Source organism: Microcoleus sp. N9_B4 (assembly GCF_036701635.1).
GTDB lineage: Bacteria > Cyanobacteriota > Cyanobacteriia > Cyanobacteriales > Microcoleaceae > Microcoleus.
In genome coordinates this window covers 1-57,671 of the sequence record NZ_JAUBRC010000033.1, presented here as the reverse complement: position 1 = coordinate 57,671, position 57,671 = coordinate 1, and the positions used below count along the sequence as shown (strand labels likewise).

General features: G+C 46.1%; 53 protein-coding genes and 1 riboswitch (1 of these 54 running past the window's edge). Of the genes, 23 read left to right on the top strand and 30 right to left on the bottom strand.

Annotated features, from left to right (window positions below; all coding sequences use genetic code 11):
* The 5 genes from tal to QUA43_RS21035 form a co-directional block, all read right to left on the bottom strand.
* Positions 1-356 carry the beginning of a transaldolase gene (tal, locus tag QUA43_RS21055; RefSeq protein WP_333376228.1) on the bottom strand. The gene continues 799 nt to the left of window position 1, outside the view, so 356 of the gene's 1,155 nt are visible here — the first part of the coding sequence; it begins with the start codon at positions 354-356; its stop codon lies beyond the left edge, outside the window.
* 167 nt (positions 357-523) lie between these two features.
* A complete protein-coding gene (fbp, locus tag QUA43_RS21050; RefSeq protein ID WP_333376255.1) occupies positions 524-1,597 on the bottom strand; it encodes a class 1 fructose-bisphosphatase in 1,074 nt (357 codons plus the stop codon).
* 284 nt (positions 1,598-1,881) lie between these two features.
* Positions 1,882-2,346, bottom strand: coding sequence for a phospholipase D-like domain-containing protein (locus QUA43_RS21045; protein WP_333376227.1), 465 nt, complete (start codon positions 2,344-2,346; stop codon positions 1,882-1,884).
* Positions 2,347-2,478: 132 nt separating this feature from the next.
* The gene (locus tag QUA43_RS21040) at positions 2,479-2,757 is read right to left on the bottom strand and encodes a hypothetical protein (RefSeq protein WP_333376226.1); all 279 of its coding nucleotides are present in this window, start codon (positions 2,755-2,757) and stop codon (positions 2,479-2,481) included.
* On the bottom strand, positions 2,754-3,974 hold the full coding sequence (locus QUA43_RS21035; RefSeq protein WP_333376225.1) for a phytochelatin synthase family protein: 1,221 nt from the start codon (positions 3,972-3,974) through the stop codon (positions 2,754-2,756). Before QUA43_RS21035 ends, QUA43_RS21040 begins: the two co-directional genes overlap by 4 nt.
* Positions 3,975-4,016: 42 nt before the next feature.
* Between QUA43_RS21035 and QUA43_RS21030 the strand changes: the two genes are divergently transcribed.
* From QUA43_RS21030 to QUA43_RS21020, 3 genes are all read left to right on the top strand, one after another.
* Positions 4,017-4,409 carry a hypothetical protein gene (locus tag QUA43_RS21030; protein ID WP_333376224.1) on the top strand — a complete coding sequence of 131 codons (393 nt, stop codon included), beginning with the start codon at positions 4,017-4,019 and terminating at the stop codon, positions 4,407-4,409.
* Positions 4,410-4,902: 493 nt separating this feature from the next.
* Positions 4,903-6,423, top strand: a complete 1,521-nt coding sequence (exaC, locus tag QUA43_RS21025; RefSeq protein WP_333376223.1) for an acetaldehyde dehydrogenase ExaC — start codon at positions 4,903-4,905, stop codon at positions 6,421-6,423.
* Positions 6,424-6,583: 160 nt separating this feature from the next.
* Positions 6,584-6,931, top strand: coding sequence for a DUF779 domain-containing protein (locus QUA43_RS21020; protein WP_333376222.1), 348 nt, complete (start codon positions 6,584-6,586; stop codon positions 6,929-6,931).
* 83 nt (positions 6,932-7,014) lie between these two features.
* On the opposite strand, the gene QUA43_RS21015 is transcribed toward QUA43_RS21020, so the two are convergent.
* From QUA43_RS21015 to QUA43_RS21005, 3 genes are all read right to left on the bottom strand, one after another.
* Positions 7,015-7,506 (bottom strand): DUF3598 family protein, encoded by a 492-nt coding sequence (locus QUA43_RS21015; RefSeq protein WP_333376221.1) that lies wholly within the window; start codon positions 7,504-7,506, stop codon positions 7,015-7,017.
* A gap of 136 nt (positions 7,507-7,642) precedes the next feature.
* Entirely contained in the window at positions 7,643-8,713 is a 1,071-nt protein-coding gene (locus tag QUA43_RS21010) for an FAD-dependent monooxygenase (RefSeq protein ID WP_333376220.1), read from the bottom strand.
* A 218-nt stretch (positions 8,714-8,931) separates the two neighbouring features.
* Positions 8,932-9,483: a DUF2854 domain-containing protein gene (locus QUA43_RS21005; protein ID WP_333376219.1), complete on the bottom strand. Its 552-nt coding sequence runs from the start codon at positions 9,481-9,483 to the stop codon at positions 8,932-8,934.
* An 80-nt stretch (positions 9,484-9,563) separates the two neighbouring features.
* On the opposite strand from QUA43_RS21005, the gene QUA43_RS21000 reads away from it, so the two are divergent.
* Both QUA43_RS21000 and QUA43_RS20995 read left to right on the top strand, forming a co-directional pair.
* Positions 9,564-10,064: a hypothetical protein gene (locus tag QUA43_RS21000; protein ID WP_333376218.1), complete on the top strand. Its 501-nt coding sequence runs from the start codon at positions 9,564-9,566 to the stop codon at positions 10,062-10,064.
* A 202-nt stretch (positions 10,065-10,266) separates the two neighbouring features.
* A complete protein-coding gene (locus QUA43_RS20995; RefSeq protein WP_015176488.1) occupies positions 10,267-10,437 on the top strand; it encodes a hypothetical protein in 171 nt (56 codons plus the stop codon).
* 222 nt (positions 10,438-10,659) lie between these two features.
* On the opposite strand, the gene ppk1 is transcribed toward QUA43_RS20995, so the two are convergent.
* The 4 genes from ppk1 to QUA43_RS20975 all read right to left on the bottom strand — a co-directional run bounded on the left by ppk1 (position 10,660) and on the right by QUA43_RS20975 (position 17,850).
* On the bottom strand, positions 10,660-12,843 hold the full coding sequence (gene ppk1 / locus QUA43_RS20990) for a polyphosphate kinase 1 (protein ID WP_333376217.1): 2,184 nt from the start codon (positions 12,841-12,843) through the stop codon (positions 10,660-10,662).
* 147 nt (positions 12,844-12,990) lie between these two features.
* Complete coding sequence (locus QUA43_RS20985) at positions 12,991-14,694, bottom strand: HEAT repeat domain-containing protein (protein ID WP_333376216.1); 1,704 nt, start codon at positions 14,692-14,694, stop codon at positions 12,991-12,993.
* Positions 14,695-14,709: 15 nt separating this feature from the next.
* Positions 14,710-17,469 carry an NACHT domain-containing protein gene (locus tag QUA43_RS20980; protein ID WP_333376215.1) on the bottom strand — a complete coding sequence of 920 codons (2,760 nt, stop codon included), beginning with the start codon at positions 17,467-17,469 and terminating at the stop codon, positions 14,710-14,712.
* Positions 17,470-17,631: 162 nt separating this feature from the next.
* Entirely contained in the window at positions 17,632-17,850 is a 219-nt protein-coding gene (locus QUA43_RS20975; protein WP_006632503.1) for a helix-turn-helix domain-containing protein, read from the bottom strand.
* Positions 17,851-18,148: 298 nt separating this feature from the next.
* Between QUA43_RS20975 and QUA43_RS20970 the strand changes: the two genes are divergently transcribed.
* Both QUA43_RS20970 and QUA43_RS20965 read left to right on the top strand, forming a co-directional pair.
* Entirely contained in the window at positions 18,149-18,619 is a 471-nt protein-coding gene (locus QUA43_RS20970; RefSeq protein ID WP_333376214.1) for a hypothetical protein, read from the top strand.
* 399 nt (positions 18,620-19,018) lie between these two features.
* The gene (locus QUA43_RS20965; RefSeq protein ID WP_333376213.1) at positions 19,019-19,327 is read left to right on the top strand and encodes a hypothetical protein; all 309 of its coding nucleotides are present in this window, start codon (positions 19,019-19,021) and stop codon (positions 19,325-19,327) included.
* A gap of 183 nt (positions 19,328-19,510) precedes the next feature.
* On the opposite strand, the gene QUA43_RS20960 is transcribed toward QUA43_RS20965, so the two are convergent.
* Complete coding sequence (locus QUA43_RS20960; protein WP_333376212.1) at positions 19,511-20,239, bottom strand: Bax inhibitor-1 family protein; 729 nt, start codon at positions 20,237-20,239, stop codon at positions 19,511-19,513.
* A 575-nt stretch (positions 20,240-20,814) separates the two neighbouring features.
* Here QUA43_RS20960 and QUA43_RS20955 point away from each other — a divergent pair.
* Positions 20,815-21,141 (top strand): PEP-CTERM sorting domain-containing protein, encoded by a 327-nt coding sequence (locus tag QUA43_RS20955; protein ID WP_333376211.1) that lies wholly within the window; start codon positions 20,815-20,817, stop codon positions 21,139-21,141.
* Positions 21,142-21,203: 62 nt separating this feature from the next.
* Here QUA43_RS20955 and QUA43_RS20950 read toward each other — a convergent pair whose 3' ends face one another.
* Both QUA43_RS20950 and QUA43_RS20945 read right to left on the bottom strand, forming a co-directional pair.
* Positions 21,204-23,357 (bottom strand): VWA domain-containing protein, encoded by a 2,154-nt coding sequence (locus QUA43_RS20950; RefSeq protein ID WP_333376210.1) that lies wholly within the window; start codon positions 23,355-23,357, stop codon positions 21,204-21,206.
* Between the two features lie 34 nt (positions 23,358-23,391).
* Positions 23,392-24,675 (bottom strand): HAMP domain-containing sensor histidine kinase, encoded by a 1,284-nt coding sequence (locus QUA43_RS20945; RefSeq protein ID WP_333376209.1) that lies wholly within the window; start codon positions 24,673-24,675, stop codon positions 23,392-23,394.
* A gap of 207 nt (positions 24,676-24,882) precedes the next feature.
* On the opposite strand from QUA43_RS20945, the gene QUA43_RS20940 reads away from it, so the two are divergent.
* The 5 genes from QUA43_RS20940 (at position 24,883) to QUA43_RS20920 (ending at position 30,872) form a co-directional block, all read left to right on the top strand.
* On the top strand, positions 24,883-26,220 hold the full coding sequence (locus tag QUA43_RS20940; RefSeq protein WP_333376208.1) for an ArsB/NhaD family transporter: 1,338 nt from the start codon (positions 24,883-24,885) through the stop codon (positions 26,218-26,220).
* Between the two features lie 126 nt (positions 26,221-26,346).
* Positions 26,347-26,559, top strand: a riboswitch (cyclic di-AMP (ydaO/yuaA leader).
* 99 nt (positions 26,560-26,658) lie between these two features.
* The gene (gene ntrB / locus QUA43_RS20935) at positions 26,659-27,507 is read left to right on the top strand and encodes a nitrate ABC transporter permease (RefSeq protein ID WP_333376207.1); all 849 of its coding nucleotides are present in this window, start codon (positions 26,659-26,661) and stop codon (positions 27,505-27,507) included.
* A 110-nt stretch (positions 27,508-27,617) separates the two neighbouring features.
* On the top strand, positions 27,618-29,048 hold the full coding sequence (locus QUA43_RS20930) for an ABC transporter substrate-binding protein (RefSeq protein WP_333376206.1): 1,431 nt from the start codon (positions 27,618-27,620) through the stop codon (positions 29,046-29,048).
* Positions 29,049-29,200: 152 nt separating this feature from the next.
* Positions 29,201-30,040 carry a nitrate ABC transporter ATP-binding protein gene (locus QUA43_RS20925; RefSeq protein ID WP_333376205.1) on the top strand — a complete coding sequence of 280 codons (840 nt, stop codon included), beginning with the start codon at positions 29,201-29,203 and terminating at the stop codon, positions 30,038-30,040.
* 46 nt (positions 30,041-30,086) lie between these two features.
* The gene (locus QUA43_RS20920; RefSeq protein ID WP_333376204.1) at positions 30,087-30,872 is read left to right on the top strand and encodes a universal stress protein; all 786 of its coding nucleotides are present in this window, start codon (positions 30,087-30,089) and stop codon (positions 30,870-30,872) included.
* Between the two features lie 211 nt (positions 30,873-31,083).
* On the opposite strand, the gene QUA43_RS20915 is transcribed toward QUA43_RS20920, so the two are convergent.
* The gene (locus QUA43_RS20915) at positions 31,084-31,302 is read right to left on the bottom strand and encodes a hypothetical protein (protein WP_333376254.1); all 219 of its coding nucleotides are present in this window, start codon (positions 31,300-31,302) and stop codon (positions 31,084-31,086) included.
* 238 nt (positions 31,303-31,540) lie between these two features.
* The gene (locus QUA43_RS20910) at positions 31,541-33,502 is read right to left on the bottom strand and encodes a S9 family peptidase (RefSeq protein ID WP_333376203.1); all 1,962 of its coding nucleotides are present in this window, start codon (positions 33,500-33,502) and stop codon (positions 31,541-31,543) included.
* A gap of 79 nt (positions 33,503-33,581) precedes the next feature.
* On the opposite strand from QUA43_RS20910, the gene QUA43_RS20905 reads away from it, so the two are divergent.
* Both QUA43_RS20905 and QUA43_RS20900 read left to right on the top strand, forming a co-directional pair.
* Positions 33,582-34,505 carry a nucleoside hydrolase gene (locus tag QUA43_RS20905; RefSeq protein ID WP_333376202.1) on the top strand — a complete coding sequence of 308 codons (924 nt, stop codon included), beginning with the start codon at positions 33,582-33,584 and terminating at the stop codon, positions 34,503-34,505.
* A gap of 223 nt (positions 34,506-34,728) precedes the next feature.
* A complete protein-coding gene (locus QUA43_RS20900) occupies positions 34,729-36,075 on the top strand; it encodes a DUF3370 domain-containing protein (RefSeq protein ID WP_333376201.1) in 1,347 nt (448 codons plus the stop codon).
* A gap of 76 nt (positions 36,076-36,151) precedes the next feature.
* On the opposite strand, the gene QUA43_RS20895 is transcribed toward QUA43_RS20900, so the two are convergent.
* On the bottom strand, positions 36,152-37,756 hold the full coding sequence (locus QUA43_RS20895) for a DUF4335 domain-containing protein (protein WP_333376200.1): 1,605 nt from the start codon (positions 37,754-37,756) through the stop codon (positions 36,152-36,154).
* Here QUA43_RS20895 and QUA43_RS20890 point away from each other — a divergent pair.
* Entirely contained in the window at positions 37,704-37,874 is a 171-nt protein-coding gene (locus QUA43_RS20890; RefSeq protein ID WP_333376257.1) for a hypothetical protein, read from the top strand. The two genes, QUA43_RS20895 and QUA43_RS20890, sit on opposite strands and share 53 nt — an antisense overlap.
* Before the next feature lie 101 nt (positions 37,875-37,975).
* Here QUA43_RS20890 and QUA43_RS20885 read toward each other — a convergent pair whose 3' ends face one another.
* Positions 37,976-38,581 (bottom strand): DUF3038 domain-containing protein, encoded by a 606-nt coding sequence (locus QUA43_RS20885; RefSeq protein ID WP_333376199.1) that lies wholly within the window; start codon positions 38,579-38,581, stop codon positions 37,976-37,978.
* Positions 38,582-38,965: 384 nt separating this feature from the next.
* Here QUA43_RS20885 and QUA43_RS20880 point away from each other — a divergent pair, with 384 nt between their 5' ends.
* Together QUA43_RS20880 and QUA43_RS20875 are read left to right on the top strand one after the other, a co-directional pair.
* Positions 38,966-39,178, top strand: coding sequence for a helix-turn-helix transcriptional regulator (locus QUA43_RS20880; RefSeq protein WP_333376198.1), 213 nt, complete (start codon positions 38,966-38,968; stop codon positions 39,176-39,178).
* Positions 39,171-39,719: a hypothetical protein gene (locus QUA43_RS20875; protein ID WP_333376197.1), complete on the top strand. Its 549-nt coding sequence runs from the start codon at positions 39,171-39,173 to the stop codon at positions 39,717-39,719. Before QUA43_RS20880 ends, QUA43_RS20875 begins: the two co-directional genes overlap by 8 nt.
* Here the strand turns inward: QUA43_RS20875 and QUA43_RS20870 are convergent.
* On the bottom strand, positions 39,682-40,623 hold the full coding sequence (locus tag QUA43_RS20870; protein ID WP_333376196.1) for a site-specific DNA-methyltransferase: 942 nt from the start codon (positions 40,621-40,623) through the stop codon (positions 39,682-39,684). The genes QUA43_RS20875 and QUA43_RS20870 overlap by 38 nt on opposite strands.
* A gap of 256 nt (positions 40,624-40,879) precedes the next feature.
* Complete coding sequence (locus tag QUA43_RS20865) at positions 40,880-43,573, bottom strand: endonuclease MutS2 (protein ID WP_333376253.1); 2,694 nt, start codon at positions 43,571-43,573, stop codon at positions 40,880-40,882.
* Positions 43,574-44,036: 463 nt separating this feature from the next.
* On the opposite strand from QUA43_RS20865, the gene QUA43_RS20860 reads away from it, so the two are divergent.
* Positions 44,037-45,308, top strand: a complete 1,272-nt coding sequence (locus QUA43_RS20860) for an ATP-binding protein (RefSeq protein WP_333376195.1) — start codon at positions 44,037-44,039, stop codon at positions 45,306-45,308.
* A 485-nt stretch (positions 45,309-45,793) separates the two neighbouring features.
* Here the strand turns inward: QUA43_RS20860 and thrB are convergent, their stop codons facing one another.
* The 4 genes from thrB to QUA43_RS20840 form a co-directional block, all read right to left on the bottom strand.
* On the bottom strand, positions 45,794-46,825 hold the full coding sequence (gene thrB, locus QUA43_RS20855) for a homoserine kinase (protein ID WP_333376194.1): 1,032 nt from the start codon (positions 46,823-46,825) through the stop codon (positions 45,794-45,796).
* Between the two features lie 90 nt (positions 46,826-46,915).
* The gene (locus QUA43_RS20850; RefSeq protein ID WP_333376193.1) at positions 46,916-47,410 is read right to left on the bottom strand and encodes a tetratricopeptide repeat protein; all 495 of its coding nucleotides are present in this window, start codon (positions 47,408-47,410) and stop codon (positions 46,916-46,918) included.
* Positions 47,411-47,558: 148 nt separating this feature from the next.
* On the bottom strand, positions 47,559-47,693 hold the full coding sequence (locus QUA43_RS20845; RefSeq protein ID WP_333376192.1) for a hypothetical protein: 135 nt from the start codon (positions 47,691-47,693) through the stop codon (positions 47,559-47,561).
* A 203-nt stretch (positions 47,694-47,896) separates the two neighbouring features.
* The gene (locus QUA43_RS20840) at positions 47,897-49,132 is read right to left on the bottom strand and encodes a VWA domain-containing protein (protein ID WP_333376191.1); all 1,236 of its coding nucleotides are present in this window, start codon (positions 49,130-49,132) and stop codon (positions 47,897-47,899) included.
* A gap of 72 nt (positions 49,133-49,204) precedes the next feature.
* Here QUA43_RS20840 and QUA43_RS20835 point away from each other — a divergent pair, with 72 nt between their 5' ends.
* From QUA43_RS20835 to QUA43_RS20825, 3 genes are all read left to right on the top strand, one after another.
* Positions 49,205-49,864, top strand: coding sequence for an ATP-dependent Clp protease proteolytic subunit (locus QUA43_RS20835; protein WP_190657904.1), 660 nt, complete (start codon positions 49,205-49,207; stop codon positions 49,862-49,864).
* A 161-nt stretch (positions 49,865-50,025) separates the two neighbouring features.
* The gene (locus QUA43_RS20830) at positions 50,026-50,619 is read left to right on the top strand and encodes an ATP-dependent Clp protease proteolytic subunit (RefSeq protein ID WP_333055699.1); all 594 of its coding nucleotides are present in this window, start codon (positions 50,026-50,028) and stop codon (positions 50,617-50,619) included.
* Positions 50,620-50,749: 130 nt separating this feature from the next.
* On the top strand, positions 50,750-51,376 hold the full coding sequence (locus tag QUA43_RS20825; protein WP_333376190.1) for a DnaJ domain-containing protein: 627 nt from the start codon (positions 50,750-50,752) through the stop codon (positions 51,374-51,376).
* On the opposite strand, the gene QUA43_RS20820 is transcribed toward QUA43_RS20825, so the two are convergent.
* The 4 genes from QUA43_RS20820 to QUA43_RS20805 all read right to left on the bottom strand — a co-directional run bounded on the left by QUA43_RS20820 (position 51,370) and on the right by QUA43_RS20805 (position 56,133).
* Positions 51,370-52,317, bottom strand: coding sequence for a serine/threonine-protein kinase (locus QUA43_RS20820; protein WP_333376189.1), 948 nt, complete (start codon positions 52,315-52,317; stop codon positions 51,370-51,372). The genes QUA43_RS20825 and QUA43_RS20820 overlap by 7 nt on opposite strands.
* A gap of 443 nt (positions 52,318-52,760) precedes the next feature.
* Positions 52,761-53,492, bottom strand: coding sequence for a DUF7873 family protein (locus QUA43_RS20815; protein WP_333376188.1), 732 nt, complete (start codon positions 53,490-53,492; stop codon positions 52,761-52,763).
* 171 nt (positions 53,493-53,663) lie between these two features.
* Positions 53,664-54,617, bottom strand: coding sequence for a hypothetical protein (locus QUA43_RS20810; protein ID WP_333376187.1), 954 nt, complete (start codon positions 54,615-54,617; stop codon positions 53,664-53,666).
* A gap of 10 nt (positions 54,618-54,627) precedes the next feature.
* Entirely contained in the window at positions 54,628-56,133 is a 1,506-nt protein-coding gene (locus QUA43_RS20805) for an MBOAT family O-acyltransferase (RefSeq protein WP_333376186.1), read from the bottom strand.
* A 304-nt stretch (positions 56,134-56,437) separates the two neighbouring features.
* Between QUA43_RS20805 and QUA43_RS20800 the strand changes: the two genes are divergently transcribed.
* Positions 56,438-56,692 carry a hypothetical protein gene (locus tag QUA43_RS20800; RefSeq protein ID WP_333084919.1) on the top strand — a complete coding sequence of 85 codons (255 nt, stop codon included), beginning with the start codon at positions 56,438-56,440 and terminating at the stop codon, positions 56,690-56,692.
* A gap of 3 nt (positions 56,693-56,695) precedes the next feature.
* On the opposite strand, the gene QUA43_RS20795 is transcribed toward QUA43_RS20800, so the two are convergent.
* Positions 56,696-57,671: EI24 domain-containing protein (locus QUA43_RS20795; RefSeq protein ID WP_333376185.1), on the bottom strand; the 976-nt coding region annotated here is incomplete at its 5' end.

Genomic DNA, 57,671 nt, shown 5'->3' with positions numbered 1-57,671 from the left:
GCGATCGTCGGTGGCACTTCAATGCTTATGTAACCGTCCAAACCCTTCGACTCTGCGTAAACTGGGGCGAAGATGTCGCAAGCGTTGCGGATATCTTCAAATACCAGAGATTCATAAATCTCCATTACAGATTTACCCGCCCGGATGCCCGCTTCGATATCCGCGTCGTAAATCACATTACCCGCGATCGCTTTCTCAAAAATAGCCGGATTAGATGTAATCCCGCGCAGTCCCCGACTTTCAATCATCTGTTTGAGTTCGCCGGACTCGATCAGATCGCGAGTCAAATTGTCCATCCAGATACTTTGGCCAATTTCTTTGATTTCTAACAGGTGATTCGTTGGTGTTGCTGTCATTACTGTAACTCCTACAATTTGATAGCTGTTAATTGGGACTTGGAAATTGAAAATTGAAAAGTGAAAATTGGCAATGGAAAATTGGTAATTGGGAGTCGAAAGTTATAAGTTAAAACCCTCTTCCTTGTTCCCTCTTCCTTCTTCCTTCTTCCTTCTTCCTTCTTCCTTCACTCTTGGACTGTTCTAGGATTGCGCGATCGATCTTGAATAAAAGACTCGACCATCGCTACATTTTCTTTACTGCCGACAATCAAGGGCGATCGCTCGTGCAGTTTGGTCGGCACAACGTCTAAGATGTCTTGAATGCCCGTACTGGCGCGCCCGCCGGCTTGCTCCATCAAAAACGCCAAAGGAGCCGATTCGTAGAGCAAGCGTAATTTGCCCTCGGGGTTTTTCACCGTTCCGGGGTACAAAAACACGCCTCCCTGGAATAAAATCCGGTGGAAATCTCCCACCAAAGCCCCGCCGTACCGGGCAATGTAGCCTTCGCTGCGGTGTACATAGCGAATGTAGTCTCTCAAAGATTCCTCCCACTGCCAGAAGTTGCCTTCATTAACGCTGTAAATCGGGCCGCGATCGGGAACCTTAATGTTTTCGTTAGCTAGAATAAACTCGCCCAAACTCGGGTCGAGGGTAAAGGAATGAACACCCTGACCGATCGAATAAACCAGCATGGTACTGGGGCCGTAGAGCACATAACCAGCGGCAATTTGTTTGTGTCCATGTTGCAGCAAGTCAGAAGCAGAGCCATCTGCATCGTCCCCCTCTTGCTTGCGGATGCTGAATATGGAGCCTACATTGAGATTGATGTCAAGATTGGAAGAACCGTCTATGGGGTCGTAGAGCAGACTGTAACGCCCGATCGGACAATTTTCGGGAATGTAATAGGGTTTTTCCATTTCCTCCGAAGCCAAGCGGCATACCAGTCCGCTTTGCTGGAATACCGAGATAAAGACTTCATTGGCATAGATATCCATCTTTTTGACGGATTCTCCCTGCACGTTTGTAGCCCCTGTAAACCCCAAGGCATCTGCCATTAATCCGGCTCTGCTGAGCCGCCTCGCGATCAGCTTGGCTGCCAGCCCGATGCGATTCATCAGGGCACTGAGATCCTGAGCATCTGCTGAAAAGCTTTGAAGTTGCTGGAGTACGTGACGAGATAGGGTTGTGCAATCGCGGTCTAAGGCTTGCACCTGATCGATCGGGCCCAGGCGGGTTTCCCCTGTCGGCGCGTTTACCATGATTTTGATGTCCTCCCTGTCTTGCTGCTCTGGATTTGGGTTCGATGGAGTGCTTGACACTTGCTCCTGAATCGGCTATTAGACCGATCGTCCCCTAACTTCTATCTTAGGGAGGGTTTTGGGAAAGGGCGTCGAACTTTAGGTGAATTTTAGATCCCCATCGAAAATTGAGGAGTTCGATCGAGTGTAGAGTCCGCAATTGTATTAAAAATCACTCAATTTTTTAATTAAGCGCAGAGGAAGTGCGAGGGAAGAAGGTTTTAACTTTGTGGAAGCGATACCATTCAATCTTTAAATCGCGACCTATAGCTATCGAACAGTTCATCGATTTTCTGGAGGTCAGATACCAGCGTCCCCCGCTCATCCCGGAACGTGCGATCGCGATCGCCCTTGAAGGAAAGCCAATTGAAACTTGTCGTTACAGCAAATTTCACATCAGAGATGAGGATTTTTGCATGGGTATCTCCCAAACGCTTAAGGATAAAATTATCTTTGTACTGACTCGCTAATTTTTTAAGATTTTTCTCAGCTTGGATATCGGATGGGTACTTTTTATCATCGTTCTCTCCCAAACCGTACCCAATGAAAACTTGTACTCCCCGTTTGAGAAGATTTTCAAATTGTTGAATAAACCGTTTATCCACAGAACTTGCCCGAATCCAAGGAGAGATAATCATCAAACGTTCTTGGCTATCTTGAAGAGCCTGTTCTAGGAGTGGGCGGTGTTCGTACATCTCTAGCCAACGCATAGGAACCGCCGCTAAGAGAGAATCTAGTTTGACTTGGAGTTTCTCTATTTGTTGTTGTGCCTCTTGAAGTTGTTGCTCAAAAATGAGTTTTTCTTCCTTATCTTCAGTTCGTTTTAGAGTGTTTCGAGTTATTTATATTTGTGCTTCAATCTGAGCTTGAGCAGCAGAAACTTCTTCCTTAATAGCCTCAACTTGTTGTAAAGGAGCTTGAGCAACAAATTCATGCCCTAAAACTTCTGCGGCTAACTTTTGGGGTGCGCTTTCCCTCAATGCCTCTAGTAAGCGAAGTTTCTTGACCCCCTTAGCACGAACAAATGCAGCTTCATGTTCATTAGAAAGGACAGCATCGATAGCAAAGGCAACCTGAACATCATCACTGTCCTTGGAGGGCGCAGCGCAGCCAGTTTTCATTCCCAGTTTCCAAAGCCCGCACTAGGGATATTACACTGATGTCCCTTTGAATATAAAATATAAAACTCTTGGAGTGCTGACATTTGTTCTCTCAATCTAGATATCTCTATATCCCAGGGAGGGAGGAGTTTCTCAAGGTGGCGAACCTCACTAAACCACAGTCGTAACTCGGGTTTGAGAGTTGCATAGAGCGTTTCGGGACACGACAGTAATATTGCTGTTATTATCTCTGCTACGAATGGCTGTTGCGGCCACTTCCCTACAACAGACATTGCATCCCCGTCATCGCTTGACAAGCATTGGTAAACAATATTAAACAGTGAATTTAACTCAATAGCTGCCCGTAATTTCTCAAGTGTCTCTGCCGTCTCTGACGAGGTATGCACCATAGTTGTGAATTCAACAGGCCAATGGTGCAGGATGGTACTGACAAATGAAGCAATTGAATCAGGTTGCTCTTTTCTTAGAATGTCGGGCAGTATTTCTGCAAAGTAAGTAGCAACACTACGCCACTGATGTAAATCACAAGCAACATGGAAAAAGGTTTCTGGCAACCTTTCACTCTTCTGCAATAAAATATAACCTCGACATTGATTAGTGACGGGATCGAGAGGTTCAAATGCTTGCCATAACAAAGGCAGAGAAACCCAGTGAGGTGGATATTTGAAACGGGCAACATCCAGCAGAAGAACTAGATCCCGCTTTGGATGATAACCACCAATTGGTGAAAAGTGACCATCACCCGTTTGTCCCAATACCTTTCGGCTGTAGGAAACAACTAGATGAATATCACCTGACGCCGTAGTCACTTTCTCAACTGCTTGCCGAAAGTTTTCCAAGCTGCTTTGGTGGTAACGGTTAGGCTTTACCACAGCACCGTTGCAACGTGCTATACAGACAAACTCATCAAAGGTGATACCGTTTTCTTTAATGACTGAAAGAGGTAAGCAACAGTCTAAAAATTCCTCTCCATACCATCTCCATACCCCTTTCCAAATGCGACCCGGATCGATGGATAAGGCATTAAGAACAACCACTAAACTACCCAATCCACAAAAAGCGGGTTCTGCTTGAGTATGAAACTGTTCCGCTAGAGCAAAATACCCTTCCATACCTCCCAATGCCAACGCTTCTCGAAATATTTGCTTTCCCTCTACGGAGGAAAAGGCAATAGCAGAATCGGGAAGTGAACGACGATAAAACCCTTGAGCAGACATTGAGTTTTTTAACCATTATTGCTCATTGTGCTAATAAATATTATGCAAGATCGTTACATTGATAATGATGAATGCACTTATTTACTATTTTTTTCAATTTTAGCAATAAAACGCTGCGAAGGTTTGCCTTTCGGGTACAAATTTAAAAAACGTGACTATTTGCGACCGACGGCTAGACATCAAGCTGATAAAACAAGTGGGCAACTTGCCACAGATTTAGCGGTATGCAGCTCGGCTAAATCTCACATATTGCACCCTCAAGAACAGGCTTTCCTGCCTGTTCCACAAAGAGTGAATTTTCTTGTGGAACAGGCCGGAAAGCCTGTTCCTAAAAAGCTGATTGAGAATGGTGCAACATCTCAGATTAATCAAACTTTTCTGAATATCCTCAATCACGCGATCGATGTTTTAGAAGAGTCGGCTCAAGAGTTGTAAGAGTTGCAATCAATCAAATTTAAGTCGGTGATTTGGGTTGGCACTGAGGTAGTCTATGCTCAGGAGATTTATATTGAGGTTGCTGATAACGACATGGCAATTAGAAAACATCTCATAGCGCCACTTTCTGCTCCCTTGTTGGTTGGCATAACCAGCCATTTTGTCAAGAATCACTCTCAGATATAGGATAATTATAGAGCAGCAGAAAGGAGAGTTAAAGTGTTTTTTGCTACCGGATAAAGCTACTGGATTTCGGATATGTCCCGCTGCGTCACAGTTAATTAATAGTATTTACCGTTGGGTATGGGCGGGTTTTTGAGATTGTTGGTTTTAGCCTGAGATTGTTGGTAAACCCGCCCATACAATGACTGCAAAATATTTGAAAAATGTAAAATTTTGTATGTGAACTGACCGAAGTTGCGGAAAATAGACGATAGTTGATATGCAAGAGATTTCAAGCGTCCGCGAAAACAACTTTTAATCAGGTAATAAAATGGTAGTAGCAGCACCTGTTCAATCCGGCAGTCAGTCGATTTTTCAAACTCGCTACGACAACTTTATCGGCGGCAAGTGGGTGCCACCGGTGAAAGGGAAATACTCGGAAAACCTGTCTCCAATTACAGGAAAATCAATTTGTCAAATCCCCCGATCGAGCGCCGAAGATGTAGAATTGGCACTGGATGCCGCCCACGCTGCCAAAGACAAGTGGGGCAAGACTTCCCCAGCCGATAGGGCGCGGGTTTTACACAAAATTGCCGATCGCATCGAAGAAAACCTCGATCGCCTCGCCATCGCCGAAACCTGGGACAACGGTAAACCAATTCGCGAAACCCGCCTCGCAGACATACCGCTGGCGATCGACCATTTCCGCTACTTCGCAAGCTGCATCCGAGCTCAAGAAGGTTCGATCGGCGAACTCGACGGAACCACCGTCGCCTACCACTTCCACGAACCCCTAGGCGTCATCGGACAAATCATCCCCTGGAACTTCCCGATATTAATGGCCGCCTGGAAACTCGCCCCAGCCCTCGCCGCCGGCAACTGCGTCGTCCTCAAACCAGCAGGCCCCACCCCCGCGTCAATCTTGGTACTGATGGAAATCATCGCCGACTTAGTACCAGACGGCGTAATCAACGTGATTAACGGGCCCGGCGCCGAAATCGGCAAAACCCTCGCCACCAGTCCCCGGATTGCCAAAGTCGCCTTCACCGGGGAAACCACCACCGGCAGGCTAATCATGCAATACGCCTCCCAAAACGTCATCCCCGTCACCCTAGAACTAGGCGGCAAATCCCCCAACATTTTCTTTGAAGATATCTGCGCCCAAGATGATGAATTCCTCGACAAAGCAGTCGAAGGATTAGTCATGTTTGCGTTTAATCAAGGAGAAGTGTGCACCTGTCCCTCCCGCGCCTTAATTCAGGAGTCAATCTACGATCGATTTATGGAAAGGGCGATCGATCGCATCCGCCAAATCCAACAAGACAACCCATTAGATCCGACAACCGCCCTCGGCGCCCAAGTCTCCATCAACCAGATGGAAAAAATCGCCGAATACGTCAAAATCGGTCACGCCGAAGGCGCAGAATGTCTGATTGGTGGCGAAAGAAACATCTTATCCGGCGACTTGCAAGACGGCTATTATTTCCAGCCAACAGTCTTCAAAGGAAACAACAAAATGCGAATTTTCCAAGAAGAAATCTTCGGCCCAGTATTAGCAGTCACCACCTTCAAAGACGAAGCCGAAGCATTAGAAATTGCCAACGATACTCTCTACGGTTTAGGTGCAGGACTTTGGACTCGCGACATCAACACCGCCTACCGCATGGGTCGCGCCGTTCAAGCCGGCCGCGTGTGGACAAACTGCTATCACCTATATCCAGCCCACGCAGCATTCGGCGGCTACAAATCATCGGGAATCGGTCGCGAAAATCACAAAATGATGTTAGATCACTACCAGCAAACCAAGAATTTGTTGGTAAGTTACAGCCCCAAAGCTTTAGGCTTTTTCTAAGGTTTTAGTCATTGGGAAGGAAAAAGGAAGAAGGACAAACTTCAATGATTCGCGAACTCCTTCTTTCTCTCTTTCCTCTCCTTCTCTGCGCCCTCTGCGGTTCATTTTAAAAAAATCTCATTCAAAAACGAAATAAAATTGCTACACAACAGAGACTGCAATGGAAACCATCGCGAAAGTCACCGCAACAGAAGCGGCTTTAAAATTAATCAACCATCTCAAAACTCAACACGGACAATTGATGTTTCACCAATCCGGCGGCTGCTGCGACGGTAGTTCTCCCATGTGCTTTCCCGATGGCGAATTGATAATCGGTGATGGTGACGTATTGCTGGGCGAAATAGGCGGTTGCCCCTTTTATATTGCAGCGCAGCAATACAAATATTGGCAGCACACGCAGTTAATTATAGACGTGGCATCGGGGCCCGGAGGTAGCGATTTTTCCCTAGAAGGGCCGGAGGGAGAGCGTTTTATTACTCGTTCTCGCTTATTTGTTAAGGCTGATTAATTAGTTCTTGCAAACGCGAGATACGTTAGATTGCCGACTTTTTAAAGAAGTCGGCAATCGGGGTATTTTTTATGCGGGCTTACTTATATACGCATTTCCTCAATAAATGCAGTGCTGTCAAAAATGCCATCTTTAAAAATTTGAGTGCTACGAACTCGGTGATTGTCTGACACTAAAGTGATTGTTTCCACAAAAGTAATCAGTGCGTTACCCTCAGTTTTTGTTGACCGAAAGCAGATAATGTCCTGACCCGCATCCCACGCGACCCCCGAAAAATCAGGATAACTGCTAGAAAATAATTTCAGCATCCGATTTTCATATTCACCTTCAAAATTTAGCTGAATGCGAGAACCATCTGAGTATTCATAGTTGTTAACGTGTCGGTGGTGACTCCCCTCAATCTCGATGCTTATAGTACACAAAAAGCTGCGAAGAAAATGTCCGCGAGTATCAGTCTTAATAAATTCGCCTTTCCAATTACCAATATGACGTGTGAAAATTTCCGGTACTTTCTCTAAATCAGGAGAGTTTAGAGGGTTGACGGTATCTTCATGAATTCCCAAATCGTTATTCATTAATTAGCCTCCGGTTTATCTAAAAAAATTGTCCAAACTTAAAAGGGCTTTTTTGTGGGTGGGGGCGTTTTTTTTTACCTGTCTGCACCCTTTAAAGTTATTGGCGAACCCGCCCTACAGGATGATTGAAATTGGGCTAACGGCGACCTATTTTCAAACTCATTTCGCGGCTAGTGCGTTGATATTCGTGGACAATAGGTAATCTTTCAGCTTGAAAATTTTCTAGCGCTTCGGCAATATTAGCACTATCTCTGAGATGTTGTGCTAAAGACAGCCCGTCTTCCCAGCCAGAAGTCATACCTCTAGCGCGTGTGGAACTTTTGGCGTGGGCCGCATCACCTATTAGGATAACACGACCATCATAGATTTTTGGTAGGGGGTCAATGTCATAGGAAAAACGACAGACAATGTTTTCTAAAGGGGTTGACTCAATCACTTTTCGCGCATCGTCGGGGAGTTTTGCTAGTTCTTGGGGAGGTATGGTGATATCATTGGGTTGAACTTTTCCTATTTCGGATTCGGTTCGCTCTTTTTCGATAAAGAAACCCCAATGAGTGCGACCTCCACCAATGTGAAAGAAGTTGGCATAAATTCCCCTACCGCGTACATAAACAAAAAAGTTTCCTTCGGGACAGAAGCTATTATCTTCGACAATTCCTCGCCAGACGATATCGCCTAAATAGAATAGTTCAACACCTGGAACTATATACTGACGAACTTTGGAGACGATTCCATCGGCACCAATTAAAAGATCGCCTTCCCATTTACTGCCATCTTTAAAGTGGGCGATCGCACTGTGTTCGGTTTGGGCGATCGATGCTAATTCTGCATTAAAATGAATACACTCAGGGGGTAACTTGTCGAGGAGTGCTTCTAGAATAGCTTTGCGGTGTACCAGCATTCCTGGGAGTTCATTTTCTTCGTAGGTGACGGGTTCGGAATTGATGACACCGCCGCGGAGGTTGCGAAACTCGAATAATTTAACCGGATCGCCTGAGTTGATAATTTTTTCGGTGATTTCAGGGTTGCCTTGATGAAGTGCTTGCATACCTGCTTGTACGATCAGGATACCACAGCCATCGGTGCGCGGATGGGGTGCTTTTTCAAACAAGTCAACTTGAAACCCCTGTTGAATCAGCAGAATTGCCAGATAAGCTCCTGATGTTCCTGCGCCGATAATACCTATCCTACTTTGGGACGAAACCATTTGTGCTTCTCCTGATTTAAGATTGCCGATCGGTTCTCAACTATTATTGTAATTAAGGAAAATCCGATTTGCGCGATCGCCCAATTGCAGATTTAGTTTTTAGTTTTTGTTGATAGCGACAGGTTTCAAGCTGCCGCTAAAATCAGTATCTAAGCTGATGCAGGATTAATGTTTAATTGATGACTTCAAAATTTACGCACTCAAAACTTCAGAATACTTTAAGCTTGAGTATTTTTAATTAAAGCCAATTCAATTTTGTCACCCGCCTTGTGACTCACTTGTGCGCGCAAACCCGGCCCAAAAAAAGTAGCTATTTTGTCTTGCTTTTCTTCCCAGACTTCGATCGGCATTAGCGGTGAATAAAACTCTAAAATTAACCCATAAGCACCGTCAACATCAACTTCCCGCAACCCTTGCAGGAGTGGTCGTTCCTCGTCTGTCGGGGCCAGGCCCAGACGCTCCAAAGCATCATCTAAGTGCGCGGGTTGGCCGTAGCGAAATCGGGTGACATCTTTGCGGACTTGGTTTTGAGTATCTGTGGCCTGACTTTCTCGCAGGAGAAGAACTTCGGGAGAAGTCGGTTCGGTGAACTCCACCGGTTCGAGTTCAGCCGCTTTCAGGGCCAAACCTCCCAGCAACAGCGGAATTCCATAAAAAAAACCGGCTAGGTTCAGGGTAGGTCTGTCTGTGAAGTAGGCTCCAAACCCGACTGCTGCTATAATACCGCCAACAACTAAGGCTAGGTTTGCTAAAGAAATTTTGCGTAACATATTAGTGAGGTAAGTAGTCGGACAGAGATAATATACTTTAATTATTATCTGTCAAAAAGTCTTGAATAAATTTAGTTTTTTTGCCAAAAGACCTGCAAAAACTGCTAGCATCTATGAGCGCGGGAGCGGTGTGCATCCACAGTCTTGTCTCTAGCTTCAGAAGCTTATCCCGCCCGACTCGCCCGGGCGCGCCATCGGTAAATATCCGTGTTAATTGCGCGGCGTTGGTTCCAGAAGGCAATCGAGATCGGCAGTATCATCAAAGTATACAGAGTGACGATCGCGATCGACACTCTTGCCCTTTCAACCATTTTTCGGACATGATTAAAGACGAAGACAAAAAAACTGCTGGAGCAAACAAGGCGGTTCTGGAGCAGATTAACTCGCTCAAACGCGAAGATGAAAGGCTTTATAATATCTTAGCGATCGATGTCTGGGCCCTAGCCAAGACAATGGATGAATATCAACCGGGATTTTGGGCTGCTTTTATGAAAAACCGGGAGAAGGCCCTGAAGCGATTTTTAGCTGGAATGATGAAAAATAAACCCACAGATACCAAACGTCCGCCTTTTTTGCGCTAAAATTTGGCTGAAGTTTGGGGGAAGTTTTGATGTACAATCAAACTATAACACAGACCCAAAAACCCTGAGCAGGTTCATCACTTCCCATATAAAAACAGTGAAGGATTTGCCCAAAAAGGTAGGTCGGTGGATTAAGAATCCCCGTCTGTTCGCAGAGGGGAATGTCAAATATTTTTGTTAATAGTAGCAAAGGCAAAAAACCATGGATGCACAAACAATCAAAGAGCGCGTAGCAGAGATCGAGAGCAAGCGGGAATCCCTCGTGCGGTTATTAGATCGATCGGACTTGGGAGCCTTGAGAATAGATGTGAGTCAGGCGATCGAAGAAATTGATGATCTCTTAGAAGAATTCAAGCGTACTTTTAACAGTTAAGTTGTCAGTTGGCAGTTGACAGTTGACAGTTGACAGTTGACAGTTGTCGGCTAAGCTGTCGCGCATTCAATTTTCATAGTTATGTTTACTAAAAACTTTGTGGGGTGGGAATCTTGCCCGCCCTAAAAGTGAAAATTAAATGCAGTACAGCTTAATAGCTAACAAGAACTGACAACTCCTAACTGCAAATTTGACAACTGACAACTGACAACTGACAACTGACTAATTCATCACCATATCCATCAAAATTTGCTGAGAGCTCACTTCTGGACAATTAGCAGGCGGCCGCCGCTGAGAGTAGTGTCCGGACGGCTGCAAATCCCAAGCTTGGCGGTTGTCAGCCAGCATTACTCCCAAAATTTCTTGCAATTCCTTAGCAATTGTCGGGTCTTCCACCTGAACTATGGCCTCAACCCGTCTTGTAAGATTGCGCTGCATCCAGTCAGCAGAACCAATATACACCTCTTCGTCGCCACCGTTGAAAAAATAAAACATCCGAGAATGCTCTAAAAAGCGGCCGATAATACTGATAACTCGGATATTTTCGCTAACACCCTCAACGCCGGGACGCAAACAGCAAATCCCCCGGATAATCAAATCAATTTTAACTCCCGCTTGCGAAGCTTCGTACAAAGCAACAATGATTTGAGGGTCAACTAAAGCGTTCATTTTAGCGACGATGCGGCCACAGCTACCGGTGCCGCCTTCTGCCTGCAAGCGGCAGAATTCTGCCTCGCGACGGATTAAAGCTAAAAATCGATCGCGCATATTGACCGGTGCCACCAATAATTTGCGATAAGATACCTGCCGCGAATAACCAGTCAAATAATTAAACAAATCCGTCAAATCCGATCCCAAATCCTCGCGACAACTCAACAAACCCACATCGGTATAGAGTCCGGCTGTTTTGGGATTGTAATTGCCAGTGCCGATGTGGACGTAGCGGCGGATGTAATCGTCCTCGCGACGCACTACCATCACAATTTTGGTGTGGGTTTTGAGTCCCACCAAACCGTAAACTACGTGGACTCCAGCTTGTTCTAACTTGCGAGCCCAATTAATATTATTTTCTTCGTCAAACCTAGCTTTGAGCTCTACTAAAACGGCTACCTGCTTGCCGTTTTCTGCTGCTTCAATTAAGGCGCTGACGATCGGCGAATCACCAGAAGTGCGGTATAAAGTCATCTTAATCGCTAACACAGAGCGATCGTGCGCCGCCTCAGTAATAAACCGCTGTACCGTCGCCGCAAACGAGTGATAGGGATGGTGTAGCATCAAATCCCCCTGCCGGATGGCGGTGAAAATATCCTCGCCCTCGTCAGCATCCAACATCAATTTGCCTAAAATCATTGGTGATTCCGAGTTCCGCAAACGGGGCGGCACAACCGGAGTCCAAGGCGGGTCTTTCAGTTCCGGCACGGGCAGCCCTACAAAAGACATCAAATCCTTGAGGCCTAGCAGCCCCTCTACGACGTAAACATCTTGCTCACCGAGATCCAGCTCCTCCATCAGCATATCTCGCAGCGCAGGCGGCATAATCGCTTGAATTTCCATCCGCACCGCAGAACCTCCAAACCGGCGCTTGCGGAGTTCCTGTTCTATTGCCAGCAGCAAATCCTCCGCCTCATCTTCCTCCACCGTCAAATCGGAATTGCGAGTAATGCGGAACGGGTGATATTCCTGAATGTCCATCCCCGGAAACAAAGCTTCTAAATTGTGGGCAATCACCTGTTCTAGGGGCACGCCAGTCCAAACAGGTGATTTGCCCCTCTGCTGCCACTGCAAATCCCCCGGTAGTGGCACAAACCTCGGCAAAACCTGGGGTACTTTGACGCGGGCAAATAATTCTTCCTGCGTGTCGGGGTCCCTGACTACTACTGCTAAATTGAGGCTGAGATTGGAAAGGTAGGGGAATGGGTGGCTGGGGTCAACTGCTAGGGGAGTGAGTACGGGAAATACTTGTTCTTTGAAGTAGCGATGCAAGTAATTGCGCTGTTCTTGATTGAGGTCAATGTAGTCAAGAATGTAGATGCCGCTTGCTGCTAGTTTCGGCCGCAGGGTTTGCTCAAAATAGGAGTGTTGCTGAGAAACCATCGGCAAAAGCCGCTTGTTAAGGGCATCTAGCTGTTGTTGGGGCGTGCTGCCGTCGGAGGTCAATTTGCTGACTTTTGCTTGTACTTGCTGTTTGAGGGCAGCCACGCGCACCATAAAATATTCGTCTAGGTTGGAGCTAAAAATAGCTAGAAATTTGAGCCTTTCTAGGAGGGGCGTGCGGGGGTCGAGGGCTTCGTGGAGCACGCGGTTGTTGAATTCTAGCCAGCTTTGTTCTCGGTTGAAGTAATATTGAGGATCGCTGAGGTTGATTTCAGTGTAGGTTTTGGCGGGGGTCTTTTTTGGTTTGGGCATGGTTTGGGGGAGTCTTTGGGAGGCTCGGTGATGGCATCTCTAAAAATAGTATTGTAGGTTCAATAGTAGGTTTGCATCTGCTTTTGGTCGATCGTGCGTTTTTGTAATATCTGTAGGGAAACGGCATTGCCGTGTCCCGCCCCTGGATCACGAACTAATCCCTCCAACCCAACTCTGCACCGCATCCAACAAATCATCTCCATCCACCGGAAAACCTATTAACGGCAATTCCAGCGGTGTATCAGTAATCCAGGCGATATGAATTCCCATGTGAGTGTCGGCGAGTTTGCGGGTGAAAGATGAAAGCGCATCTTCGCAGGGACAGGAGTGCAAAATTAAGGCGATGTGCTGTTTTTGGAGGCGGTTTTTGAGTTGGGGAATTAATCGCTTGAATTCGGGGGCGTTGCGAATGGCGGGAATGTCGGTATCTGCGGGAAAGATTGTTTGATATAGTTGGGTACAGAGCTCTTGGGCGATCGCACTTGTATCGGTTTCGCCTTCTAGGGCGCGTATGTTGAGGGGAACGGGGAAGGTTTTATCTGTGGGTTGGAGTTGTTTGAGGAGTGTGGGGATATCTGTATTTTGTGGGTGGTTGCGATCGGGTATTGGGGAATTGGTGGGTTGGGTGTGCCATGCTTGATAAAAGTCTGGGTAAGTCATATTTTGGGCGCAGTCCCAGATGACTCTGTAGCAAATTTCATAGAGATTAGAATCGTTTTCGGAGATTTCGGAAGTTAAGCAATCTTTCAAACCTGAGACTGCGGTGGCGAAGTGTTTACCTTTCATAATTTCCCGTAAGCCATCTGCCACTTGCCACCGGGTATTTTTATCACCTGAATTGCGGATTAACTCAACTAAAGTCGCGACGACAAGTGGGTTGTCTTTGTCTATTTTTTCTAAACTTTCTGCCGCTTGCAAACGAATATGTTCATCACATGAATTGCGGATCAACTCAACTAAAGCCGAGATAGAAACTGGGTTATTTTTGGATATCTCTCCTAACCAACCTGTCGCTCCCCACAGGATATCTTTATCTTGAGAAGTAGATATCAGCTTGACTAAAGTACCTATAGCAACTGGGTTATTTTTGTGTATGTCGCCTAATCTACCTGCCGCTCTCAACAGGATACTTTCGTCATCGCACTTATTTATTAGATTGACTAAAGCTTCGATGGCAACTTGCTTATTTTTAGCTATGTTTGCTAAGCACCATACTACTTGAATCCGCTTTAAATCATTCTCAGTATTCTCCATTATTTCGACTAAAGCTTCGACAATCCCATTTGCGCTGTCTTTACCTATTTTATTTAATATTCCAGTTGCAGGTATCAGAATATTTTTTACCTCGAAATCTCTTATTATTTTAACTAAAAATTCGCTTGCTATTTGGTTATATTTGTCTATTTGCCCTAGTATATTTGCTGCTTTCAACAAGAGTGGTCGATCCGGCTCAGTACCTATTAACTCTACTAAAGTTTCGATAGCAACAGGGTTATCTGTACCTATCTCACATAAGCTAAATATCGCTTTCCTCCGAGTCAATCCATCCTGAGAATTACGGATTAAGTTGACTAAAGTATCGATCGCAACAGAGTTATCTTTTTCTATTTTTGCTAAGCTAGTTGCCGCTTTTAACTGAGTAGTTTCATTCGGAGAACTCCAGATCAAGTTGACTAAAGCAGAAATAGCTTCTGAGTTATTGGTTGCTATTTTTCCTAAGTAATCTGCTAGCATCCAATGGGTACGTTCCTGCTGAGAGGAAGCGATTAACTTGACTACAGCAGAGATAGCTACTGGGTTGTCTTTGCCTATTTTTTCTAAATTTTCTAAACTATGACTTAGTTCTGCCATCAATATACCTCATATCTAATAATTTCCGCTCTCAACACAGCTTAACTCGACTAAAGCCGAAATCGCAACAGGGTTATATCTATCTATTGTACCTAAACTATACGCCGCTTCCCAGCGTGTATACTGAGAACCAGAATTGCGGATTAACTCGACCAAAGTATCAATCGCAACTGGGTTAGTTTTATCTATTTGTCCTAAGCAATATGCGGCTTGCCTCCGAGTATCTTCACCCTGAGAAATACGGATTAACTCGATCAACTGAGAGATAGCCCTTCCCCTATCCGTCTCTTTTAGTGTTTCCCTTATTCTCTCGGCCATTGGAGTAGTAATTGTCCAACTATGCGATTTTAGGTCATCAAAATAACCAAACCCCACCTTAACAATCTGCCGAACAATCTCATCAGCAAGACTACAAGATTTAAACTCAGCAATCCCCACAGCCGCTAAAAAATACGCCCGCAATTTGTACAAATACCCGCACCCATCATCAAACTCAACCAACGCCTGAATAAACGCTTCCTTCTCCTCCTTCCCTACCTCCTCACGCCCCAACCATAGCAAAATAACCTCCTTCCACTGCTTCTCAAAAATGCGATATCGAGCATCAGGATGTTGCGGATTATCAGCAATGTGATTCAAAAAAAAGTGCCAATCCTCAACCGCCAACGCCGCAAAATATTCCTGAAAAGTCGGATGGTAAAAAGCATAAATCCCCTCCAGCGTCTCCCCATCCCTCGCCACTAAATTCAGCCAACCCAAACGACAAGCTAACTCAAACTGCGATGCACCCATCACCCGATATCCCACACTTTCTCGCAACTGAAACCGCGACGTTTCATTTAACATCCCTGAAAGTGCCAATTTCCCCAAAGCCGCATTCAATTCCTGCTGCTGAATCCAATTCAAGTGCGGTTTTTTCCACTGATACAAAGTAGTCACAAACCGCCGATAAAGCTTAGCCTTAGTATCCGGCAAATCGCCATCCAAGGATTGCCAAGTGCCGCACAGCAGCGAACATCTCAGGGGATTTTTTACTAAATCTCGAATTCGCTCTTTTCCTGATGCTGCTAATGCTTCGCGTAGCTGTTGAGAAAGCACCCCCCCAGCCCCCCTTGCTAAGGGGGGAGTAAGAGTTTCTCCGGCTTCTGGTAATTGTTGAGAAAGCACCCCCCCAGCCCCCCTTGCTAAGGGGGGAGTAAGAGTTTCTGCGGCTTCTGGTAATTGTTGAGAAAGCACCCCCCCAGCCCCCCTTGCTAAGGGGGGAGCAAGAGTTTCATCTTCTCTTGTCTGCTCCCCATCTTCTCTTGTCCCCCCCCTTACCAAGGGGGGGTTAGGGGGGGTTCCAAACCATTTATCAATAAACATCCCCACCTGTTCGGGATAGGAAAATTCCAGAGTGCGATAAGTATCAAAAGTATCCAACGCAGAGCCGATCGCATCCCAAACATTCTGCCGACAACTTAGCACAATTCGCGCCTTTTGAATACAGCCGCCCGTTCTAATTTGCCGCTGAATTTCCGCCAAAGGATTGCCATCCCCCACCGCCATCTCATCCGCCCCATCCAACACCAACCACACGCGCTCAGCATTAAATTGTGCTACAAAATCATCCTTTATTTCCGCAGTCGCCTCAGCCTTCCCAATTCTCTTAATAGCCGCCAGCAGCCAATTATCAAATAAATACGGCTCTAATTCCTTCCCCTGCAAATCCGCCAAGGATACCCAAATTACAATCGCCTCGGAAATGCCCGCCGCTACCCAATTCGCAATCTGCCGCAAGAGCGTTGTTTTTCCAGCCCCCGCTTCCCCAATAATTCCTAACCGCTTGCCATTGCTTTTAGGGCTACTTCCTTGCTGGATAACTTGCTCAAGAAACTCGCTGTGTTCAAACCCTTGAGTAATTTGTTTTATCCGGTAAAAATTTAAACCTTCCTCAGCCGCAACATCCTCGCCTCGCTGAGTCACTTTATGCAGTTCCACCAATCCCAGCGGTACATAGACATCATCAATTTGATAGTTGCCAAAAGTTAGCTGATTGCTACTAAGTCGCTGCTGTTCTTTCTCGTCTAAAATCTGCTGGCAAATATCCCGCCAGTCAATCGGCACGTAAGCAATCCGGCTTTTTTCAACTATCTCCTCAAGCCAAGCATACATCTCTTGGGTTCTGCGATCGATCCGCGTTAAACTCTGCCCGGTAAAAATCTGAAAAACTTTGTCATTGTCCTTGATTTCCTGAGCAAAGTATGCAGATACCAAGGCCAACAACTCTTGCTCTAACTTTGTCTTGTAGGGTGCGACTTCGCAATTTTCTAGGGCAACTTCCAGCAGTTTTTGCTTAACTTCTTCAACCTGATTCTGCTTTAACTCATCTGCGGCAGTCAGCAGCAATTCTATCTCATCTAATCCTGTAATGGGAATTCCAGACGGGACTGTTTCTTTATAGACTTTTTGTAATTCTAATTTGAGCTTTTCGAGCTTTCGTTTCAACCAATCAAAATCCCGCCGCCTGTCTTGCAGCGAATAGGCAAAACTCTCTCGGTGAGATGTATTTTTGGGGTCGATTTCCTGTTTGCATTCTGAGGCGATTTGTTGCTGAGCTTTCAGGAAAGAAGTTTTCAGCGCTTTTTCTAAATCGTGATTGACAATTTTTCCGTTTCGTGATAATTTTTTTATCCCGGTCAAACAGAGGTGCTTTGCTGCATCATTAACTTGAGAGCCCAGAATGCCTTGCCAAGCGACTGTGAAAAGCAAGCCCAAGGTAATCGGATCAGACATTTGACGGTTCTCCTAATTTCGGGCTGCAAGCGGGTTATTTCAATGATAGGCGATCGAGTTTGGTTGCTAACGATCGACCTATGCTGAAATCATCACATCAAAACTTCGATCGTCATATCAAAAGTCGATCGCTAAAACATTGAATTTAGGCAAAACTTTCAACTATTTTTCTAGGATTACCACGAAATCCTCAATCATCACATCAAAAGTTCGAGCCAGCTTGTGGACTGCTGCAAAATCAACCATTGCCATCCCCTGAGAACGGGCATAATTGCTAATCGTACTGTAGCCCACGCCCGATCGCTCCGCAACTTCCTTGAGCGTCCATCCCTTCTCGGCAGCCAACTCTCGAACCCGCAACCTGACTAAGCCTTTGCTCATATTCACTATTTACAAAATTTTGGATTTAGTATAATATATCAAAAAGCGATCGCCCCGGTCATTCGATTTTAGATTTTAGATTTTAGATTTTAGATTGACTCTAAAGATGAATCTGGGAGCTTGAACGTTGGTCGAAAATTTTGCGCCTCTCATGGCAGAAGTCGGGGCTTGTCTCCGTTTTGCGGCGGAGTCAACGAAACTAAAGACGATCGCCAGTTAAAATTAATCCCGACAGATAATTTCTGTCGATCGCACTTAGCAGAGATAGATTTAGCTACTACCACCAGATGCAACTACAATGATATCAGAAAATCAGCTAAGATCGTCAACGATCGGCGCATCAAAAATTATTCACAAATCGTTGATCGTCAATCCGCGATCGAGATTTGTCACCGAAGAAACAGTGGCACTCCTGTTCAACATATCACCCGAACAGATATACCGGATCGATTGCTGCCACAACGTGGTGTACGTTCATGCCAAAGGCCTCAGTCGATTTGTCAGCTACGCCGATTTCCCCCCAATCTTAGAAGTAAAACCGCCCTGTACTGGAGATTTTCTCGGATGGTACAAACGCTGGAAACGCACGCAAGCACCAGAATTTTGGACTAAATTCTATACGTACAACTTCAAAGCCGCTGTTTCAGTAGACAGCTTGCTTGAGTGGGGTAAATTAGTCGCTACAGTTAAATCGGTAATTTCTGCCTCAGCGCTGCAACAGCTACGAGATGTTTACGCTCAAGAAAAAGAATTGATGGAAAATTTTTAAACAGTTTTCAGGCGTAAGGTGAGCGCGGAGCACCTTACGCTCAGGAGTGCGATCCTCTTCGAGGGCTGCGCTAACGACTGATTTGTATCATTGTAGACGTTGGCGATCGACAATAAACAAGATTTATTCATAATCACTGGTTAAAAAAAGAGATTTTGAGCACTCGCTTTTATCCGGGTGAATTGGCGGCGGATGATTGGATGGAATGAGGGAAGGCGTTAGGTGTTATTTTTGGTAAATTTTGAGTAAAAATATTGATGTGAGACCTGTTATGAAGGAGAAAGTTTTTTTGAAAAATTTGCATTTCTTCTGGTTAAGTATCAAGCAACTAATAAAGCAAATAAATATCGGGGCGTCCCTCTTTCTAGTATATGTTGGACGTTGAGAGGACTTCTGAATATGCGTACTGAAGGAGTCAACCTGACTTCAGACGAACTTCTTTTTCTAAAAGAATGGGGATGGATAATGGAGCTTTCTCCCTCCAATCCTCTTTATAAAATTCTTAAGAAGGTTGACTCAGGTCAGAAACTGAGTAAACAAGAAAGGATGGCTTTGGAACGAGAGCAACAAGAAGTAAAGCTTATTTGGAAACGAGAGCAACAAGAAAAAAAGCTGGCTTTGGCACGAGAGCAACAAGAAAAAAAGCTGGCTTTGGCACGAGAGCAACAAGAAAAAATGGTAGTGCCCGGAAGGAAAGGATCAAGATGATAAAACAAAAGTGATTAAAAAGTGAAATTATACCTTATGTCTGTCGGCTGTGAACAGGATATAAGTTTTTTGTATGAGGGACAGAGGAGGCGATGACGACTATCTTGATTCCAAATCTTAATAAAAAAAAACCGCGGCAGGATGTCGATCGAGCCACGGTTTTTTTTTAAGCTAAAGTTTCAATTAATCGCGGCCGTTGAGAGCAATCAGCAGGCGCAGAATGAAAATGAACAAGTTGACGTAGGTCAAGTACATCGACAGAGCGGCGGGCAAATACTGGTCGTCGCGGTAGCTGCGGGGTAATATGTAAAAATCGACGATCGCAGCGCCGGCAAATATAAACACGCCGATGCCAGAAATGCCAATTTCCAACCAGGTTGGGGTGTAGACGCCAAATAAAGAGAGCAGAAACTGACCGCCAACGACCACTAACAAAGCAATCACACCTAAACTGATAGTTTTGGTGAGGGCCATGCCGTCTTGTTCAGAAAGGTTGGAGCCAATTTGGCGGGCGGCGATAAAAGTAATGCCACATCCAAGTGCAGCAAAACCAATACCGGCGATGCCGACGCCTTCGCTTCTGAGGGCTATAGACACCAATCCGCTGAGCGTGTAGCCTGTAAGCAAGCTGTAGGTTGCCAGCAGAGGCAAAGCGGTATTTTTGTTACCTTGTTCGGCAGCGCCGCGGGCGACAAAGAACAGAATTAATTGTAGGACGATCGCGGCGATGAATGTGGGAAAGAAGATCCCGGGATAGTTGCGGATCACTCCGAGGCCACCGTAGGTGCCGACAGCAGTTAAGACAAGTCCGCCGCCCACGAAGGGGAGAGCGTTGGAGATGACGTTCGGGCCTACCAGCGCGTGGTTTTTGGCCTCGCGCACGGCTTCGCGGAAATTGCTAGTGTTACTCACGAGGATTTACCTAATTTTGGCTGAGAATTGCTATCTATTATTGTGACAGCTTTACACTTTGTTTGCAAAACCTGAAAGAGTTTAAAGATTTGATAAAGAACGGGGGTGAAATCACTCCAAAGCAGGGATCGATTGTTTATAATCAACTGCGTACAGGTCTGTGCCGTGTCGCTGTCTCGCACCGTTGCGCGTCGCGGCAAAGCTATAATTGAGGTTAAAGGGCCGGCGCTATCTGCGGCCAAGGGCGAGCTTAAAGTCGATCAAATCGCAGATAGCGGATGTAAATCAATTTTGGATTCGGGATTTACGATTGGGGATCAAGGAGTCTATACTAGAGGCAGGGGCCACAGTTGATTTTAGGTTTTTGATTTGCGACTTAGTTGAAACTAGGGACCAGAAACTTCAATAATCTAAAATATAAAATATAAAATCTACAATCTACAATCTACAATCGGTTCCGTTAATTGCTAAGGTAGCTCAGACAGTAGCTCAGACAGTAGCTCAGACAGAGGATGCCCATAAAATTAATGAATAGATCGAGTTCTATCGACAAACTGCTCAATAGGTAATGTCCAATGCCCACCTTTTTTGATCGCAAATTATTGCCACCTACAGCCGGAATTTTATTGGCTGCAGCCGTTATTTCCGGCGGTCAAGCTGCCATTGCAGCTAATTTCCGAGCCGTTTATACTGCTACTTCAGGGCAGGGTTCAGAAAATTTGCTGTTGGCTGATAATATCGGTCAACTCCCCCAAGGTACAACTTCTTCAAGCCCGACCCGGGGACCGGTAAAGCCGGTGCCTCTCCCCGCAAGAATTCCTGAGCCTTCGACGGTGGTAGGGTTGGGTTTAGTTGCGGGTTCGCTGGCGCTGACTCGCCGGAGAGTGAGAGTTAAAAATTAGACTTTTAGCCAAAAGTCTAATTTTTGGATTTTTAACCGCAGATAAACGTGGATATCAGGATTTTAGCCGATCGCGTCGCGCAGAGCATTTTTAGTCATAGCTGCGATCGACTGTTCGGTAGCTTTCGGCAAGTGATAGTATTTCCCTCCAGAAGTCTTGGCTAATTCCTTCGCAAAGCCAGTCGAAATAAACTTGCTCTCGGTATCAATCACCAGCAACTGCATTCCCAAACCACGAATTTTGGCAGCAATTTCTAACAATTCCTGCTTAATATCAGGCTTTTCTCCATCTACAATCGGTTCGCCCAAAGAACGAGCCAAAGGAATATTACCGCGTCCGTCGGTAATGGCGACAATCGCCACTTGACCGATATCTCCAGACTGCCGCGCGTTGACTCCGACGCGCACGGCTTGAGTCAAACCGTGGGCCAGGGGGGAACCGCCACCACAGGGCAAACGTTCCAAACGCTTGCGGGCCAAGGCTATGGAGCGAGTCGGCGGTAGCAGCACTTCTGCTTGTTCTCCGCGAAAGGGAATCAGAGCAACTTGGTCGCGGCTTTGATAAGCTTCTGTCAGTAGCTGCATGACTGCACCTTTGGCCGACTGCATCCGGTTGAGGGCCATCGAACCGGAGGCATCGACGACAAATACGACTAAAGCTCCAGCTTTTCTGGCCAAGCGCTTCGCCCGAATGTCTCCCTGTTCCACAAATACACGGCGCTCAACCCCCCCTTGCCCCCCCTTACTAAGGGGGGGTTGACTCGCTTCTTGCCCCCCCTTACTAAGGGGGGGTTGGGGGGGGTTAGAATTCCTGTCGCGACGGGCTTTTTGGTAGGGTGCGGCGGCTCTGAGGGTGGCGTCAACGGCGATGCGGCGGACGGGGCCTTTGGGCAATACTGGCTTGACGTAACGGCCTCTATCTTCCGAGAAAATGGTGCTGCGGCTGCCGGATTTGCCTTGTTTGTTGGCGGATTGTTGGGCGAATAAAAGCACGCTGGGGTCGAGAATTACGCCTTCGGGGTCGAAGAGAAATTCTTCGGGAATGGTATCTTTTTCTGGTTCTTCTTCAGGTTCCGGGTTGTCTTCATCCTCTTGGTCTTCTTCGTCTTCTTGCTCGTTTTCTGGTTCGTCTTGTTCTTGTTCTGACTGCTTTTGGGGAGGCGGTGGGGGGGGAGGAGGAGGAGAGTTTTCGTCTGGGGGAGTTTGGATGATGGTGGCGCGGGGTACGATGACTAATTCTACGGCGCGGCGCAGGTCTTCGGCGTTAACTTCTGTGCGTCCTTCGATGGCGGCGGCGGCTTTGGCGACGCGGACTGCGAATATTTCGGCGCGGTGTCCTTGAACGCCACCTCGGATGGCTTCTTCTACTAGGTAGGCAATTTGTTCGCGTTTAATGCTGACATCTTTGAGCCATTCTCTGGCTAGGATGATTTGGGTTTTGAGGTTGTCGGTGTCTTCGCTGTATTGATTGAGAAATTCTTGGGGGGAGCTGGAGTAGGATAAAGCTTGTTCTACTGCATAGACTCTTTCTTCTATTTCGAGTGCTGCGTCGGCTGAAAGTACGATCGCGATGCGATCGAGCAAATGTTCTCTTAGCGGCCCTTCTTCGGGGTTGTAGGTGGCGATAAATAGAGGTTTGCAGGGGTGTTGGAAGCTAATGCCTTCGCGCTCTATTTGGTTGCGCCCTTCGGTTAATACTGTTAGCAATTGGTTGGAAATGTTGTCGTCGAGGAGGTTAATTTCGTCTACATATAGTACACCTCGATTTGCTTGGGCCAAGAGTCCGGGTTGAAATACGGTTTGGCCGAATTTCACTGATTGTTCGACATCAACTGAACCTAAGAGTCTGTCTTCTGTGACACCCAAAGGAATTTGAATGAATGGTGTGGGAATTATTTCTGTATTTGGGGAATTAGTATCGGTGGTGTGAGCATCTTGCCCGCCATTTTCTGGTAACAAGCCTGATGCCTGTTCTGCAAGAATTTCATTAGGTTCGGCGTTGCAAAAAGAATCTTTAACAATTTCAATGGGTGGCAGTAAGGAGTGCAAGGCGCGGGCCATTACTGATTTTGCTGTACCGCGGCGGCCTGCGATCGCCACTCCTCCCAATCCGGGATCGACTGCTGCTAAAAGCAGGGCTAGTTTGATTGCTTCTTGCCCGACTACGGCGGTGAGGGGAAAGGCTGTGGTGGAAGGGCTAAGGTTGGCTGCGGGCATAGGATTTTCGGATGTAAAAATTTGAACTTAATGTTTAGCTTACTTCTTGGAGTATTTTAACTTCTTGCGGCAGAATCACGGTAAAAGTTGAGCCGACTCCTATTTCTGATACTAACTCGATTTTGCCTTGCAGCAGCGTGACGAGCCGCGATACTATTGCTAATCCCAGGCCTGTGCTTTCGGTGGGAAAGAGCTGTTTACCGGCTTCTCCTGCTTGAAAGAAGGGGTCAAAGATGCGCTTTGTATCTTCGGGGGCGATGCCAATGCCGGTATCTGTAATTGCGATCGCCCAATTTCCTTCTCCTGCAGGGTGGCAACTTAATTCGATGCTACCAGATTCTGTATAGCGAATGGCATTGCTCAGCAGGTTGATCAGAATTTGTTGCAGCCGCCCAGAGTCGGAGATTACTTGTGTTGGGCCGCAGTCGCTGGTAACAGCGAGCTTTAGTCCTTTTGCATCAGCAATTGGCTGCATCATTTCTACTACGGTGTTAATTACCGATCGTACATTAGTTCGCTGCAGGTTAAGTTTAATTTTTCCGGCATCGGCGCGAGAAAGTTCTAGCGTGTCATTAATCATGCGGAGCAACTGTCTGCCGTTACGCAATACTCGCTCGATGTGTTCGATGCCGGGGAGGGTATCTTTGACTTCAGATTGCCATTTTTCTTTTCGCAGGAATAGTTCGGAATAACCAATAATTGAGTTGAGAGGAGTTTTGAGTTCGTGAGCCAAATGGTAGACGTTTTCTTGATTGACGCTGACCAGGCGAGAGAGTTCTTGATTGGTGAGTTGTAACTGAGTTTGGATTTGTTGAAGTTCCTGCAGCCTCTGAGCGACGTAGCTCTTGAAACACTGGGCAATTGCTTCGTCTACTACGGCATCTATCAGCCTAACAGCTCTGAATACGTCGGCGGTGGTTCCTGCTAGCAATTCTGATTCTAACTGCGAGAATATTACTTGACGCAATAAGTGGTATTCGCGGGCTACTTCTGCTGCGTCGTAGCCTTGTTCTGCTCTGAGAAATCCGTGATCTAAACTGGCTTCAATTATTAGTTTTATTTCGCTGTTTTGATATTGGGAAAGCACTGTGACCATCGCCACCAGCAGGTGAGGTATGTGATTTTCGATTGCTGAGTGCGGTAAGGCCTCAGCGGTTTCAATTTTCCGATCCTGACGAACTGCTTCAATCCAGTTCTTGACGATAATATCGGTTTTGTCGGCGAGCACTTGGCTGTAGTCCATGATGTCTGCGTGGGGGTTGAGTTTGGCAGAGATTGCCCATGCTTCATTGTAGTTGAGCGATCGCCAGATTGCCATATCAAACTTCGGGCGATCGCGACCCTGCCAAAAGAAGTAGTTTTGAGGTGATTTTTTCCCTGTGCCGGAGAGATCTTGATGAGTCGCTCCCAGCTTGTTGCTGCCAAAATTAGCACTTAAATTTATTGACAGAAGAGCCAGAAAGTAGTATATTCACTCGAACCGAGAGTTTTTAATTTTTAAGTTTTATTTTTTTCAGGGGACTAAATGGAAAACGTGCAAGCTGTGATTGCTGCAACAACATTTATATGTGTAATTTTCTTAATAATTACAGAATGGATACACCTCACAGTTGCGGCATTTCTGGGAGCGGTGATTCTGGTTTTTACCCACGTGATGACGTTAAACAACGCGATAGAATATATCGGTCGCAGTCACGCCACGCTGGGCTTATTTTTCGGAGTCATGGTAATGGTGAGAGCCTTTGAGCCTACCAAAGTATTTGAATACTTGGCAACTCAAATGGTGCTTTTGGCTAAAGGCAAAGGCAAAAATCTCTTGCTGGGTATTGTTGCGATTACTACCCCAATTTGTGCAGTTTTGCCCAATGCCACGACAGTCATGCTGCTAGCACCATTAATTCCGCCAATGGCAGAAGAAGTCGGTGTAGATTTTGTGCCGTTACTGATTTTAATGGTATTTGTGGCTAACAGTTCGGGACTGCTGACAATCGTGGGCGATCCGGCGACATTCATTGTCGGCGATGCTATTAACATGAGCTTTGCAGATTACCTGGTAAAGTTAAGTTTGGGCGGGGCAATTGCAGTAGGAGTGATAGTAGTTATGTTACCTTGGCTGTTCCGCGAAATTTGGCACAAGAACTTAGACGATTTGGAACATTTGCCGCGCCCAAAAATCAATCACCCCCGAGTCTTAGCAGTGGGTGGCTTAATTATAGCTTTCGTGCTGACATTTTTTGTAATAGGAGAGTCTCTGCCCGTGCCTATTTCACCGGCAGCCGTTGCTTTGTTGGGGGCTGCTTTGGCAATGCTTTTAGCTCACCATTCCCAAATTGATTCTGTTAATAATATTTTGCGGGATTTAGATTGGAGCACGCTGCTATTTTTTATGTCTATCTTTGTGCTGATTGGCGGTTTAGAAAAAACCGGAGTAATCGGCAATATATCTGGCATATTAGCAGTGATTTTAGGTAAAAATATTTTTCTTGGTTCTTTAGTTTTGTTATTTTTTGTGGGTTTGATGTCGAGCGTGGTGCCAAATATTCCGCTGGTAGTGGCGATGGTGCCCCTGCTAAAACAGTATGTTGTCAATGTCGGGCTCGCATCGCCAGAGGTGTTGGCGCCGGATTTTGCAGGGCAGTTTCCACCTGCTGTGCTGCCGCTGTTTTATGCGATGATGTATGGAGCAACTTTAGGCGGAAATGGCACTTTGGTAGGAGCTTCTTCTAATATAGTGGCGGCGGGAATTTCTGAACAGCACGGACGCCGGATTTCTTTTCAAACTTTTCTGCGTTACGGGCTGCCTGTGATGGCGTTGCAATTGGTGGCTGCGGCTGTTTATGTAACGATTCGGTTTCTGATTTGAAGGAAGAAGGAAGAGGGAGGAATAAAAATTGATTGGTAATAGCAAAGTATCTAAAATCGCCAATAGCTACTCCTAAAGACATATTGACAAAATGAAATGCTCGTGATAACTTGTGTTAAATTGGCTTAAAAAGTCAAGCCTAATCCAGCATGGCGCGATCAAACCAAGCGTGTGGCTGGAGCGGAGGAACCAATTTTCGGGGCGAATCTCTACAGAATTAAAAAGCAAAGTTAAAAATTGCCAAATTTGAGTGTAATTTTTGATTTTGAAATCTAAGGAGAAGGACATCTCTCAGTCCTAGCCCGTCAGCTAACTTCGCAGGCATTGAGAAGAGACTGAAAAGCCAACTTTCTGAACAAGATAGTTTGGCTTCGTCAGTGTCTCAGGTTGGTATTGTTCAAGATTCTTGTACCTGCCCTGACTCTGAAGGAGATTAAAATGTTCATACAGCTTAATTTATCTGCGATCGTACTTGCAGGAGTTGCAACGTGGAAGCGTGTAAAACCCGTTGTCATCCGAGATGCTGTTTTGTTACCTGCTGCGGGTTTTTTGGGAATTCTTGGCTTGTGGTGGATTGTTGCCAGCTTCAACAGCGATTTGATTCCCACTCCGTATCAGGCGTTAATAGCTAATTTAGATTACATATTGCATCCATTTTACCAGCGCGGGCCGGGAGATTTAGGCATTGGCTGGCTGCTGCTAGCGAGTTTGCGGCGGGTGTTGGTGGGGTTTTTCCTGGGTGCAGCAGTTGCGATTCCCGTGGGATTTCTGATCGGGATGTCGAAACCGGCAATGATGGCGCTCAATCCGCTGATTCAAATCTTCAAACCGGTGTCGCCGCTAGCTTGGCTGCCCATAGCTTTATCAATTTTTAATTTAGCAGAGCCGTCGGCAATTTTTGTCATATTCATCACGTCTTTGTGGCCGACAATTATCAACACAGCTTTGGGAGTTTCTAACGTTTCCAAGGATTATCTGGATGTAGCGCGAGTGTTGGAAATGCCGCGCTGGAGGCGGATTACCAAGATAATTTGGCCGGCGAGTTTGCCATACATTTTTACAGGTTTGCGGATTAGTTTAGGGATTGCTTGGCTGGTGATTGTGGCGGTGGAAATGCTGACAGGCGGTGTAGGAATTGGCTTTTTTGTGTGGGATGAGTGGAGCCGTTTGAACCTGAGTTCGGTATTTTTAGCGGTGTTTGTAATTGGCATAACTGGATTGTTGCTCGACGCTGCAGTTGACAAAGTTCAGGAATTGGTAACGCATCGATCGGTCATTAATCATTAGTCAGTTTGCAGTTTGCAGTTGTTAGGAAAGCAGTTGTCAGTTGTCAACACTTAACAGTCAACAGTCAACAGTCAACAGTCAACAGTTAACAGTCATTAGTCAAATTAAATATGAGTGACAAGTTTTCCAATGAATGGAAGCGCCGCGAGTTTTTGCAAGGAATGGGCTCGGCGGTGGCGGGAATGGCTTTATCTGGTTGTGGAATTAGCGCGGATCGATCGGCAAAAGGACTCACAGAAGAAGCCTCAGCCGTAAAGCCGGTGGTCGATTCCCGAACCTTAGAAAAACCCAATTTAACCGTAGGATACGTCCCAGTTAACGATTGTGCACCATTTGCGATCGCCTGGAAAAAAGGCTTTTTCCGCAAATACGGTTTAAACGTCACACTCAACCGCGAAGCAAGCTGGGCAACCTCCCGCGACGGCGTAATCTTCGGCCGCCTCGACGCCTCCCCAGTCGTATCCGGCGCCGTCACAAACGCCCGGATTGGCGCCGAAGGAGCGCGCCACGCACCCCTGTGCGCCGCAATGACAATTCACCGCCACGGCAACGCCATGACGATGAACAAAGCTATGTGGGATTTCGGTTTGCGCCCGTGGCACGAATACAACGGCAATTTGGAAGAATTTGGCAAACAATTTCGAGCCTTTTTTGACAGTCAGCCGTCGGAAAACAGAGTTTGGGCAGTGGTTCTGAGTTCTTCGATTTACGAATACTTTGTCCGCTACATATCGGCGGCTGCGGGTGTCGATCCGTTCAAAGAATTTCGGGTAATTATTGTGCCGCCGCCGCAGATGGTAACGAACATCAGGATTGGCGCCATGCAGGCTTACATGGTGGCCGAACCTTGGAATACGCGGGCAATTCAAGGCAATTTGGGAGTGGGTTTTACTTTCGTGCAAGGCAAGGAAGTTTGGCTGGGACATCCCGATCGCCTTTTGGGAGTAATGCAATCATTCATTGACGAAAATCCGAAGACTTATTACTCGCTGGTTAAGGCAATGGTGGAAGCTTGTCAGTATTGCAGCAAGCCGGAAAATCGCAGTGAAATATCGGCGCTGCTGACTGAGCGATCGTTTACGGGGGCGAGACCGAAAAAAGGGGCGATCGACAAATTTACGCGACCAGCAATAGTTGGCGACTACAACTATGGAGGGTTTGACGAAAAAGACCGCATCATACAATCGGAAGATGCAACTATTTTCTATGACATTCCTAAGAATTTGCCTCAAATACCGGGAAATCATTCAACATTTATGTGGCAGTCTCAGAGTATTTGGTTGATGACTCAAGCCGCTCGCTGGGGACAGATTAAAGAAGTGCCAAAAAATGCTGAGAAATTAGCTAAAAAAGCTTGGAAAACCGACCTTTACCGCCAGATTGTTGCCGAAATGGCGATCGATTGTCCCCAGGAGGATTACAAAGTGGAACCTGCGGAACTTTTTATTGATCAAAAGGCATTTGATCCTAGCGATCCGGTGGGTTATTTGAATAGTTTTGAAATTCGAGCCAACCGCCCTCAGTCTTTTTTTCAGTCTTAATGTTTGAGATGTTGCACTTTTCCTAATGTCCCGCCAGGGAATGAATTCCCCCTCTTATAGCTAAAGTCGGTTGAAACCGACTAAAAGATTTTAGGAATTACGCTACCGGAAGGAAATCAAATTAACACTTTACTACTTTTAAGGAGAATACCATGACTCAATACTTTTCTACTTCTATCGAAGCCAGCAGCCAAGTCAAGAAGCAGCCTGAATTTCTGGAAATTAACAACTTGTTCAAGTCGTATAAAAATGGTGACGGTACAGAATTTAGCGTCTTGGAAAATATCAACTTAAGTATTGGAGAAAACGAATTTATTTCGGTAATCGGTCATTCTGGCTGTGGCAAATCAACACTGCTAAAAATAGTGGCTGGTTTGGAAAAACAGAGCCGGGGAATGGTGACATTGGAAGGAAAAGAAATTCGCAAACCTGGAGCCGATCGCATGATGGTATTTCAGCACTACGGATTGCTGCCTTGGCTGACGGTGCGGGAAAATATTCGGCTGGCAGTTGATGAAGTTTTGCAAAGTCTTAGCCGTTCCGAGAAGATTAGTCTTGTCAACGAACACCTAGCAATGGTAAACTTAACGGCAGCAGCCGATAAATATCCAGACGAAATTTCAGGGGGCATGAAACAGCGAGTTGGAATTGCGCGAGCTTTGGCGATTCGACCGAAAATGTTATTAATGGACGAACCGTTTGGAGCGCTGGATGCTCTGACTCGTGGCAAGTTGCAGAAACAGGTGCTGGACATCTGGGAAAATCACAGACAAGCTGCAATGATGATTACTCACGATGTGGATGAAGCTATATATATGTCCGATCGCATTGTGCTGATGACAAACGGCCCGGCTGCGACGATAGGTGAAATTTTGTCAGTGCCGTTTTCGCACCCGCGCGATCGCCAGGAGTTGCGGGAATCGAAGGATTATTACGAACTCCGCAACTATGCTTTGAATTTTCTCGATCGCTACTTTACCCAAGACGAGTAACGCCCGACGGACAGACAAAACAATTCACTTAAGAGAGGTCAAGCCTGTGAATCTCAAAACAATGTTAGCGCGTTTTGAAAGTGCATTGGGATACCAAAATTTAGCAGAAGAAATGGTGTTGCTCCCGGAGCCACAATTTCAAACATATCAGAAATCACAAGCTACAAAACCGACAAAAACCATCAATTTTATTGTCGGTTACAATAGTTCTCCCAAAAGTCAAATAGCTCTGGATATTACCCTTTGGATGGCGCATCAAACTCGTTTAGTAACAACTCAAGAAGTCACAGTTCAAGTCGTATACGTGATCGACGAAGCGCCAAAAAATTACGGTGAAGATACTTGCAAACTTGCTGTAGCAAATGCCTTGGCGGCACAGCAGAAAGTGTCTGATTTAGAGGAAACATTCGCCCTTAATTGTGCAGCGCCTGGGTTCGCTTTACCGACCGAAATCCCATCGGTATCCCAGCAAAAAACTTGGATTGATCCGCATTATTTCCAAGCAATTTATGGTCAAAATAATGAGTACGAGGTAGCAGATAAGTTGCTGTGGCAAGCGCGCTGTTTGGCTGAGGAATGGCGCGGTTTATTCAAAGCTCATTTACGCATCGGGCAGGTTGCTACAGAACTGAGAAATGTGGTTGAATTAGAATCAGCAAATTTACTGTTCTTGGGCTGTGGTTCTGGCAACCATCGGCTGGTTAGGGAACTAGGCAATAATTTTCCGTGCTGCGTACTCGGGATTCCTTCGGCACTCAGCTCTCAGATGGATGTTCAGCCTGAAGAAAATTTGAGCAAGTTACAGTTGGCGACAACTATACCTGCACGTTAAACTTGTTCACTTGTTGGGCCAGAATCTAATTATGTAAGGTGCAGCGCACCCTACGACTATAATTCGCGCGCCCAACCTTTTTTTTCGTAAGTTCTATATCGATCAAAAATTAAAAATGGTTTCCTCGCTCGCAGTCCTAATTATGAGACAATTAGGACTTTTTTTGATTGTGGAGATTTTAAAAATTATCGTCAAGGAAAATTATCGGCACTTATCTGATCATAGACAGTTCGTTAACTAATTTTATCCTTCCCCGGCACACAGAGCGCAGCAGCCGATCGATCGAGCGTTTGTCTTCCTCATTCAAAGTCTCGTCGAAAATAGCAGCCATCAAACCGTACCTATCGGCTAGAGTAATGTAGCCATTATGATTCACTTCGGCAAACAGCTCGCCCAAAGCAGATGGAATCAGGTGGACAGGAGTTTGCATAGTAATTGACTCTCTACTCGACGATCGCGCGATCGGGCGTTTTTGCAACAACACAAGGCGATCGCACTCTAAAATTTTGTCAGTGTATGGCCTTAAAAACTGTGACAATAAACAGCAAAAAACTGTGATAGTAAACATCAAAGTTTGTGAACTACATCACATTCCATATTTACGAATTATGCTGAAAAATTGCAGTTGCCGTTGAGCGAAGACATAGCAACTGCAAACTTAATTTTTTCTAAAGATTGTAAATCTGGACTTCCTCCACAGGTTCAGCTAACTCAAACTTAAACACCCGCGAATAGAAATAGAATTCACCGTCAAGAGTTCTTTTGATATTTTCAGCGCGGCGAAAACCGTGCTGTTCCCCTTCATAAGCAACATAAGCAACCGGCAAACCTTTAGCTTTCAATATCTCTACCATCATTTCCGCTTGATTAGGCGGAACCACTTTATCTTCTAATCCTTGAAAAAAGATAACGGGACAAGATAAACGTTCGGCGGAATGAATCGGCGAACGATTTACATACAAATCTTTTCTTTCAGGATAAGGCCCGATTAATCCATCCAGATAGCGCGCTTCAAACTTGTGAGTATCCGTTGCCAAAGCTTCCAAATCGCTAACTCCATAATAGCTCGCACCGGCCTTAAACACATCGCGGAAAGTAAGAGCGCACAGAGTGGTGTACCCCCCTGCGCTGCCTCCGGCGATCGCCATTCTTTCGCCATCAACTAAACCTTTTTGAGCTAAATATTTAGCACCGTTAGCGCAGTCGTCAACATCGACAATTCCCCAACTATCTTGCAGTCTTTTTCTGTATTCTCGGCCGTAACCAGTGCTGCCGCCGTAATTAACATCGAGCACGGCAAAACCGCGACTCGTCCAATATTGAATTTTCAAATTCATGCTGCTAGAAGTAGCAGCAGTTGGGCCGCCGTGACTTTTCACAACAAGCGGCGGTTTTTCACCCGCAGGCGCTGCAAAATCTTGATTTTTCGGAGGATAAAAGAAACCGAAAGCAGTCAAATTGTTTTCCGTGGGAAACTCAATCGGTTCCGGTACAGAAAGATAACCCGGATTGATGCTTAAATTGCTCGCTTGGCGCAAGATAGAGCGTTGACTTGTTGCTAAATTTAATTGTACAATAGCAGTAGATTCAGTCGGCGAACCAGCCAGAAAAACCACAGTTTCTCCCCGCGCTTTGACCGATGAAATATCAGTGTAAGGCGTTTCAATTGTTGTCAACTGCTTGGTCGTTAAATCCAGACTCGCTAAATGCCACTTGCCTTGCTGAGTGTAGGTGCAAATAATTTTGCTTTCCGAGACAACGGCATAAGTAGACATTCCAAAAACCCACTGAGGAAGTCCGAATTCAGCCGCCATTTCGCACAAGCTGGTTTCTATCTCTGCTTCCCCCCTTACCAAGGGGGGATTGAGGGGGGTTCTAGATTGCCAGCGGTAGAAATTCCACCAGTTCGACTTGTCAGAAACAAAATACAAAACTCCATCCGGCGACCATTCCGGTTGAAAAATCGACTCCTCAACCCCGCCAGCAACTAAGTATTTTTCACCTAAAGAACCGTCAGCATTAATTTCTGCCACCCACAATTCTGTGCCATCCCACGGCATATTTGGATGGTTCCAACAAATCCAGGAAAGTAGAGAACCGTCTGGACTTAAACGAGGGGAAGCATAAAAATCATTGCCCTGAGTTAAGATTTGAATATCTTCGCCGTTATCTAAATTAATGCTAACAATAGTATTGACAGGTTCGCCCTCACCTGCATGGTCTTCGCGCACGCAAATCAGGCGATTTCTTTGCTTGTCAACTATCGCATCTGCATAGCGAGAATTAGCAGTAGGAGTCAGAGGTTCGGGTTGAGAATTTAATGTTTGAACATAAATACGTTGGTCAGCAAAATGAGAGAAATAGACAACACCGCCAGCAACTGCAAAGGAAGCGCCGCCGTATTCGTTAACGCGAGTGCGAACATTAAAAGGATGCGGTGTTACGTCGCTGATTTTACCATCAGGACTGCGCCGCACGAGGACGCTTCTCCCCGCTTCCGAAGGCCTTCCCTCAACCCAGTAAATATCATCGCCGTCAATCGCAATTTGTCCGAGTCCGACAGTTCCAGAAACAATTAAATCGGAAGAAATAGGTGATTTCCAAGAGCCGTAAGGTGATACTGTATTCATATAGTTAAGGCTGTTGTGTTTGATGCACAAATAAATTTATATTTGTACTTTACACTAATTCAGTCACCGGGGAAGCAAAATGTCCAAAAAACTCGTACTAATGGATCACGACGGTGCAGTTGACGACTATCTCTCAGTCGTGTTGCTGATGACAATGGAGGAAGTCGAAACTCTGGGAGTAATTGTAACTCCTGCGGACTGCTACATTCAACCGGCGGTGAGTGCAACGCGCAAAATCCTCGATTTGATGGGGCGTTCAGAAGTTCCGGTGGCGGCGAGTACCGTGCGGGGACTGAATCCATTTCCGGTGTTATTTCGGCGAGATTCCTTTGCAGTTGATCGACTTCCCATTCTAAATGAAAAAGGAACCATTGACACGCCGTTAATATCAGAACCCGGACAAAACTTTATGGTGCGAGTTTTGCAAGATGCAGCCGCACCCGTCACATTAATGATAACGGGGCCCTTAACAACAGTAGCGCAAGCTTTAGATATTGCGCCTGAAATTGAAAGCAAAATTCAAGAAATTGTCTGGATGGGAGGCGCACTCAATGTTATCGGCAATGTTAGCAAAGATATGGAACCCGGACAAGATATGTCGGCGGAATGGAATGCTTACTGGGACCCGATAGCAATCGAGAGAATTTGGCAAACACAAATTCCCGTTGTCATGTGTCCTTTAGATATCACTAATAATGTACCGCTGACTGTAGAATTTTCCAATCTCTTAGCAAAACAGCGCAAATATCCAATTTCCGACTTAGCAGGACAGTGTTATGCCCTCGCAATATCTCAAGATTACTACTTTTGGGATATTTTGGCAACTGCTTATTTAGCGCATCCAGAATTTTACCAACTGCGAGAATGGGAAACCGAAATTATTACCCAAGGCATCAGCCAAGGACGCACAAAAGTTAAAACGGGAGGGCGAAAAATTCAAGCAATGGACAAAGTAGACACAGCCAAATTTTACAATTACATATTAGAACAGTGGGCGAAGTAAAAATCCCAATATCTGCTAGAAGTGGGCAAAATCTCCGTACAAAACCCCCCTGACACAAATATTTATACCAATTTCATAAAGTAGCGCTAGATATTACCCCCCCAACCCCCCCTTATTAAGGGGGGGCTAAGACTTCATCCATAGCACATCTTTAGAAAAATGGTATTACCTCCTCTTCTCTTCCTCTGCGCCCTCTGCGGTAAAAAAAAACTCATCTCAAAAAATGCTGCCAATTCTATCAATTATCCCCTTAGCCCAAACCCCTCCCGCACCTCAAGAAAAAGTTCAAATCCAAGAAGTGCGACCTCTCCCCGGACAGTTAGACAACATACCAGTATTTAACAGCAATAGTCCAGAATTAGTGCTGCAAGAAGGAATTTTACTTTCGACATTTCCCCCAGATGGGAAAAGATTTCCGGCGGCACATTTAAACTTTCCGTTTCAAGGACGTTTCGACATATTTGCCCACCACATAGCCCGCGCACCTTCCCCGGAAGATTTGCGAACATTGTATCAAGGAGTAATTGTTTATAATCCGGGCAATAAACCAGTAAGATTAGATATATTGCAAGCTGCGAGTTATCTCAGTCAACCCGATGCACCTTTTATTGAATTGCCGCCGCAAGTCGATAATTCAAACAGTAATATTTACGCGGGGCCGGGAAGCCGCGCTGTGAATGATATTCTCAGAGGAAGGAGACAGTCTGACTTTGATCCGCAGTTAATTATTCCACCGGGAAAAAGCGAACTGTTGATGAATCATCCGATACCGGTGCGGGAATTGGTACCGCCGCTAAACGGTCGATCGACCTTGATGCGGTTACGCAGCGATGGTACAGTCTATGTTGCCAGTCTGGCGATGTTTGCCCGAGTTGACGCACAGGGAAACGAGCGATCGCCCAACTTAGCAGAATGGCAAAACTTATTAGACAATGGTAATATAGCCGGGCCGCGCGATCGAACTCCCACACCGCCGGAAATCACCGAAGGTCAACTAATTTACGGCCGAGTTGCCGGTGTAGCATTAGGTTCACAATGGCGAGCACTTCTCTCAGACAACCCCGCCACCTCAAACCTAGCAATTCCCCAACCCGGAACAGCATTTTCCTACCCATTAAGCAGCCTCCCGCGCGGAATGCTGGGCACAAACCAAGTGCAAAGTGCGAGAATGCTAGTCCGCTACCAAGATACAGCATACCGCGCCCACGGCAATTACGGAATTCAATACAGTCTCAGCTTGCCGCTGTACAATTCTACCAGCAACAATCAAACTGTAACTGTCGCAATTCAAACTCCAATTAAGACAGACAAATTAACTTCAGGAGGACTTAGTTTTTTAGAACCTCCGGCACCACAAACTTTTTTTAGGGGGACGGTTCGAGTGCGATATACTGATGACAATAAAGTGCCTCAAACTCGCTACGTGCATTTAGTCCAGCGGCGGGGACAGCAGGGGGAACCTTTGGTAAAATTAGAGATGAAATCGGGAGAAAAGCGGCTTGTAGAAGTGGATTTTATTTATCCGCCCGATGCGTCGCCGCCGCAAGTTTTGACAGTAAAAACAAATTAAATTTGATTTTATTTGAACTCATTTAACATTAGCAATTAACGGGGATTTCCCATCTCGACAATGTGTTTGAGAGCGTTTAATCGCTCTCTTCCAAAAAGGTTTGTACTCGACCGTTCGGTCTCAAAACCACTCTAATTTTTGGGTTTTTTCCATTAGAAACGGCAGAAACAAACGGCTCGCCTGCTAATGGCATATTAATTTGCTCGATATAATCTGCTGCTGCTTTTCCCATCGGCATAATAGTTTCAACTGAACCATTTTCATCGATCAGCACGCTGTATTCCAAAGTTTGTTCCATTCCTTCAGGAGGCTTCCAGCGTTCCTCAAAGTAAGTTCTAGCTTCTGAAACTTGAGGAATTGTATCAAATAAAGTGCGGTTTTTTCTGCTGGCCGCGGCCTGGTTGTTGTCCTCAGACTCGGCGGTTGGTTGAGCATCCTCAAGGGCTGGGAGTTCGGTACTGGCGGGAGGGACAATCGGCTCGATGGGGCTGGGGAAGGTTTGGGGCGGGGGAACGGGAAATCGGGAAGCCGACAGGGAGGGCGGCAGGGGGGGCGGTACGGCGGGAGCTAGTCTCGGCGGTAGGGGGGGCAGCACGTAGGGTACTGGTGCGGGTGCTTGGGGGGCGGAAATGGATGGTTCTTCGGGGGCGGGAATTGTGATTGTTTGCCCTTGAGGGAAAGCTGGGGCGCTCTGTGGGGCGCTGGCTGCGCTGCCATTGGCGGGAAATAGCAGGGGTGGCTGCTGGATGGGGCTGGGTTTGTTGGTGGCTGGAGTTGGGGCGAGGGCGATGGGGGGCAAGCTGGGGCTGGGGGAGGTGGCGGTGTTGATGGGCGGGGGCGGCAGGGGCGGTAAACCGGGTGTGGCGGCAGGTGTTGGTGCTGGGGGTGTCGGTAGGGGGGGAACTGGACTGGGGGAAACGCCTGCAGCTAGCTGGGGGTTTCCGGGGGCGGTGCTCAATGGTGGATTGGCGGGGGCTGTGGCGGGGGCTGTGGCGGTTTGCGGGGAGGTGGCGGCCCGATCGAGCATTTTGATAGTTCCTGTCGTCAGGCCCGCGCTAGCGACCAGCAATGCTGCCACCTTGAGCCAGGGTGAGGACAGCGGCCGTCGGGACTCACGGTTGAGGTTGGGAAGCGCCATCACTTCGGCGGCGCAGTCATCTAGTGCTGTGGCCAAGTCAAACAGTTGCAGGGTGCTCAAGGGAACTACTGGCCCGGATTCAGCGGCGCTCAAAGAGCCTAAAAACAAGTTGTGGGCGAGCAAGCCACGAGGTTCTAAGCGGGGGGGAACCGGAAGGTAGGAAGTTGGGAGAGAGTAGGGGTTGGAATTTGCTAGTTCGGAACTGTTGGCGGCTCGATCGAATATAACGGCATTACGCGCGGCTTCTGGCGAGTCTGGGCCCGCAGGGATACGGCCGGTTTGAGCGTTGAGGTTGCTGTCCCAATCGCGGGATGCGCCGAGCAAGTTTTGGACGTAGTTGCTAACAGCTTCGTGGAGGGTTTCGAGTTGAATTCGATCGCCCCTGAGAGTAACGTGTTCGGTATCTGGCAGCCTGGGGTCGTCGAGTCGCAGCTCAAAACTTAAAGATTTAAACACCGGTTGGCCCGCCCAGCGAGATAGAGGCGAACTTTTGGCTGTAATTTCCAGCGTGCAAGTGGGGGGCGTGTACCGTTTGAGAACCATAGCAGGAAGGAAGAAGGAAGAAGGAAGAAGGAAGAAGGAAGAAGGAAGAAGGAAGAAGGAAGAGGGAATAACTATGTTTTATCTGATATTTGGCACTATTCTCAACAAGCTGTTTTAGCAACAGGCAAGATGCCTGTTCCACCCAAAAATTTATTTGTTGTGGAACAGGCATCTTGCCTGTTCCGGATCTTTGTCATTCTCGTTCCCATGATGCTTAGCTTAATTTTTAGCACGGTCTAGAAGAGCCAGCCAGAGGCGGCGGTGGCCGCCGGGACTGCTGTAAAACAGCAAATCGATCAGGAGTTTGAGGGCCAAATCAGTCAACTCTCGGGCCGATAAATTTTCTGCATCTTCCATGCGCGAGCCATAAGTGTTGCTGAACCTGTCAATATAATCTCCCAGCAAAGCGATGGTGTGAGGTTCGCGGTTTTGCTCGGCCATTTGTTCCAGCAAAGCAACAGCGCGGCGGATTAAAGCTTGGTGCTGTGAGGCCAAATGACAGCTTATCAAAACGAGCGATCGAGCTTCCTCCACATCAAGTTTTTTGCGCCCTCCCTGGCCTTTCCGCAGCGGGTTAGATTGGCGCAGCCGCCACAAAGCTACCCGATCGGCTACCATTGGCTCTAAATTCAGTTCGGCTGCTACCTTGAGCATCGCCTCTGAGCCAATTTCTGCCAGTGCTTCTAGGGCTAACAGCACTAAATCCAGTTGGGCTTTAATGTTGTCCAACTGGGTAGGTTCTGGTGCTTTTTGGGTCAATTCTGCCCAGTTGGGAGATGGGCCCGTTTCGTTTGTGGGAGCGGAGGACTTTACGGTCGAGCGCATGGCTTCAGCACGGGAAATTAAGACTGGTTGAGGCAGGATATCAAACAGTATGCAGTGATTAAAGCTTTGCGGCCTGTGGGCAACAGCACATCTGTTAATTTGTCTCCATAGCTCGTTGCTTTGATTCCGGCAATCCTAACTACTGGACGGAGTTGCGGGTGAAAAGTTGCGGTTTCAAGTTCGATCGATCGCAATCGGCAAAACCCATAGATTTTTACCCCTAACCATGCTACGCCGCAGAGTGACCGAAATCAAATCAGTGCTTTGAAACTATCGGGACTTATATCAATGCCAAGATCCTAGCGCTCTCGAATGCTACTTATAGTCTGTCGCTACTTATAGTCTGTCAGATTATAGTTGTCATTGCTTCATCTGGCGCCCTCTATGGATATTACGGAGCAATTTGGTAAAAAAGTTAGACATTTCCGAAAGCTCAGAAATCTTTCCCAAGATCGGCTTGCAGAACTATCTGAATTACATCGCACCTATATTGGTTCAGTTGAACGAGGTGAAAGGAATATAACGCTACTTAATGCCAGCAAAATAGCCAAGGCATTATCAGTTAGTCTAGCTGAGCTGGTAACTTCTGATGACTGAAAGAAGACTAGAGCAAATTTTAGCAAGATACCAAAACTCATTTACCGAAAAAATTTATGCAGAAGAGAATGAAGAACATGATATTTTAATGGATGTGTTTGGTGTTTCTCCACTTATAAAAAAAGAAAATAGGCAATATTGGGGACGTGAGTTAGGTATGTGTTGGCAGTTGTTAGTTACTGAAACGTGTAAAACATATTGCAGTAGCTTTCAGCCAGCATTTAAAGTTGGAAGCGATGAGCCGTGCGATCTGATTGTTGATGGGTACGCAATAGATACAAAATATCGTATTGGGTCAGGAGACTCTGGAACCCTGAAAAAGTTCAAATCTTATGGCCCACTACTTCGTACTTATAATTACGAACCCGTATTTTTGATTCTTAGAAAAGATAATTTACCCGCAGCTATTACAGCGTGCAAAGTAGGGACTTGGAAAGTTTACACAGGCGACGATTCGTTTGAGTTCATAACAACAATAAGCGGGTTTGATTTAAAGTCATTTCTTATTGAAAAAGTGGGAGAATTCCCTGTATACCGCTGAAACTATCAAGGCGCTTGTTAATAATCTCTATGTAGTCAGGTACTATTTCAATGCCAACATACCTAATGCCAAATTCTTGCGCCGCCAGCAATGTGGTTCCAGATCCTGCGAAAGGATCTATTAGAATAGAGTTTTCCAAACGCGGTACAAATATTTCGACCAACTTTCTCATGAGAGCGATTGGTTTAACTGTGCAATGGACGTTAAACTCCTCGGTTTTCTCACGCTGTATACCTTCTAAAATATTGGACTGAAAACCACCGAACTGATCTTTAGTATAAAATAGACCAGTACCATACTCCTGTAGAGTTTCCAAGTAATTATTGACCAGTGGTTTTTGAAGTACGCAGATTGCTTCCCATTCGTTCCTCAAACAACTGTGCCAACCATCCCATTGTTCAGAGTTTTCATATCCTTTCTTCTCTAACTGTTGTTTGATATTGACACCTTTAGGGATACCACTCGATCTTTTATAAACAAGAATATCTCTCGCATAGAAACCAGCACTTTCAAGTGCAACTTGTACGTGAGCAACAGTCCGTGTGCTGTTGAAAACTAAAACTGTCGCACCCGGTTTGCAGATCCGAAAAAGCTGTTCACCCCACTCAAAGCACCACTTTTCATAATCCAGAGTATTGTTGCGATTCCTTTGATACCATTTTTCGTTTCTGACTCCACCTGCTAAACCACTGCCATAGGGAATGTTTTTAACAAGGGTTTTATTTCCCTTGCCATTGACTCTTTCAATACGCCTTTGAATTTCTGAGTCATCCCATTTATGACCAATAAATTCATAATTATAAGGTGGGTCAGTGATACACGCAGAAATATAATTTTCTGGCAATGTCTTCATCACTTCGCGACAGTCGCCAACCAAAACTTCATTTGAGGGATTTTTTTTCATTGGTCAGGCAGTTTGTTCGATCGGGAAATCAAATTTAAATTATCCCACATTTGCAGTATCTAGTGAATCTAAATGAGTCGTGAAACCCTCTTCTCTTTCCGAACTTCGCGTTCTTTGCGTCTTCGCGGTTCGTTTAAAAAAAAATCACAACTCATTTACACTCGCTACAGGCAGTCCAAATTATAGATTCATTCCAGCTTGTTTTGCTGCAGACAAACACATAATTAGTAATCCACCAAAAATACCTCAATCCTGACTACTTCAAAAAGACGATCGTCACGCCTCCACCTCCTTCTTTTTGACTGGCGAGCTCGAAGCGGGAAACCTGCGGGTGAGTAGCGAGGAACTCGTGAACGCCACGCCGCAACTGTCCCGTACCTTTGCCGTGAATTATCCACAGAACTCCGTATTCCACGGCTTTGGAAAGAGCTCTGTCTATTTCGATTTCTGCGTCTGAAACTCTCGCACCCCGTAAGTCGATCGAATTATTAGCAGTGCGAATCGCAATTTCGGGATTGGGTTTTGCAGGTTCCGCCGCTGCTTGCTTGGCTTTAGCGGTAGCGAGTGCTTGTGCTTGGGCTGCAACCTTGGCTAATTGAGCTTTAGTTTCCGGTTTTTGACCGTCGAGGGATTCAATTTCTCCTAGTTTGACAGTCATTTTCATAATCCCAAACCGAACGCTCAACTCTTCGTTAGCGTCCGGGCCGCTGAGCACTTCGGCGGTTTGACCCAAGCTGGGAATGCGGATGCGATCGCCCACTTTCGGCATAAAACTCGGTTTGGGTTTAGCCGGTTGTTGGCGAGAGGGGAGATGTTTTTGGGAAATTTGATTTAAGGTTTCTGTCGCTTGTTGGGCATTTTGAGCCGTCTGGTTGCCCGACTGCAAGCGACGAATGATTTGAGCAATTTCTGATTTGGCCGACCCGATAGCCTCATTTACTGCCACTTCCTGAGCTATTTTTAGTTCTCGCTCCCGCTCTTGCAAAGCGGCTGCTTTTTGAGAAACTTCTCTGTGCAGTTTTTCGGTTTGGTGTAGCAGTTGAGTTGCTTCTCTGGCTTTGGTTTCCTGTTTCCGGCGCTGTGCTTCGAGTCCAGCAATCACTTGATTAACATCTTGAGAGGCTCCCCCGACATAGGTTTGAGCTCGATCGACTATTTCTGTTAGCAAACCGAGTCTTTTGGCAATAGTGAGAGCGTTGGAACGTCCGGGAATTCCCCACAGCAAGCGATAGGTTGGCTGCATGGAATTGTCATCAAATTCTACTGAGGCATTTTCAAAGCGGGAGTCTTGATATTTGAGGGCTTTGAGTTCGCCAAAGTGGGTAGTTGCAACTGTTAATAGGGAATGTTGGGCGAGGTATTGCAACAGGGCGATCGCCAATGCACTGCCTTCTGAGGGGTCTGTCCCCGCTCCTACTTCGTCTAACAAAACTAAAGATTTGGGAATTGGTAATTGGGAATTGGGATTTGGGATTTGGGCTTGGGGAATTTGTAATTTAGGTTTGAGAATTGGGAGAGCAGAAACAGTGTTCTGTGTATCTGTGACTTCCTCGTCTTGCTGTTGGGAATTAGTAATTGGAAGGTTTGAATTTTCTTCCTCTTCCCCAAGCGATTTATTGCCTAAAACTTCTAAAATGCGGCTGATGCGGCGGATATGGCCGGAGAAAGTAGACAAACTTTGCTGCAAAGATTGTTCGTCACCAATATCGGCCAAAATATTGTCGAACCAAGGCAATTCTACGGGTTCGCGGGCGGCAACAAACATTCCTGCTTTCGCCATTAAAGCTGCCAATCCCAAGGTTTTGAGGGTGACAGTTTTGCCGCCAGTGTTGGGGCCTGTGATGGCGACGACGCGGATGTGCGGCCCGATCGTTAAATCGACCGGCACGACTGGAAAGCCTTGCTCGTGCTGTTGCTGCCAAACTAATAAAGGATGGCGCAACTGGCGCAGGGTAATTTGCGATCGCAGGTTGCGAATTAATAATTGACTTTTTTCTGAGTTTTCCTCATCTTCTTTTTCCTCATCTTCTGTTTCGGGATTTTTTGGTGCTAATTCGGGTTCTCCCAATTCGATAAATTTCGGCGGATTTGCTTGCAACCAAAAACTATAACGCGCTTTAGCTGCTGCTAAATCTAAAGTTGTAACTACTACCACTAATCTGTCTAAATCGGGTTTTACTGCTGCGACTTGCTCGGTGAGGGCGCGGCGGACTGCTTCTTCTTCGGCTTGTTCTTGCCTGAGCAACTGCCGCATTTGGTTGTTAAGATTGACTGTGCTGTGGGGTTCTACGTACAGTGTCGCGCCGCTGGCCGAGGAGTCGTGAACGATGCCCGGTATGGCATCTTTTTGGGGAGCTTTGACGGGAATGACAAAGCGTCCGCTTCTTTGGGTAATTAGCTGTTCTTGTACGGCGTTGGATTGGCGCTGCAAAATCCCCTGCAATATTTGATAAATGCGATCGCGCAACTGTCGCATTTGAACTCTAATTCCTGCTAATTTAGGAGTGGCTCTGTCTGCTACTTGAGCGCGATCGTCTATACAGCGATGGATTTCTTGCTCTAGTTCGGGATAAGTCCGCAATTGGGCTGCCAGTTCTTTGAGCGTCGGCACATCTGCCTGAGAGTCAATTATCCGGCGCAATTGCCTTGCTCCGGCGAGGGTAGTAGCAATTGCCAGCAATTCTTCGCCGCTGAGCAAACCTTGGAGTTCGGCTCGTTGCAGAGAAGTGCCGATGTCTTGGATTCCTTCAAAACTCAAAGCACCGCCAGCGCGGCTCTCTAACTGATAAGCTTCCTGAGTTTGGGCTAGAAGTTCGGCTGTTTGAGCTTGAGTTGCCGGGATTTCGAGGTCGAGGGCGGCGGCGACGCCGAGTTTGGTGGCCGCGAAGGTAGCCAAGTGCTGACACAGGCGCGGCCATTCTAATAGTTCTAGTGTTTCGGCTTGAATCAAAGTTGAGGTGGTGTTGGTAATTGGCATTCTCAGGCGCTGACCGAGAAGGTGAATTTAACGATACTATTAATTGATTTTAAAGTTTTTTATTGTTTCCTGGCGCAATTTGAGAAAGTATCTGCGATCGCCCTCAGCAGTCTTTCGGTCGAAAGCTCTGATGTAACATTAATTGCGAAGGAGAAAATTTCCATTTTTGCATTACCCGTCTAAAATTATACCTTCTCGTGATACCTGTTCCCAAAAAATATGCAACTTTAGGCTAGGTCCCAACTATTATACAGTAAGTCATTCCCAATTTTTTAGTCTAAAATATAAAATCTAAAATGGTATGAGCTATTTTGGGTTTTGAGGGAGCGGGGATGGGCGGTTTTTTGAGGGAATTGAACTCTTTTGGAATTTTAAATCTGTCAGGGCAATTCTGGCGGTTGTATCCTAAAAAGTAATTTGTGGAGGTGGTAGAAGTATGGCAAAGATTCTGGCGATCATCGCGGATACTGTGACTTTTCAAGTTGTCCAAGAGTTACTCAGCCAAGAGGGACATCAGGTGAGAGTCGTTTCCGACGACAAGGAGGGTTTAGACTTGGCGAAGGAATTGTCCCCCGATGCGATAATTTGCGACGGGACTTCGCCTCAAATCAACTTTTTGGAGGTGTGCCGGCTGGTGAAAGCCGATTCCCTACGGGATAGCTTCGCTTCACGAAAATTGGCGGCAGCCTATTTTATTCTGCTGACAACACCGGAGCAATTTGATGAAATTCCAGAATTGGATGTGCCCTTTGACGATTTTCTGTTTAAACCGATAGTTAAGCAGGAATTATTGGCGCGGGTGCGCGCGTCTAAGCGATCGCACGAGTTGAGGGCGCGGTTGGAGTTCACCCAGCAAGAATTGGATCGGTCGCGCGATCGAATGCTGCAAAATGAAAAAATGTCTAGTTTGGGCGAATTGGTGTCTGGGATAGCCCACGAAATTAACAACCCAATTACTTTTATTTACAGCAATCTAACTCACGTCCAAAGCTACGCTAGCGATTTAATTGAACTGTTGCGATTGTATCAAAAAGAGCTAGTCAATCCCGGATCGGAAATTCTGCAAAAACAACAAGATATGGATGTGGAATTCGTACTCGACGATTTATTAAAAATTGTGAGTTCCATGCGTACCGGGAGCGATCGCATCCGCCAAATAATCTTGTCGCTACAGGATTTTTCCCGCAGCGATCGATCGGGCTGGCAGTTATTTGATGTTTCCGACGGTTTAGAAAATACTCTGTTGTTATTGCAGCACCGCTTGCCGGCTCGCGAGGGAAGGCGAGACATCAAGGTGATGAAACAATTCGGCAATTTGCCACAGATTGAGTGTTATGCAGGGCTGCTCAATCAAGCTTTTCTGAATATCATCAATCACGCGATCGATGGTTTGGAAGAGTCGGCTCAAGAGTTAGAAGAGTTGGAATCCATCAAATTTAAGCCTGTGATTTTGATTACCACTCAGGTGGTAGATTCTCAGCGGATTTCGATTGAGATTGCTGATAACGACAGCGCACATAGCAAAGATATCACAGCCCAAATTTCTGAGCCATTTTTGGGAGCAAAACCTGCGGAACCACCCATATCATCGGGACTTGCTCTCAGCTATCGGATAATTGTAGAACAGCACAAAGGAGTGTTCAAGTGTTTTTCCGAACCGGGAAAAGGCACTAAAATTCAGATAGAGATTCCGCTGCGTCACAGTTAATTAACAGTATTTACCGTTGGTGGGGCGGCTTTTTGAAATTGTTGGTTTTAGCCTGAAATTGTTGTGAATCCGCCCCTACAATGACTGCACTTTTTTAAGGTAAAATTTTTTATAGGAAATAGCAGCAGGGGAGCATCTCATTTTTGTAACCCAGCTAGAAATTGGAGTTTTGAGGCTCTCTTGCTGCGAGGCTCTCTTGCTGCGGGGAAAGAGTCAGAAGTCAGGAGCCAGAAGGCGTTGGTGAATAGATCTCTGAGCCAAATTTCGGTTGTAATTGATATAATTAATCTGCGTTAATCTGTGTTTATCTGCCCTCATCTGCGGTTAAAAAAAGATAATTTCTCAACCGCAGATGACAATGGATTGACGCTGATTCACGCAGAGGTCGAGAATAGAAATATGAATAACATGGAGAGGGACAACCACGAGGGATTGCCCCTACACAACACGGTTATGCAGATGTTGTGTGTCCAGGAGTGGAATAACTAAAGGGAGACTTGCGCGCCTTGAGTATCGAGGTCGATCGCCCTTACCTCAGCCTTTACCCCAAATTCCCCCCAAGCAGCCGCCATCGCTTTCTCAACCGCAACAGCGTTAGCCACATCCGTTAAAGCTAAAAGTGTTGGCCCGGCACCGCTAATTACCATTTCATAGGCCCCTGCATTCAGGGCAGCTTGTTGCACCGCTTCATATCCCTTAATCAGAGATTGCCGGTAAGGTTGGTGAATTTTGTCTTGGAGGGCGCAGCGCAGCCAGTTTTCATTCCCAGTTTCCAAAGCCCGCACTAGCAAACCGAGGTGTGCAGCATTAAAAATCGCGTCAGCCTTACTGTAATCTGCTGGCAAAACTTTGCGGGCTTCGGCTGTAGACAGTTCAAAATCGGGGATGGCTACCACGGGCACAATATTTGGATGCCAGGGAATATCGCAAATTTGCCAGGAACCCCCCCCCTGCCCCCCCTTGCTAAGGGGGGGTGATTCTGTTAGCCCCCCTTCACGGAGGGGGAATTCTTCTCTTAGCCCCCCCTTACTAAGGGGGGGTTGGGGGGGTGCATTGCTAGCAGCGAGGCGACACCCTCCGAGTAAAGCGGGGACAACGTTGTCGGGATGTCCTTCAAGTTCGATCGCCAATTGCATCACTTCCACCTGACTCAAAGGCGCACCGGCTAACTCATTTGCACCGACTAACCCACCAACAATAGCTGTGGCGGAACTTCCTAAACCTCTAGCCAGCGGCACTTGCATATCTATATGTATGGCTACGGGCGGCGGCGATTGGTTCAGGCGATCGTATAACTTGACAAAGGCTAGATAAGCGAGATTGCTGTCGTCTGTCTTGACTTTGGCGGCTTCTTTGCCTGTAACAGTAATTTTTAGTTTCTCTGTTACTGAGGGTTCTAGTCGGGAGAATTGGAAGCGGTTGTAGAGGCTTAAAGCGGCGCCGATGCAGTCGAATCCTGGGCCTAGGTTGGCGGTTGTGGCGGGTACGGTAACGGTAACGGTGGAATTTTCGGGCATTTTTTGAATAGTTAATTTGGAGTGTTTAACCGCAGATGGACGCGGATGAACGCAGATCGAAGCATATTATACTATGTTTTCAAAAGCCATTTATTCTTGCAGCATTTGAAGATGTTTGATGGCATCTTGATAATCGTTGGTATTGCCATCTTTTTGATAGAGTTCCGCTGCTTTTTGATAATCGGCGATCGCCCCCGGTTTGTCTTCTAAGAACTCGCGGACTCTGGCGCGGTTGTAGTAGGCGTCGCCGTAGTTGGGGTTAATTTCAATTGCGCGATCGAAATCTGCTTTAGCTGCTGGATAATCTTTGAGATTGCGGCCGTGGATGATGCCGCGCTTGTTGTGGGCTTTGGCGTAGTTGGGGTTGAGGCGGATGGCTTCGGTGTAATCGGCGATCGCCCCTTGAATATCTCCAGCCTCTGACTTGGCTAAAGCACTATTGAATAAATCTTCAGCAGGATTTTGAACAATCGTTTTTTGAGCTATTAATATTGCTGAGGATTTAGTAGAGACAGCCGGGAATATATTACCAAAGATAGTAAATATTACTAGAGTAGCAATTAAATTGTAAAATGATGATTTCATAATTTAGGCAAAAATTTGAGATACAGAACAACTAAAATCGGGCAACAAAGGCGAAGTCTGTAAAAATAAACCCTGGACTAATTACTGATGCTCCTAATCCTGTTTTTTGCGACCAAGTTTTTAACTCCCTGCAGATATTAGCACAAACTTATTGATGATTCCAGTGTGCCGCCCATGTCATAAATAGCTCCCCATCAATAATTTCATAGCGATCGCCGTTATCGGGCAATAGTTCTAAATCGGCGGTAGTCCAGCGTACTTTATCAGATATTGTCTGGCTCATACAAGCACTGTTGATAGGTGATACAAACATTCTAAACGATCGAGCATCTAAAGCATCCACAAATTTTAACCGGTGAGTGAAACGAACACAAAAACAAAACCCGCGCTGGCGGGTTTCTATATTCTTAGTCCGCGAAGGCGGACTTTGTTTGTGTAGTCGCGATTTCCAATCGCCGGATTTCCTGAGAATTACAAACCATGAGATTACTTCAAAATAGTTTTAGAAGCAATCCGAGTTTTCTTGCGATCGGCTTCACTCAATTGTTCGCCAGACTGCAAACGAGTAGCAGAAGTTTGCAGCACAGTTGCGGCACTTTTATCGCCCATTTGCAGAGCAGTTTTCGCAGCAGTTTGCAGCATCGTAGCTGCGCCGGCGCGATCGCCCTGTTGCAATCTAGTTTCTGCGAGTTGAGTTTGGCGGTATTTAGCCAAAGCTAAAATGTGCTGCTGCACAGTCGGGTTAAGTGCCGGCTGATAAACTTTCAGGACATTAGCGGAAAGTGCAACCGGATCGGAAAGCAAACCTTGACCGACACTCGGATCGTCGTAGCGAATTTGTAATTGCCCGATCGCCTGTGTACCTTCTGGCAACTGTCCAATATAAATATTAGCCAAAACTACTCGCTCTATATCCTTCATTAAATCTCCCAGGCGCACCATAAAACGATCGCCCTCTTGCTGTACCGGTAATTCGATCGTATCCGGGGCAACTTGGGCGATCGGTTTGAGTTCGGCTAACCGTACTTTTGGCATCAGTGAAAATAGCAAATAAGCATTAGTCAAACCTACACCTTGGATGCGAGTAAATAGTTTGCTAAACTCGTCAACCGCATCTTCGGGACGCTGAATGTGAGCCAGAGCACCGCCGCCAGCATCAGCAATCTTTTCCAAAATATCCTGGTTCCAGTTATCGCCAAATCCCAGAGAATTTAAAGTCATGTTGTAGTCGGCAGCCAATTTAGCCAACTTCAAACAGCGGCTGTCGTCGCCGTGTTCGTTTTCGCCGTCAGTCAGCAGAAATGCCTGAGATACAGCTTCTTTTTTGCCTTTGCCCAACTCTTCAATACCTAACTTAATGCCCTCATCAATTGCTGTGCCACCGGCCGAGCGCAATTGCTCAATTTGCCGTTTAATGCTACTGGGATCTCCCACAATTTGATTGGGGACGAGGACTTTGGCTTTGTGGTCGAAAGCCACCGCGCAAAAGCGATCCCCGGGCTTCAACCTGTCTAGCAACCGTCCGGCGGCTTGTTTGACGGTTTCCAAGGGGCGTCCGCCCATCGAACCGCTGTGGTCGAGAATCAGGCACAGGTTTAAGGGTACGCTGGAGTCGATCGAGCTTGCCGTCGCAGACACTGAAATTGCTAGCTGGCGCTGCGTTGAGGGCGCGGCAGCGTCAAGGTTAGGGTCGTTTAAAACCGGGAGCAAACTAACTTTCATGCGGGATACCTAAAGATTGCGTTACTATTTCTTTAAGAATAGCTCCATCAGTTCAGGCAACATTTCGGTTATATGAACACACCAATTAAAGCTGTGCAATCGCCATACTACGGGGAAGGGAACTCTCGGACGCCACCTCCCGATTTGCCATCCCTGTTGCTGAAGGAGCGGATCGTTTATCTGGGTATGCCTCTAGTGCCTGCGGTAACAGAACTGATTATCGCTGAACTGTTGTTCTTGCAGTACGAAGACCCCGAGAAGCCGATCAAAATCTACATCAACTCGACCGGCACTTCTGGTTACAGTGGCGAACCCGTCGGCTTTGAAACAGAAGCCTTCGCTATCTGCGATACGATCAGGTACATTAAGCCGCCTGTGCACACTATTTGCCTCGGTTCGGCAATGGGGATGTCTGCGATGCTGTTAGCGGCTGGTACAAAAGGCTTTCGGGCGAGTTTGCCCCACGCTTCGATTGTGTTGCACCAACCCAAGGCTTACACGCGGGGTCAAGCAAGCGACATTCAAATTCGGGCTAAGGAAGTGCTGGCAAATAAAGCGACGATGCTTGAGATTTTTGCAAGCTGTACTGGCCAACCGATCGAAAAGATTACTAAAGATATGGATCGGTTGCTGTACCTGACGCCCCAGGAAGCTAAAGAATACGGTTTGATCGATCGCGTTCTTGAAAGTTCGGAAGAATTGCCGAAACCGCTGCCTGCAGGAGTCATCTAATTGGGTTAGGGGGTATTAGTTATTAGTTATTAGTTATTGGTTATTGTTTATTGGTCATTATAACCACAAAATAAAAAACCGGAAATAACAAGTAACAAATAACTAATAAACCATAACCAATTGCCAGATCACCAATTACCAACTAAACGGAGTTCCGAATTATGCCTATAGGTGTGCCAAAAGTTCCCTACAAGATGCCGGGGGGTTATGATACTCAGTGGATTAATATCTACGATCGCCTCTACCGGGAACGGATTATTTTCTTGGGCAGGGACGTTGACGATGAAATTGCCAATCAAATCATCGCTGTGATGCTCTATCTTGATTCGGAAGATTCAGGTAAGGATATTATTTTATACATCAATTCCCCAGGCGGGATGGTGTCGGCAGGCATGGCTATTTTTGATACCATGCAGCACATTAAATCAGACGTGGTGACGATTTGTGTGGGCTTGGCTGCTTCGATGGGTTCTTTCCTTTTAGCTGCCGGTGCGAAGGGGAAACGGTTAGCTTTGCCTCACTCGCGAATCATGATTCACCAGCCTTCTGGGGGCACGCGGGGACAAGCAACGGATATTCAGATTGAGGCGAAAGAGATTCTGCGACTGCGCCACCAACTCAACGGTATCTATGCTAAGAATACTGGCAAGCCGATCGAGAAAATCGAGAAGGACATGGATCGCGACTATTTCATGTCCGCTGAGGAAGCCAAGGAATACGGCTTGATTGACAGAGTAATCGAAGATCGTCCGTAAGTTATTTTTGCGCCACCGTAGTGCGGACAACCCTCCCACTACAACCTAGTTCGCACTAAATTTTGGCAGAATCTTTACATTTAAGGATTCTGCCATATTTAATGGAATTATCAACGCTCATTCATGCTAAATGGATATTGCAGATTATTACCGACAGTTAGGACTGAGGTCAGGTGCGAGTTTATCGCAAGTTAAGACCTCTTATCGGCAGTTAGCCAGACAGTATCACCCCGATGTGAATCCGGGAAACGAACAGGCTAAAAATAAGTTTATTGCTATTACTGAGGCTTATAAGTTCCTGGTGAAAATTGCCCCCCCCGATGTTGCGGAGTCGAAAGTTGCCAATTCAACTGTGCCGCCTACTTCGACACCGCCGGATCTGGGGGTGAAAGCTCAACCGCAGGCAGTTAAAGTGACTCGAAAAGAGGCCGCGGTTCAATCTAATGCGGATCTGTCGGCGGTAGAACAAAAGTTAAAGCAAGATGCTTATTTTGAGTTGCAGCAGTTGCTGAAATATCAGAGGTTCCCGCGGGCGATCGCCTTGATTGAGGGTTTGGCCCAGCGGGTTCCCGAAGATTTGGAGGTGCGTCAGTGGCAGGCGATCGCCTATCAGCGCTGGGGACGGCATTTGATCGGAGAAAAGCAGGTTGATAAGGCGAGAATATATTTGAAAAAGGCTGTGAAAACTGACCCTCACAATCGAGCTTTGTGGGCGGAAGTTGAGCGGGATTTTCGCCGGTTGGAAGAGATTTATTGAAGCGACGTTGCGTCCCCCTTTTGCAGGGGGTCTGCGTCGTGAATTTTTAATTTTTCTAAAATAACTTGGGTATTTTCAGGTCGGTTTTCTGGTAGCGGTTCCATCAATTCGTCGATCGACTCTAGGAGTAACGGGTCAATATCTACAGCCTGGTTCCTCCAATTAATTTTACCAGTTTTTTCATTGACGGGAAAGTCGATCGGCTCTATGCCTGTTAATAAATGTACAAAAGTACGCCCTAGGGCAAAAAAGTCCGATCGCACGCCTGCTTTACCTAGAATTTGTTCCGGTGCGGCGTATCCAGCAGAACCTATGGGTGCGGTATCTATATCTGCTTCTGTGGCGGCGCCGAAGTCAATTAATCTCAATTTTCCATTAGCTTCAACCATCAGGTTGGATGGCTTAATATCCCGATGCACTACATGATATTTGTGGATTTCCTGCAAAATCTGAAGCATTTGTTGCAGCCAATCAAGAGCGAGCTTTTGAGAAACGTACTGTTTTTTAGTTAAGAATTCTGCCAAGTTTTCTCCGCTAATTTTTTCCATCACCAAACAAGACAATTTCTGGAAGTTATGGGGGAGTTTAATTGGGAAATAACCGTCAGGTTCGACTTGGGGAACTGAGCCCTTTCCGGCCAGCCAAATCAAAACTCGCGCTTCTTTCTTGAACAAGCGAACTAAATCGGGATTGTGAGCGTGTTTCAAGACTTTTAAAATTTTGACAGTTCCCCATTCGTTTTCCCCGGTTCCCAAATCTTCAACTTCAAAGATGTCTGTGGGGCGTGCGGGATTGGGCGATCGCACTGGTTTAAGGATGCGGTAGCGATCGCCAATTAACAAATCCGTGCCGCAAGCCTGACAATTTTGAGCAGCAGCAGGATTTTCGCGTTGTTCGCACTGAGGATTGATGCAGTAAATCATCGGCCTTGATACGTCCACGACAGACGGATTTAACAAATTGATTCAATTATTAGCATAAAACCCAGCAGTTCTGACCTTACTACTGGGTTTATATTTACCGCCCATTTGGGCACGCTATCACATTTAAGTCAAGGATTTAAGATTAAGAGCATCGCGCTCTACCGATTGAGCTACTCCCCAGTGTTTGGTTGAGGAGGCTGGAGTTGAACCAGCAACATCGATGATGTGATTTTCCTGACATTCGTTTTAGCGATCGGCGGTGAATGCTGAGTTTAGAGTAATAGCTTGCTGTTGAATTTGTACGCAATGCTGCCTCTGCCAATTGGGCTACCCCCCTTTTTTAGGTAGGAGGGACAGGAGTCGAACCTGTACTATCACATTTGTACGGTTTAAGTTGAAGTTTTAGATTGAACTTGTACTCTGTTTAGATCTTAAACCATAACTATCAAACAAGCAAGCAATCAGCCGAAAATAAACTGAAAAATTCGTTCTCCCACTCTCTGTTCCTCAACTTCAGAATTGTTAGCTTCTTCGCGGGCGAACATAACAGCTTGCTGCAAGATTTCCACCCTTTGCAGCAACTCATTGATCCGACGGGCTGGCAAAGATCCAGAAAACTTGACAGTCCGCCAATAGCCGATCGTAATATCTTCGTAATAAACATCGACTTGAGCCGGATGGTGTTCGGTAGCTTCAGCTTTAACGTGATTGCGCGGAGTTTTAAAAGTCTTGAGAGTTTGCACCGGTTCTGTGGCCCAACAGTCTGCCGAAGCATCGAAGTTCCAAGTCTCGGAAGCATCTAAGACGGGAAGTTTTTTGATGAATGCTTGCAAATCTGCCAACTGCTTTTCAATGAATAGCAAATAGCTGACAGGAACTTGGCTCAAAAGCACGTTTCCGTCTACAGTTACGTCAGCACGAGCCCTACAATTTGTCCAATCTTTGGTTGCAGTTACGTCGAAGAGTTTCGTCAAAACTTCAGTCGTTTTGCGGATAATCTCTTCTGCTTTGACTTCAACTTTTTTGGACTCTGGCGGTAGTTGTTCGCCTTCTTCGTCTTTGGGGCGGTAAGTACGGGAGATTCCAGAAAGCACAGCGGGCTTCTGGAGTGCTTTTTGAGCTTCTGCGAGTTCTTGGACGGATCGGCTTTTGATGCCTTTTTCGATCGCAATAATCTGATTTAAGCGTGCCATTGTTCGATTTTATTGAGGCTGAACTCATATCAAGCCGGGTTGATACTGATCATCAAATTGTTTGTCCTGTGGCTTTTAGGGCTTTGATAACTCTCCCTCCTCAGTACAAACCTCATGATCATTCTTGAACCAGACTGGCTCATCCTGTAGTATGACACACTTCAAAATAAATTACAAGCTTTCTTTTCTAGGCGCGGTGCCAACAGATCCCGCGGCTACCGTACTCAGCAATTTCTCTCTCAAAAACTCGGCAAAATCTCTAGCGTCGCTGCGGATCAAGTGAACCCCGTCATTGGTACGCCATTCTCGCTCTTTCGGGGGTGGCAGCCACTCAAAACGATCGGACGGAAACAGCTTTTTAGCCAATTCTTCGACTTGTTTTCTCCTGATTGCAGCGTTAACTCGTGACTCTTGCGGTATGTCAAATAAAACTACTTTCGCCCCGCTATTTTTTTGGATTTCTGCGATTTGACTTTTAATAAACTCAGCTTCTTTTTTTATAGCTTCTGCATCTTTTTCAGACAAAGGTTGACTTTGAATATCAACTACCGTTTGGATAGCTTTTTGGGATAAGTCGGGAGTAAGATATCGACCTTCTAATCTGTCTAGAGCCTCTCGCGTCACTTTTTGATTCGGCTTCGATCGACTTTTAAAAAAATCCACAAAAATGCTAATCGGACGGTATTCCTCTCTCATCATCGGTAAATACTGGCGTAACCAATAAAAAAGAGGATGATACAAAGAATCCATTAATTCTGTATCTATTTTCCGAACAATAGTATCGTTAATTTCCACCAAAACAATAGGAGGCTTGCTTTTACTTCTTTTAACTATTTCTAAACCTGTTTGGCTCGCTCCTCCCCCCAAAGCTATGCTCTTTACGCCCTCTCCAATGTCTTTAATATTAAGGTTTGCAGCTAGAGAACTACCTACCACTACCATTTTTAGATCGGAATTATCCTGATATACATACCTTTGAGTTTTAACAATATTATTTTGAAGCAGGCTAACTCCATCGGAAGCAGGCAAAACTCCGCCGCTGACGAGCGCTTGATAAAAACTCATTATAAACAGAAAAATTAGTACCGGGCGCAAAATCGGTCGCAACGGGAATTTGACAAACATAGAACACCTTCTAGAATTGGAAATAAATAAATTGTTTCGAGCTGCCACTGTTGAGGAATATCATTGCTAGCATAATTCCTAAAGCTAAATCTTGATAAAGGCTCCAGACTTTTTGGCCGTTTTTATTGGAATCCTGTTTCATCCGATTTTGCCAAGTGGGAAAATGGGGAATGTGATAAATCACTACTGGTAGCGAAAAAATTAGCGTCGGAATAATGTGACTCCAACCGGGCTTGACTTGATAGTTGCGAACTAAAGTAACTGCGAAGTCAACCGCTTCTTCAAATCGAGGCAGTTTGAAAAGCAGCCATCCCACGGAAACAAAAGAGAAAATTCCTACAACGCTAAGGCTGTCCAATAATAATTGCTGCCAGATTGGTTTGATTTTTACTTGATTTGGTTCTGGCAATTTGTTTTTGGATTTGTCGAAGCCAAAAAAGCGTTCTACTGCTAAACCTAATCCGTGATAAATTCCCCAAACTGCATAACTCCAAGCAGCCCCATGCCATAATCCTCCTAAAGTCATTACTATCATTAAGTTAACATAAGTTCTGATTTTTCCTTTGCGGTTTCCGCCGAGGGGAAAGTATAGATAATCTCGGAGCCAAGTTGAGAGGGAAATGTGCCACCTTCTCCAGAATTCGGAGAGGGAACGCGAGATGTAAGGAAAGTCGAAGTTGTCGGGAATTCTGTAACCCAAAGCGGCTGCAAAACCGATCGCAATTAAGGAGTAACCGGCAAAATCGGCGAAAATTTGGATTGAGTAGCCAAACAGCAGTGTCAGGTTGGTAATAGTTCCAAATCCTTGGTAGTAGGGAAAGCTGATCCAGAAGGTATAGTCTTTTAAGTTGTCGGCGATGACCATTTTTAGGAAGTAGCCGACAACGAGCGAGCGAAAAATGAAATTCCAAGGAATCTCTTTAAAGTATTTAGGAACAATCTGGGGATAAAAAGTCTTGGATTTTAAAATTGGGCCTGACAGTAAATTGGGAAAAAAGCTAATAAAAAATGAAGTATTTAGCAGGTGTTGGGTGAAGTTGGGCGAGACGTAAGCGTTTGCTTCGGTTTCGCTTTTGTTTTTTTGAGTCAGTACGTCTACGATTAAACTTATGCCTTCAAATGTGTAGAAAGAAATGCCGATAGGCAGAGGCAATTTTAAGAATAAATAAGCAATGCTGCCTTCGGAGCGAGCAATATTAAAAACATCGCTAACAAAGTTAGTTAGCAAACCAGCGTATTTAAACAAGCTCAAAATTAATACATTGAGAACTACTCCCGATAAAGCCCAAAAAAGTCGCTGTTTCTTGTCAGAAATTCGGGCAACTTGAAAGCTGACTGTAGCGTTGATCATAATGGAAAGTAGCAGGATCAGCAACAGTGCGGGGGCGCTCCAACTGTAAAAAATAAAGCTGGCAATTATCAGGATGGGAACCTGCACTTTTTGCAACGGAGGGAAATAATATATGGCGAAAACAATCGCAAAAAATACTAAAAATTCAATACTGTTAAATAACATAATTTGTGTCGCTCTTTTACGTAGCCTGTGACCCACTATATCAACCGCCTGGGACTAATGGCAAGACTAGCCCAGAACCCGATCGCGATCGCGCATCCTACCAAAGTGTAGCAAATATCACTCTTTGTTAGGGCTGCGACTACCTCTTGAGATAGATGCGGAAATACCTCGCAGGGCGCGTTGTCATATCGGGAAATATTTCTTAACATATAGATAACAAAGGGAATCCGAGGAGACACCAAAAATCCTTAAGCCCTTGGGGTGCCCCGGTTAATCAGACTTTTCGCAAACAAGGGCTAAATCAATGAACAAGCAGCAAAACTCCGAAGTTTCAGCATTTTTGCCCATGCTCCAAAAAGGCATTTGGCTGTTTGGCATTCTCTCTTGGATATTCGGGCTGACGGATAGAACTATTGCACTATTATCTGACGGATATTTGTCGGCGATCGATATTGTCCAGCTATTTACAGCATCCTTTTTCTTCATTAGTTGGCTGTTGTTAAGCCCGTTTTTGGGTCTTAACTCCCAGAGTCAGCCGAAGGAAGAAGCATCTCCCTAGTTTTTAAGTTGTAATGTTAGTTTCTCGATCGCTCTTTGTTTCTTCTGGGGCAAAGCGGGCAGGCCAAATGCGATCGCAAAAAAACAAAGTTCCCGCCGTCACGCACAGGGGAATCGCCAACAGATTCAACAGCGGAATGCTCACCAAACCCAAACAAACCAAACCAAAACTTCCGCTGGCGGGCAAACTCGCCCAAATGATCTCTAACTTCTCCTGAAAAGGTCGCCTCCGCCTCTCCAAAGGTGCATCTAAAAAGTCCAAACAGACAATAGTCGCGCCCAAAGCTACGCCACCCAAACTGCTAAGAATAGAGCCGACACCAGGGATAAAATTTAGCAGCAGCAGCGGTATACCGACGCTCAACAAAATTTGTAGTTTTCGCAGTTCAAAAGCGATCGCCCTTTGAATATCCCCAAAACTACTCGCCAAATTCATTGGTGCTTCTGCGGGCAATTGACCGTTCCGCAGCAGTTCCAATTGTTCGGAAAGTTTGCCGTACCAGGGTGAACCTAAAATCACGCCAAACTGAACTAACAAGAATCCAATTATCAGCAAAAGTCCTGACACTAGGAGTACGCGCAGCAACCAGCCGAAAGCAACTGTTAACACGCCGAGAAAGCTCAGCCAAGCGGGAAAACTCGCAATTAGAGCATTAAATCGGACGGACAAATCGGCAACTAAAACATCTATCCCTGCTAAACTGGGAAATAGCAAGCTTAAATAAAGACCAATACCAATTATAAAATTTAGCACCACGGGAACTAATACATAAGTCCATAGCTTGGGAGTTTGCAAAATCAGCGTGAAAGCTCGCAAAGGATAGGTGAAACCTGCCAGGAGTCCAATTGGTGCGGTAATGGCGGCGTGGGCGGGGTTTGAATTTAGCTGTTTTGACATATAGGTGAAGGAAGAAGGAAGAAGGAAGAAGGAAGAAGGAAGAAGGAAGAAGGAAGAAGGAAGAAGGAAGAAGGAAGAAGGA

Excerpts from the sequence above, each read along its gene's own strand:
- fbp (WP_333376255.1), bottom strand. The coding sequence starts at position 1,597 with ATGGTAAACGCGCCGACAGGGGAAACCCGCCTGGGCCCGATCGATCAG.
- QUA43_RS21045 (WP_333376227.1), bottom strand. The coding sequence starts at position 2,346 with ATGCGTTGGCTAGAGATGTACGAACACCGCCCACTCCTAGAACAGGCT.
- QUA43_RS21040 (WP_333376226.1), bottom strand. The coding sequence starts at position 2,757 with ATGAAAACTGGCTGCGCTGCGCCCTCCAAGGACAGTGATGATGTTCAG.
- QUA43_RS21035 (WP_333376225.1), bottom strand. The coding sequence starts at position 3,974 with ATGTCTGCTCAAGGGTTTTATCGTCGTTCACTTCCCGATTCTGCTATT.
- QUA43_RS21030 (WP_333376224.1), top strand. The coding sequence starts at position 4,017 with ATGCAAGATCGTTACATTGATAATGATGAATGCACTTATTTACTATTT.
- exaC (WP_333376223.1), top strand. The coding sequence starts at position 4,903 with ATGGTAGTAGCAGCACCTGTTCAATCCGGCAGTCAGTCGATTTTTCAA.
- QUA43_RS21020 (WP_333376222.1), top strand. The coding sequence starts at position 6,584 with ATGGAAACCATCGCGAAAGTCACCGCAACAGAAGCGGCTTTAAAATTA.
- QUA43_RS21015 (WP_333376221.1), bottom strand. The coding sequence starts at position 7,506 with ATGAATAACGATTTGGGAATTCATGAAGATACCGTCAACCCTCTAAAC.
- QUA43_RS21010 (WP_333376220.1), bottom strand. The coding sequence starts at position 8,713 with ATGGTTTCGTCCCAAAGTAGGATAGGTATTATCGGCGCAGGAACATCA.
- QUA43_RS21005 (WP_333376219.1), bottom strand. The coding sequence starts at position 9,483 with ATGTTACGCAAAATTTCTTTAGCAAACCTAGCCTTAGTTGTTGGCGGT.
- QUA43_RS20995 (WP_015176488.1), top strand. The coding sequence starts at position 10,267 with ATGGATGCACAAACAATCAAAGAGCGCGTAGCAGAGATCGAGAGCAAG.
- ppk1 (WP_333376217.1), bottom strand. The coding sequence starts at position 12,843 with ATGCCCAAACCAAAAAAGACCCCCGCCAAAACCTACACTGAAATCAAC.
- QUA43_RS20985 (WP_333376216.1), bottom strand. The coding sequence starts at position 14,694 with ATGGCAGAACTAAGTCATAGTTTAGAAAATTTAGAAAAAATAGGCAAA.
- QUA43_RS20980 (WP_333376215.1), bottom strand. The coding sequence starts at position 17,469 with ATGTCTGATCCGATTACCTTGGGCTTGCTTTTCACAGTCGCTTGGCAA.
- QUA43_RS20975 (WP_006632503.1), bottom strand. The coding sequence starts at position 17,850 with ATGAGCAAAGGCTTAGTCAGGTTGCGGGTTCGAGAGTTGGCTGCCGAG.
- QUA43_RS20970 (WP_333376214.1), top strand. The coding sequence starts at position 18,149 with ATGATATCAGAAAATCAGCTAAGATCGTCAACGATCGGCGCATCAAAA.
- QUA43_RS20965 (WP_333376213.1), top strand. The coding sequence starts at position 19,019 with ATGCGTACTGAAGGAGTCAACCTGACTTCAGACGAACTTCTTTTTCTA.
- QUA43_RS20955 (WP_333376211.1), top strand. The coding sequence starts at position 20,815 with ATGCCCACCTTTTTTGATCGCAAATTATTGCCACCTACAGCCGGAATT.
- QUA43_RS20950 (WP_333376210.1), bottom strand. The coding sequence starts at position 23,357 with ATGCCCGCAGCCAACCTTAGCCCTTCCACCACAGCCTTTCCCCTCACC.
- QUA43_RS20945 (WP_333376209.1), bottom strand. The coding sequence starts at position 24,675 with ATGGCAATCTGGCGATCGCTCAACTACAATGAAGCATGGGCAATCTCT.
- QUA43_RS20940 (WP_333376208.1), top strand. The coding sequence starts at position 24,883 with ATGGAAAACGTGCAAGCTGTGATTGCTGCAACAACATTTATATGTGTA.
- ntrB (WP_333376207.1), top strand. The coding sequence starts at position 26,659 with ATGTTCATACAGCTTAATTTATCTGCGATCGTACTTGCAGGAGTTGCA.
- QUA43_RS20930 (WP_333376206.1), top strand. The coding sequence starts at position 27,618 with ATGAGTGACAAGTTTTCCAATGAATGGAAGCGCCGCGAGTTTTTGCAA.
- QUA43_RS20925 (WP_333376205.1), top strand. The coding sequence starts at position 29,201 with ATGACTCAATACTTTTCTACTTCTATCGAAGCCAGCAGCCAAGTCAAG.
- QUA43_RS20915 (WP_333376254.1), bottom strand. The coding sequence starts at position 31,302 with ATGCAAACTCCTGTCCACCTGATTCCATCTGCTTTGGGCGAGCTGTTT.
- QUA43_RS20910 (WP_333376203.1), bottom strand. The coding sequence starts at position 33,502 with ATGAATACAGTATCACCTTACGGCTCTTGGAAATCACCTATTTCTTCC.
- QUA43_RS20905 (WP_333376202.1), top strand. The coding sequence starts at position 33,582 with ATGTCCAAAAAACTCGTACTAATGGATCACGACGGTGCAGTTGACGAC.
- QUA43_RS20900 (WP_333376201.1), top strand. The coding sequence starts at position 34,729 with ATGCTGCCAATTCTATCAATTATCCCCTTAGCCCAAACCCCTCCCGCA.
- QUA43_RS20895 (WP_333376200.1), bottom strand. The coding sequence starts at position 37,756 with ATGGTTCTCAAACGGTACACGCCCCCCACTTGCACGCTGGAAATTACA.
- QUA43_RS20885 (WP_333376199.1), bottom strand. The coding sequence starts at position 38,581 with ATGCGCTCGACCGTAAAGTCCTCCGCTCCCACAAACGAAACGGGCCCA.
- QUA43_RS20880 (WP_333376198.1), top strand. The coding sequence starts at position 38,966 with ATGGATATTACGGAGCAATTTGGTAAAAAAGTTAGACATTTCCGAAAG.
- QUA43_RS20875 (WP_333376197.1), top strand. The coding sequence starts at position 39,171 with ATGACTGAAAGAAGACTAGAGCAAATTTTAGCAAGATACCAAAACTCA.
- QUA43_RS20870 (WP_333376196.1), bottom strand. The coding sequence starts at position 40,623 with ATGAAAAAAAATCCCTCAAATGAAGTTTTGGTTGGCGACTGTCGCGAA.
- QUA43_RS20860 (WP_333376195.1), top strand. The coding sequence starts at position 44,037 with ATGGCAAAGATTCTGGCGATCATCGCGGATACTGTGACTTTTCAAGTT.
- thrB (WP_333376194.1), bottom strand. The coding sequence starts at position 46,825 with ATGCCCGAAAATTCCACCGTTACCGTTACCGTACCCGCCACAACCGCC.
- QUA43_RS20850 (WP_333376193.1), bottom strand. The coding sequence starts at position 47,410 with ATGAAATCATCATTTTACAATTTAATTGCTACTCTAGTAATATTTACT.
- QUA43_RS20845 (WP_333376192.1), bottom strand. The coding sequence starts at position 47,693 with ATGAGCCAGACAATATCTGATAAAGTACGCTGGACTACCGCCGATTTA.
- QUA43_RS20840 (WP_333376191.1), bottom strand. The coding sequence starts at position 49,132 with ATGAAAGTTAGTTTGCTCCCGGTTTTAAACGACCCTAACCTTGACGCT.
- QUA43_RS20835 (WP_190657904.1), top strand. The coding sequence starts at position 49,205 with ATGAACACACCAATTAAAGCTGTGCAATCGCCATACTACGGGGAAGGG.
- QUA43_RS20830 (WP_333055699.1), top strand. The coding sequence starts at position 50,026 with ATGCCTATAGGTGTGCCAAAAGTTCCCTACAAGATGCCGGGGGGTTAT.
- QUA43_RS20825 (WP_333376190.1), top strand. The coding sequence starts at position 50,750 with ATGGATATTGCAGATTATTACCGACAGTTAGGACTGAGGTCAGGTGCG.
- QUA43_RS20815 (WP_333376188.1), bottom strand. The coding sequence starts at position 53,492 with ATGGCACGCTTAAATCAGATTATTGCGATCGAAAAAGGCATCAAAAGC.
- QUA43_RS20810 (WP_333376187.1), bottom strand. The coding sequence starts at position 54,617 with ATGTTTGTCAAATTCCCGTTGCGACCGATTTTGCGCCCGGTACTAATT.
- QUA43_RS20805 (WP_333376186.1), bottom strand. The coding sequence starts at position 56,133 with ATGTTATTTAACAGTATTGAATTTTTAGTATTTTTTGCGATTGTTTTC.
- QUA43_RS20800 (WP_333084919.1), top strand. The coding sequence starts at position 56,438 with ATGAACAAGCAGCAAAACTCCGAAGTTTCAGCATTTTTGCCCATGCTC.